This window comes from Mycobacterium persicum (genome assembly GCF_002086675.1).
Classification (GTDB): domain Bacteria; phylum Actinomycetota; class Actinomycetes; order Mycobacteriales; family Mycobacteriaceae; genus Mycobacterium; species Mycobacterium persicum.
In genome coordinates this window covers 1-56,783 of sequence record NZ_MVIF01000027.1, presented here as the reverse complement: position 1 = coordinate 56,783, position 56,783 = coordinate 1, and the positions used below count along the sequence as shown (strand labels likewise).

Here is a 56,783-nt window from a genome sequence, read left to right as displayed (position 1 = left end):
GCGCCGACTACGCCCACTGGCTCCAACCCGAGCATTCACCAAACATCACCATCCACCGTCTTAACTGAACGGTATTGGGGCTAACCCCGCATACCAGCAGCCAACAGTGGGTACTCATGGCCACGAAACGAAGTGGCGGTGGTCATGAGGGATTCCAAGCGCGCTCGCCTCCGCCAACAAGAGTGGGCCACCGGCGCCGGGCAGCGCGCCGCACCCTGAGGGAGGCCACGAAAGTGACAACCGCAAAGTCGTTCTCCAAACGCATCGATCATCAGCGCCGCAAGAACATCGCGAGAGCGCAAGCGGAGGCGCAGGCGGGGCCGGCCCGCGCCCAGCCCGACGCCACCCCGATCGGCGACGCGATTCAGGCGTTCCAGCAGCGCGGCGACATCGCCTTCGGCATCCCGGCCCACCGATCGGGTACCGGCCGGATGCCACCGCTCGCGGCCCGCTGGATGGGTTCCGAGGCATTTCGCGCCGACGTGGCGATGAACAAGGGCGTCGACAACCGGCACCAGTCCTGGCAGGTGGAGCCGACCGCCATGAAACTGTTCGCCGCGGCCGTGGGCGCCGACGAGACCTTGTTCTCCGCCAACGGCAGCACGGAGAACGTCCACGTCGCGATGATGGCGGCGGTGCGCCCGGGCGAGACCCTGGTCATGGCCCGCAACGGCCACAAGTCGGCGTTTTCTGCACTGGTGCTGTCCGGCGCCATGCCGGCCTACGTGGAACCCGAATACGACCAGCGTTGGCAACTCGCCCACGGCGTGGACCCCGCGCGGCTGGAGCAGGTCCTGCGGGAACATCCCGAGGCGGTCGCCGCCATGGTGTTCACCCCGACCTACTACGGCGTCAGCGCCGACATTCGCCGGCTCGCGGAAGTGGCCCACGCCCAAGACATCCCGCTGATCACCGACGACGCCTGGGGACTGGACTACAGCTTCTGCAGCCGGCTTCCGCCCTCGGCGCTGGAGTGCGGCGCCGACTTGTGCATCGGCAGCGTCCACAAGACACTCAACGGGTTGCTGCAGACCTCGGTGCTCAGCAGGCAGGGCGATCGGATCGATCCGACGCGGTTGTCGCTGGTGTTCGAACTCGAGCAATCGACGAGCGCGTCGTCGCTGTTGTTGTCGTCCATCGACGCGGCCCGGCGCGAGTTTCAACAAGATGGCGAGGGGCTGCTGGGCGACGCGATCGATTTGGCGCTGCGGGTCAGATCGGAACTCGCGCGGATGCCGGGGCTGAGCCTCATGGGTGATGAAATCCTTGGCAGCCCAGGTGCTTTCGCGTTCGATCCGACCCATGTCACCGTCGACGTCGTCGGGCTGGGTCTGACCGGGTTCCAGGCCGCTGACTGGTTGCGGGAACGCTGCGGCATCCATATGGAACTGTCCGATCACCGCCGGGTGATGGCCTTGATCAGCTACGCAGACACCGACGCCACCGCGCAACGACTGGTCGACGCCATGGCGGCGTTGGCCGAGGAACACGCCGGCGCCCAGCCGCGCACCGTCGACGATGTGCCGGCGTGGTCGGACCTGCGCACCGAAACCGTCATGTTGCCGCGCGACGCCTTCCTGGGCGCGACCGAGATGGTGCCGTGGCAGCAGGCGGCCGGTCGCGTTTCTGCGGAGATGATCTGCCCTTATCCGCCGGGCATTCCGGTGGTCGCCCCGGGTGAGCTACTCACCGATGCGATCGTCGACTATCTGCAGTGCCAAGCCGCCCAGGGAGCGATGGTCGAAGGCGCCGCCGACGAGTCATTGGCCGAATTACGGGTGGCGGCAGGACGTTCGCTGTGAGCGAAACATGAAATCTCTTGCCGGATAGTCGTTTTCTGCGGCTTTCTTGTCGGTGGGTCTGCATAGTGTTTCGGACATGGGGAGTTCAAGTGGCGACACCCGCTCGGAAAGTCAGCGCAACCATGACGGTGTGCTGGCCGGCCTGCGTGGACTGCTGGCCAGCGGAGATCTGGTCCAGCACAACGGATTACCGGCATCGATCATTGTGACCACCACACTCAAAGACCTCGAAGCCGCGGCCGGCAAGGCAACCACCGGCGGCGGCGCCTCGTTGCCGATGAGCGATGTCATCCGCCTCGCCCGTCATGCGCATCCGAGTGGATCCCACCGGCCCATCTCGACTCATCTGGATCAACGAGCCGACCACGAACCAACAGCTACTTCCACCCCGAGAAACTCCTGCGAGACAGCAACGACGAGGACGAGCCCGGGTAGCGTGCGGCACAACTCTTCTCGGTGACTTGGCGACGTGCTCAGCCCTTGGACAGGGTGAACTGCGCAACGTCGGTATAGCCCTCGCGAAACAGCTCGGCGCAACCGGTCAAGTACTTCATGTAGCGGTCGTAGACCTCTTGGGACTGAATCGCGATGGCCTCGTCCCGGTGCGCCTGCAGCGCGGCGGCCCAGGTGTCGAGGGTACGGGCGTAGTGCAGTCGCAACGGCTGGACCAGTTTGACGGCAAAGCCGGCCTGTCGCGCATGCTCCTCGACGACCTTGGCGCTGGGCAGGTCGCCCCCCGGAAAGATCTCGTCCATGATGAACTTCATGAACCGCAGCTTGGTCATGGTGATGGGCAGTCCACGTTCGGCGAACTCCTCATCGCTGGGCTTGATGATGGTGTGCAGCAGCATCATGCCGTCGTGTGGCAGCGCCTGGTAAGCCATCGCGAAGAAGTCGGAGTAGCGCTTGCGGCCGAAGTGCTCGAAGGCGCCGATCGAGACTATGCGGTCCACCTTTTCGTCGAACTGCTCCCAGCCGCGCAGCAGCACGCGCTTGTTTCGGGCGCTGGGATGCTCGTCGAGCAGTTGCTGCACGTGGGCATGCTGATTGCGGCTCAGCGTCAGACCTACGACGCTGACGTCGTAACACTCGAGGGCTCGGACGATCGTGGCGCCCCAGCCGCATCCGATGTCGAGCAGCGTCATGCCCGGTTGCAGCCCCAGCTTGCCCAGCGCTAGGTCGATCTTGGCCAGCTGCGCCTGCTCGAGGGTCATGTCCTCGCGTTCGAAGTAGGCGCAACTGTAGGTCTGCGTCGCATCCAGGAACAGCCTGAAGAAGTCGTCGGACAGGTCGTAGTGGGCCTGCACATCGTCGAAATGCGGCTCTAGGCCGTCGTTTTCACCACTCTTGTTGGGCAAAGCTCACCTCTGACGTTGATCCTTGTCGAGCTCGGCCACCACGACCGGGCTGCCGGGGGCGAATCGGTCCTTAGCCGACGCGATCCGGGTAGTCGTCTCGTGAGTAAACCACACGATCCCCAGTGGGCTAAGCCTCGATCCGTGGAGGGGCCGGCGCCTTCGCGCGCATCTACATCCATCGCAGGGCCGTCGGTTCGGCTGAATGTTGTTACTCGCCCCAAGATGGGTAACCAACACGGCGATGGCACATTCAGTGGCGGGTCTGGCCGTATTTTACGAGCACGGACCGGGTTGTCAGGGCGGGGCGGCATGACCGCCGTTGATCCCTCGCAGGACCATTCCGAGCCCATCACGCTGAGCCTGCACGACGCCTCGCCGCCGGACCTGATGGAATCGATGGCCAACGATGTAGAGCTCGATTTGGGTTGGGGTCGGCTGATATTCGGCCAAACCTTTGCCGATTCCGCCGCACTGGCCGAGGTGCTGCGGCAGGAGGCCCCCGGACGACGCGACATCTGCATCTATGCACGAGAGCCGCACGTGATCGTCGCCGGAGCACCTAATGAGTTGTTCATCGACCCCAGCCACACCTATCGGCTGCGTTTCACCGACGATTCGGAGAACCAGGATCCGGCGTCCGCTCCGGTGGGCGTGACAGTACGCACCCTGACCGTCCCCGCAGATGCCGATGCCATGAATCGGGTATTTGTCCGGTGTGCAATGGTTCCCGCGCCGGTCGAGACCATCTGGCACAACCATCTGCATGCCGATGCGGTGACCTACCTGATCGCCGTGCGCGACGACGACGGCGCGGTGGTGGGTACCGTGACCGGGGTCGACCACGAGGTGCTCTTCGCAGACCCGGAGCGCGGATCGAGTATGTGGACTCTGGCGGTCGACCCGGCCGCCGGGCTGCCCGGCATCGGGGAGGCTCTGACCAGGGCCATGGTGGACCGCTTTCGCCAGGCGGGGCGCGCCTACCTGGACCTGTCGGTCACGCACGACAACGGTGCCGCCATCGCCCTGTATGAGAAGCTCGGATTTCGCCGCGTCCCGGTGATGGCGATCAAGCGTCGCAACGCCATCAACGAGCCGCTGTTCACGTCACCGCCGGAGACGGTCGATGACCTCAATCCCTACGCGCGGGTCATCGCCGATGAGGCGCTGCGGCGCGGAATCTTCGTTGAGGTATTGGATGCCGAGACTGGCGAGATGCGGCTCACCCACGGCGGGCGCAGCGTGATCACCCGCGAGTCGCTGTCCGAATGCACTTCGGCGATCGCCATGTGCCGGTGCGACGACAAGCGTTTGACTCGACGCCTGGTCAAGGAGGCAGGCATCAACGTTCCTCGGGTGCGCCTGGCCACCTTCGACGGCGACGACTACGCGTTTGTGACCGAGGTCGGCGAGGTCGTCGTCAAACCGACCCGCGGCGAGCAAGGCAACGGCATCACCGTGGGGGTGACTGCCGACAACGGTCCCGACGAGCTGACCGCGGCTTTGGCGCGAGCTCGTGAGGAATACCCCGAGGTGATGCTTGAGCAACGAGCGCCGGGCGACGACCTGCGCTTGGTGGTCATCGACGGCCGGGTGGTTGCCGCCGCACTGCGGATGCCGCCGGAGGTCGTCGGCACGGGCGAGCACACCGTGCGCGACTTGATCGAGGCCGAGAGCCGGCGACGATCAGCCGCTACCGGCGGCGAATCGCACATTCCTTTCGACGACATCACCCGCAACGCCGTCGCCAAAGCCGGCTGGCAGCTCGATGATGTTCTTCCCGAAGGTATTCGGCTTCAGGTTCGGTCCACCGCCAACGTGCATCAGGGCGGCACGATTCGCGACGTCACCGACAAGGTGAACCCGGAACTTTGTCGAATCGCGATCGAAGCCGCCGAGGCGATCGCTATCCCGGTGACCGGAATCGACTTACTCGTGCCCGATGTCACGGGCACCGACTACACCTTTATCGAAGCCAACGAGCGCCCCGGCTTGGCCAACCACGAACCGCAACCCACGGTTGCGGCTTTCGTCGATTTCTTGTTCCCCGGCCAGCCCGGGCAGCCGCCGGCCTGGACTCCGGAAGAGTCGCGGCCACGTTGATGACCGACCCGTCTGGGCGGTGCGGTGCGCAGTGGCAGAACGGGGCCGGCCCGGCACTTCCACCTCGCTGATGCCGGTTGGGCGAGAATGTCTGTGCCGCGGTCGCTTCGGCGCTTGGCCTCCACAACCGCGTCGAGCAGGGTGTGGGCCGGACCGCCCGGCCGAGGCGGATCCCCGGAGCCGGGCTCTTGCTGGGCTGCCCGCATGGATCGCGTTGGATACTCGACTGCTATTCAACGCGCGTCCGACGCCTGCGCATTCAATCATGTTTGGCCGCAAAGGGATTCGGGAACGCTCCCCTTGGCCGGCGCCAGTCAGCTACCACGTCAGTCCATCGGAGGTACGCAACGACCAACCGCCCACGACGTTGTCCGGTCTGCCGGTCACGACCGCGACCCAGGTTGTCTGCCTAGCACCCGCGAGCTGGTGGCATTCGGCACCGCAGGCGGCGCCGACCCGCTAACCTGGAAATGCTAACGGCGCCAACGCAACGGCTGATGAACTGGCATCGATCGACCGGCGGACAACCCTCGGTCGGTGCTCGACTGGGCGTGCCACTGGGAACGACCGACTGACCCGGATCTGGCAAGTGATGTTCGACGCGGCAGTCTCCACCGTCATCCGATGAAGGGCCCAATAGTGTGAATTCTGCAAGAAGTCGAGGTGACGTCATCCCGCGCCGAACCGTGCTCAAAGTGCCGCTGGTATCGCTGGCGGGTCTCGCCCTGGCTCATGTGCCCCGGGCATCCGCGGCGGGCGCCGGGCAGTGGTCACCGGACCGCGCCAACACCTGGCACCAGGCACAAGAGCGGCTCATCGGCGCGAATTACATCACCTCGAACGCAGTCAATCAGCTCGAGATGTTCCAGGCCGAGACTTTTGACCCCCGACAAATCGATACCGAGTTGCGCTGGGCGCGGTTGTGCGGGCTCAACAGTGTGCGCGTGTTTCTCCACGATCAGCTTTGGGCCCAAGACAATCGGGGCTTTCAGCGCCGTCTCGCACAGTTCGTCGCCATCGCCGCCCGCCATCACATCAAGCCGCTTTTCGTCTTCTTCGACTCCTGCTGGGATCCGCTTCCCCATCCGGGTCCGCAACCCGAGCCCAGGCCCGGGGTGCACAACTCGGGTTGGGTGCAAAGCCCGGGCGCTGAGCACCTCGACGACCGCAGCTACCGTCCTGTCCTGCACGACTACGTCACCGGGGTGTTGAGCCAATTCCGCAGCGATGACCGGGTATTGGGTTGGGACCTGTGGAATGAGCCCGACAATCCCGCCCGCCCATATCGTTCCGTAGAACGCGCGGATAAGCAGGAACGAGTGGCAGAACTGCTCCCGGAGGTGTTCCAGTGGGCACGCTCAGTGGACCCAAGTCAACCGCTGACGAGCGGCGTGTGGCACGGCCAGTGGGCAAATCCGCGGCGTCGCAGCCCAATCTGTGCCATTCAATTGAACAACGCCGACGTGGTCACCTTCCATTGTTATGGAGCGCCGGCTGTCTTCGAAGCCCGCATCGCTGAGCTTTTGCCGCTGCGCCGGCCCATCCTGTGCACCGAATATCTGGCTCGTCCGCTGGGCAGCACCATCGCCGGAATCCTGCCAATTGCCAAGCGCTACAACGTCGCAGCTTTCAATTGGGGGTTGGTTGCCGGCAAGACCCAGACCTACCTGCCGTGGGACTCCTGGGAACACCCCTATCCGACGGTCCCCAAACTGTGGTTCCACGACTTGCTGTATCCCGACGGACGTCCATACCAGGACGGCGAAATTCAGATCATGTCCTCAGTCGATCGGATGAACTGACGCGTCACAGCACCTGCAGGCCCAAGACGGCGCCGAGCAGGGTCACGGCGGCGAACATCCAGGCAACGTAGTCGCCAACATGGCCGGAGTGAGCCGCTTGCAGCGCCGCGACAGCCGGTCGGATCACCCTCGACACCCGTCGTGGCAGCGGCGCGCTGTCGTCGGTTCGCCGCAACGCCAGCATCGCCAGGCAACCGGCGGCCAGCACACCGATGAGGGCCAGGCTTACCCCACTCGCCGACCAGCTGTGCGCCGGGCCGGTCGTCGGGCCGGCTACCGTCCGTCCCAGAACTGCGGCGACATACCCGGCCGTGTCCACGAATCGTCGCCCGGCGCCATCGGCGGCCTGGACAAGTCCGGGCAGCACCCCGACCGCCAGGCAGCCCAACAGCAGGGCGGCGACGGGAAGATGCATACTCGGCGGCGTCCGGCGCAGGACCGTGTCCGGTTCCTCCTCGCCTTTGCTGGCCCGCGACGTGTCGGCGGCCGGCTGCGCGCCGCTCCCCCATCTCGTGAAGCAGCGCACCCCGGCGCGCAGCACCGCACCGCCGGTCGCCGCCGAGGTCAGCAGGAACAACGCCGACGCCCATCCGGAGCCGATCGCTTCCTCGCACAACGACTTTCCCAACGCGGTGCCGAACGGCGGCAACCCGGCCAGCGCCAGCGCGGCGAGCAGGTACAGCCCGGCCAGCTGCCACTGGCCGCGGCCACGTCCGGACAACTCGAACTCGTCCACCGTCTGGTGACGGTCCAGCAGAATCCCGACGGTCAAGAACAATGCCGACTTGGCGCCGGCATGAGCCAGCACGTAGACGGCCGTCCCGGTGACCCCCTCGGGGCGCAGCGTCGCCGTGGCCGCCAAGAACAAGCCCATATGGCCGATCGTCGAGTAAGCCAGCAGCCGCTTGAGGTGCCGCTGCAGCAGGCACATCACCGCGCCGACGACCGCGGTCAGCGCGCCGACCGCCAGGAAGGTCCGCGATACCGCGGCGTGCGGCAACGCGTCGGCGAACACCACCCAATACACCCGCCACCCGCCGTACAGGCCGAGTTCAACCATGACCCCGGAGAACAGCACGCAGACCCCCGCGGGGGCGACCGCGTGTGCGTCGGCCAACCAGAAATGCAGCGGCACGATCGCGGCCTTCACCAACAGGGCGGCCATAATCAAGACGAAGGCTGCGACGGTGGTGGCGTCCGGCGAGCGGTGCGCCAGTGCGATACCGAGCTGAGCCATGCCGAGCTGACCCGTCTGCGCGTAGAGCATCGCGATCCCCACCAGGGTGAGGCAGGCGCCGAGCGACTGGATGATGCCGAAGTTGAGCGCACCCTGGATCGCCGACTTGTCTTCGATCTTGATGCCGGTCAGCGCGTAGGCCACCGCACCCATCAACTCGAGGAACACGAACAGGTTGAACACGTCGCTGGCGAACACGAAACCATTCATGGCCGCCAGGAAGACGAGCATCAGTGCGTCGAAGCGGGGACCGGCCTCGTCAAGGCCGCGGCGGCTATACAGCGCGGCACAGGCCATCAAGAAGCCGGCGAGCATGGCCAAACCGGCCGAGATCGGGTCGGCCGCCAGCGCGATACCGACCGTGGTTCGCCCTTGCATGGACCAGCCGCCGATCCAGGTGAACACCGGCTGTTCCCGCGCGGCCACCGCCACCCACCCGCCGGCGGCTGTCGCGCCGACGGACACCGACGCGGTCAGCCAGCTGGCCGCCGCACCTGAAAGCCGGTGGCTCAATGCGAGTAGCAGGCAGCCGGCCAGGATCGGCATCGCGACCAGCAGCGGCAGCAGCTGGGCCGCGATGGCCTGCACTGTCGCTCAGCCCCTCAGCGCGGAGAGCTCATCGGGGTTCAGCGTGCCGTGCCGCTTGTGGATCTGGATGGCAAGCGCCAACAGCAAGGCGGTGACGGTCGCCTGGATGACGATGTCGGTCAGCGTCATCGCCTGCACCACGGGGTCTACCACCTGTGCCGGCGGCGGCACGTTGGACCCGGTGAAGATCGGCGGGGCGGCGCCGCGCTGGAATCCGACCGCCAAGAGCAGCACATAGGTGCCTGACTGGGCCACCGACAGGCACACCACCGCGTGAATCAGGTTGCGACTGCGAACAATACCGAACGCACCGATCAACACCAGCCAGCCGGCGACACAATAGGGGTAGACGCTCACCGGCCAGAATCCTTGGTGACGATGGTGATCTCCTGGGCCAGGAATTGTGCCAGCAGGACCGTCATCCCGCAGGCCACCTCGACACCCACGGCGACGTTGAGCGGCGCCACCGAACCCCCGGAAAACAGGTTGCCCAGCGTGCCGGTCGGCAACAGGTTGCGCAGGAACACCCCACCGACCAGTAAGCCGACCAGCCCGATCACCACAAATCCGGCCGCTCCCAACGCTTCCCCGATGTCGAAGACGTTGACCGGCCGCAGCCGATCCAGCGCCCGGAAACTTCCGGTGACATAGAGCAGGTGCAAACCGGCAGCCAACACCACACCGCCCTGGAACCCGCCGCCCGGGGTGAGGTGACCATGCACAATCAGGTCGAGACCGAGCGCCAGGGTCACCGGCAGCATCAGATAGCCGACCAGCCGCGTCGCGTCCAACACAGTGTCGTGTTGCGGCGGCCGGTATTCGCGTTCTTCGACGGCCGGGCGCAGCAGGGTCATCACGCCGGTGACCGACGCCAGCAGGATGGTTTCCTCTACCAGGGTGTCCAACGCCCGTTGGTCGAAGTTGACCGAGGCGACCGCGTTGCCGGTGGCCCGTGAAAGTGCGGCTGCCACAGCCAAATCCCGGTACGGATGGTGGTTGTGCCCGAAACCCGGTAACTTCGCCAAGCCGATCCACAGCCACGCCGCCAGGCCCATCGCACCGACGACGAAAACCACCGTCCGGATGCCGCGGGTCACTGCCCGGCCTCCTCGCCATCGCGCTTGTCGGCCTGCCGGTGTACCGCCCGGATGGTGAGCATCACCATCAGCGGCACCACGACTCCGCCGATCGCCAGCTGCGACAACGCGACATCGGGGGCCTGCAGCACCACGAACATCAGCGTGAGAGCCAGGCCGAACACCGACAATCCGATGGCCTGGCGGTCGGGTGCCCCGGTCAGCGCGACGACGGTTCCGGTGACGCCGACCAGCGTCACGACCACCACGACAAGCGCGGTCATCGCGGTGAGGTCTCGTCAATCAGGCCGTCATGCTCGGCCGCAAGTCGGGCCGTCGCGGCCGAGACCACCGGCGCGGTCAGCAGGACCACGACGCTGATTGCGACGAGCATCGCCGAGGCCTGAGTCCAGCCCCGCACAATGATCAGTCCCGCGCCGATGAGCGGCACGCCGACCGACGTCGCGGCGGTCAGCAGGTGCAGACGGTCGAGCACCCGAGCCCGCAGCGCTGCGGCAACCGCGCTGAACGCCACCGCCGCAACGCCGGCGAACACCACGGCCCAACCGATCGACTGGGCGTTCATCTCTTGCGGGCAAGAAGCCGGGTGTAGACCAGCGCGCTCGGCAGCGATACCAGAGCCAACGCCAGTGGGACGATAAGAGTCGAATCTCGTTGCCAAGCAACGCAATACACTGTCAGCGCCATCACCGCGGCCAGACTGGCGAACTCGAGTCCCACCAGCCTGTGGTGCGGCAGGCCGCGAGAGGACATCAACACACCCGGCACGAAAGCCCCGACCAGTAACAGCAGCACCGCCAGTTCCCCCGCGTTCACCGCTGCACCGCCATCTCGAGCCGGCCCGGGTGCACCCGTGTGCAATGCACAAGCACCGACTGTTTGCTTGGATCACATTGCAGCACGACGGTTTCCGGTGTCGTCGCAAGTGTCAGAACCGCCGTCGCCCGCCGTGCCGCGGCCACCGGCCGGGTCTCGTCGGGCAAGCGCAATGCCCTGATGGTCGCGGAGCGCTTGGTGAACCGATGTGCCCACACGCCAACAGCCTGTGGCACGACGTCGCGCGCCGCCGTCGCCAACCACCCCAGCCAGCCGATCCGGAACTGCCAGCGGCCGGCGTTGGCGCGTCGAGCCGACCGCGCCAGCACCGCGACCGGCAGCGTGCACCCGGCCATCACCGTCAGTTCCGCTGGCGTGCGCGCGCTCAGCGTGGCCAGCCAAACCCCGGCGCTCAGCACCCACCAGAGACCGGTTTCACCGACAAACTGAGGTAACCGCTTACTTGCCCCGGACACGGCGATTGTGCTTCTTGATCGCGTCGACCAGCTCCGATTTGGTCATCGTCGACCTGCCGTGCACATCAAGGCGCCGCGCGACGTCGAGTAGGTGCTTTTTGCTGGCGTTGGCATCGACGCCCTCCGCTGAGCGGCCGGTGTTGCGCGGACCACCGCCTTTGGCAAGTTCGTCCGACGGGCCCTTCTTTTTCTTGGGCTCCCAATGGTCGCCGACTTTTTCGAAGCTGTGCTTGAGTGCGGCGTAGGCCACCCGGTGCGCACGTTGCTCGCTGCCGTACTCCTCAGCGGCGGCATCATGGGCTTTGGTGAAGGTGCGTTGCGCCTTGGCGTTGGAGCGCTGCAGCGTGCTGGGCAGCTCGCTCTTCTTCGGCTTGCCGCCCTTGGTCGTCTTCGGCATTGGATCTCCTCCTTTTCTCAGCCCTCGGCTGCCTGCTGGGCCGTCGCGTAGGCCAGCTGCAGGAAGTCGGCGCCGGCCAGCGCGGTGAAGGTGCCCGCGACTAAACGGGTGAACCTCGGCGCGAAAATCAGCCCGATCACCAGGGCAGTGGCGACCCACATGTCCAGACAGAAGGGGCAGGTCAGGAGCTCCCCGAGGCTGTGGCGCAGCGCGCTATCTTCCCGGACTTCCTCGTTCACCTCGGCGGGACCACCGGTGCCGGCGTGGTGGGCGAACGGCGCCCGCAACGGGCTGGTGACCGCATCCTTGGTCAGCGAGCGGGACAACTTGTGGGTACCGACGGTGACCGTGAAAAGATCCTGCGCCCGCCAGCGCTCCGGCAGCCTTTTACCGGTGGCCGCGGCGACGACGGCGGTAAGCCCGACCACCGCACCGTAGATGGCGAGGACCATCAGGTAACCGCCCAGTGGACGCGGATTGTCGCCGCGATAGGTGTCGGCTTCCCGCCGGGCCCGCTCGGCCACGCCGCTGCTGACTTCGGTCGCATCGCCCACGATCGCTCCTCAACGGTTCGGATCTGGACGTCGATTACCCCGAGTCAGGCCCTGGCAATCCCACCGATGGGTGCCAAAGCGCGCTTTCGGCCGCGCCGATCATCCGAAGCCGGATCCACACATTCGCCGGACCGATAAGGGCTCGGCTTCGATCTGTCCTGGTTGCTCGGCTAGTTGGGGGCTTGGATCCGCGCCCAGGGACGAGCCTCTTCGAGTTCATAGGCCAGCTCCAACAGCCGGTCCTCTCGCCCCAGGTCGGCCGCCAGCATCATTCCCACCGGCAGCCCGTTCGCGGACTGCGCCACCGGCAGCGAAATCGCCGGCTCCCCGGTGACGTTCTGTAGCGGCGTGAATGCCACCCAATCGGCCATCCGGTCCATGACCTGCTGATAGTCGGTGGGAGCGAGATAGCCGATGCGCGGCGGCGCATCGGCGACGGTAGGCGTGAGCACGGCATCGTAGGTACCGAAGAATTGCGCGGTGTGCCGCCGGACTCCGCGCAGCCGGAGGATCGCGGCCGGGAGCAGATGAAAATTGCGGCGGGCATTACGGGCCAGACCCAGAGTCAGGCTGTCCAGCCGGGTCGGGTCGAACGTCTTGCCGAACGTGAGCCGTCCGGTGCGCACCTGCCCCAGCGCCATCAGACCCCAATACAGCACAAAGTCCTCGGTGAAACTGGACGGCACCGGCGGTTGGTCGACGTGTTCGACATGGTGACCGAGCTCTTCGAGCAACCCGGCCGCCTTCAGCGTCAGGTCGCGGACTTCGGGACTGGCCTCCACATGCACCGAGCGCGTGATCACGGCAATCTTCAGTCGTCGCTTACCCGGGCTGCTCACATCTCCCACCGGAGGCAGCTTGGACCGCCAGAGGCGCTCGGCCTCTCGATAGAAGACGGCCGTGTCGCGCACCGAGCGGGTCAGCACACCGTTGGCAACGATCCGGATGGGCAGCCGCCGCAACTGTGGATCGATGGGTAGCCGGCCGCGCGACGGCTTGAGCCCCACCAGGCCGTTGCAGGAGGCTGGTATGCGGATGGAGCCGCCGCCGTCGTTGGCGTGCGCGATGGGCACCACCCCGGCGGCGACCAATGCTCCCGAGCCCGATGACGAGGCGCCCGCCGTGTGGTCGGTATGCCAAGGGTTGCGGACGGGTCCCAGCCGCGGGTGTTCGGCGGCAGCGCTGAACCCGAACTCCGACATCTGGGTCTTGCCCAGCGAGATGAGACCTGTGGACAGCAGCACTCGGGTGATCTCACTGTCGGCGCCCGCCCGGTGCGGTGTCCACGCATCGGTGCCCCGCATCGTCGGCAGCCCGCTGACGTCGACATTGTCCTTGATATAGCTGGGTACGCCGCCGAAAAAGCCGTTGGTCGTCCCCCGCCGGGCCGCGTCGCGCGCCCTGTCGAAGGCCTCATATGCCACCGCGTTGAGCTTGGGGTTGACGGCTTGGCTTCGCGCGATCGCAGCCTCGGCCAGCTCGGCCCGGTCGACCTGACCGGACCGGATGGCCTCGGCAAGAGCGACGGCGTCGAGATCGCCCAGCGCGTCGTCACCGAAAGCGTGGATGCGGGTCATGGGCTGTTGCTAAGCCTGGCCTACCTCGAACCGGACGAATCGGGTCACCGTGACCCCGGCTTCCTCCAGCAGGGCCTTGATCGACTTCTTGTTGTCGGACACCGATGGCTGCTCGAGCAGGACGGCGTCCTTGAAGAAACCGGTCAGCCGGCCTTCGACGATCTTGGGCAGCGCTTGCTCCGGCTTGCCCTCCGCTTTCGCGGTCTCCTCGGCGATGCGGCGTTCGGTAGCCACGACGTCCTCGGGCACATCGTCGCGCGACAGGTAGCGCGCCTTGAGCGCGGCTATCTGCAGCGCAACGGCGTGAGCGGCATCTTTGTCGCCACCCTGGTACTCGACCAGCACACCCACCGCCGGCGGCAGATCGGCCGAACGCCGGTGCAGGTAGGTCTCGACGGTGCCGTCGAAGTTCGCCACCCGGCGCAATTCGAGCTTCTCGCCGATCTTGGCCGACAGCTCGCCGATTGCCTGCTCGACGTTCTTGTCACCCGCTTGAGCCGCCTTGAGCGCGTCGACGTCGGCGGCTTTCGACGACACGGCCGCCGCCACGATCTGATCGGCCAGCGCCTGGAATTCCGCGTTCTTGGCGACGAAGTCGGTCTCGCAATTCAGTTCGATGAGCACGCCCTCCTTGGCCGCGACCAGGCCCTCGGCGGTGGCGCGCTCGGCTCGCTTGCCGACGTCCTTGGCGCCCTTGATCCGGAGCGCCTCGACGGCCTTGTCGAAGTCGCCGTCGGCTTCGGCCAGCGCGTTCTTGCAGTCCAGCATGCCGGAACCGGTGAGCTCACGAAGCCGCTTGACGTCGGCCGCGGTGAAGTTCGCCAATGATCAGCCTTCCTATGAGGGATCAGTCGTTGATTCGGTGGAGGTTTCGGGCGTCGGGTCGCCAGCCCCGGCGGTCACCGGAGTCGTTGCCGAGGCCAGCAGCTCCTGCTCCCATTCGGCGAGCGGCTCGGCGGCCAGCGAGTCCGAAGCCTCGGGCTTGCCGTCGCCGCGGCCCAGCCCGGCACGGGCTTGCAGGCCCTCGGCAACCGCGGAGGCGATCACCTTGGTCAGCAGCGCGGCCGAACGGATCGCGTCGTCGTTGCCCGGGATCGGGTAGTCGACCTCGTCGGGGTCGCAGTTGGTGTCCAGGATCGCGATCACCGGGATTCCGAGTTTGCGGGCCTCGCCGACGGCGATGTGTTCCTTGTTGGTGTCGACGACCCAGACCGCCGAGGGCACCTTGGCCATGTCCCTGATCCCGCCCAGGGACCGCTCCAGCTTGTTCTTCTCCCGGGTCAGGCCCAGGATTTCCTTTTTGGTTCGGCCCTCGAAGCCGCCGGTCTGCTCCATCGCCTCGAGCTCTTTGAGGCGCTGCAACCGCTTGTGCACGGTGGAGAAGTTGGTGAGCATGCCGCCCAGCCAGCGCTGGTTCACGTACGGCATGCCGACGCGGGTGGCTTCGGCGGCGACGGACTCCTGCGCCTGCTTTTTGGTCCCGACGAACAGCACCGTGCCGCCGTGGGCGACGGTTTCTTTGACGAACTCGTACGCCTTGTCGATGAACGTCAGGGTCTGCTGTAGGTCGATGATGTAGATGCCGTTGCGGTCGGTGAAGATGAACCGCTTCATCTTGGGATTCCAGCGACGGGTCTGGTGCCCGAAGTGGGTGCCGCTGTCAAGCAGCTGCTTCATGGTGACTACGGCCATTGCCGGTATTCCTTTGTTGTCGGTTGCTTGCTCGGCATCGGGTGACGCCGGGCCCTGGCGGCTGCTGCGATGCCGGACCCTGTTACGGGACCGCCCAGCACGCGGGGCGAATTCCTGAACAACGGGAGTCGCCGTGCAGACGCGCGAAGTCAGCCCACTGATGCGAGCTGCGTGCAGCAGTTTACACCGCGCGCGCTGATGGCTTTCCCCAGCCGGGGCGTACTCCCCAGAACCGTCAGCGGTGACTGGTACCCCGGTTGGCGTGGCGCTTCACTGAGCCGGTGCGACGGTTGGTGCTGATCCTGTGCTGGACGCTGGCCAGTGCCTCGCCGGCGGTTGCAGACGATTTTCGGCTGGAGTGGCCGTTGCGGCCGCGTCCCGCCGTGGTGCGCGGCTATGACGCGCCCGCGCCGAACTGGCATCCCGGACACCGCGGTGTGGACCTGGCCGCTGCTCCGGGTCAGCCCGTGTACGCACCCGGCAGCGCGACGGTTGTCTTCGCCGGATTGCTGGCGGGGCGGCCGGTCGTTTCTTTAGCTCATCCGGGCGGCTTGCGTACCAGCTACGAACCGGTGCGCGCGATGGTCCGGGCCGGTCAGCTGGTGACGGCGCAGACGGTGCTGGGGACCGTGCAGGCCGGCCATCCCGGCTGCGCTGCTCTGGCGTGCCTGCATTGGGGTGCCATGTGGGGCCCGGCTTCGCGTGCCGACTATGTCGACCCACTGGGTTTGGTGGCATCAACACCGATAAGGCTCAAGCCGCTGACGGGCTGAGTTCTTGTGTTGGCGGCTAGCGGTCAGCAAGCGCCACACCCGTAGCGGTAGCCACAGGAGTCTCCGGCTTGGGCGGCACTGTTTGTGGCTTTAGCGGATCGAGGTCGACTGCCGTGCCTGGCCAAGAGAGCGGGGTGGTGTCTCTTGTCGCTATTAGCGGTCGGTCGTGGGGCTGTGCCCCGGTGTGGGGGAGATGGAGGTCGCATGCTGGTGCGGTGGGGTCGGTGGCCGACGGCGTCGACTGTGCGCTGGCGGCGCCGACTGTGCACTGATGGCGTCGAGTGTGCCGTCACGGCGGCCGATCGTGGGATGTGCCCGCCCTACATGGACAGTCAAAGCCGTCACTGCTCACTCGATAGGGCGGCATGCCAGCCGATAACGGTGAGCACCTGAGGCCTCTCCCGAACGCCTGCCATCACGAGCGGTTTGAGCCAAGGTGCGGTATCGGCATGCCGAAAACGCCGCCAAGGTGTGCCGAAAACAGAGCCAGGCATCCAAGGCTGCGCAAGAGGACATCGTTGACCAGCCGCATTCGTGGTCACCATGAATTTCCGAGTGAGGTGGGCACCTCGGACACCCCACCGGACCTAGAGGCTGTTGAGGCGGGTGTGATCAGCGTGACCTGGGACCGACATACGGACTGTCGCGCCCGCCGAGGAGCCGGGTTAGGCCCGGGGATGGGCCTGATCGTGCACCGCCCGCAGCCGGTTTACCGCGACATGGGTATACAGCTGCGTGGTGGCCAGACTGGAATGGCCCAGCAACTCCTGGACAACCCGCAGGTCGGCACCGCCTTCGAGGAGGTGTGTGGCTGCACTGTGCCGCAGCCCGTGCGGCCCGATATCAGGCGCGCCGTTCACCGCGGCGACGGTCTGGTGCACCACAGTGCGCGCCTGCCGCACGTCGAGCCGCCGTCCCCGCGCTCCCAGCAGTAGGGCCGGCCCAGACTCGGCCGTGACGAGCGCGGGACGGCCGTTGGCCAGCCAGGCTTGCAACGACTCAGCGGCGGGCCGCCCGTAGGGCACGGTGCGCTGCTTGTTGCCCTTACCGAGCACCCGCACCACCCGATGCCCGGTGTCGACGTCGTCGATGTCCAGGCCGCACAGCTCGCTCACCCGAATTCCGGTGGCATAGAGCAATTCGACGATCAACCGGTCCCGCAGGGCCAGCGGATCACCCTGCTTGGCGCCGGATTTCGCGGCCGTCATCGCCGCCAGCGCCTGATCCTGACGCAGCACGGCGGGCAACGTGCGGTGGGCTTTCGGAACCTGCAACCGGGCGGCCGGGTCGCCGGTCAACAATCCGCGCCGGAGCGCCCATGCCGTGAATGCCTTGACCGCCGAGGTGCGCCGGGCCAGCGTGGTGCGTGCGGCTCCGGCGCCGGATGCGCTGGCCAACCATGCCCGCAACAGCGGCAGGCTCAGTGATTCCAGCGCCGATCCGCGGTCGGCCAGAAAGGCGAACAGCGACCGCAGGTCGCTCAGGTATGCCCGGCGGGTGTGCGCCGACCGTCCGCATTGCAGCGCCAGGTAGTCGTCGAACTCCTCGAGGATTGCGTGGTGCTTATCCGACACGCCCCCACCGTCGCAGACCCGGCGCGGCGTTTCAGTTGACGCGCCGCAGTGTGTCCGGGGTGAGATCTTTGCGCGTCGGGTAACCGTCGACGGCCATGATCAGGTCGGCTTCGGCAAGCATCATGCGCAACACGTGCACAATGCCGTCGGCTCCGCCCAGCGCCAGACCGTAGGCGTAGGGGCGGCCGACGCCGACGGCAGTCGCGCCCATCGCGAGCGCCTTGATGACGTCGGCGCCGCTGCGAATCCCCGAGTCGAACAGCACCGGCAGCCCGTCGGCGGCCTCGACAACGGCCGGCAAACAGTCCAGCGCGGGCAGCCCGCCGTTGGCTTGCCGACCGCCGTGGTTGGAGCAGTAGATGCCGTCGACGCCGCCGTCCCTGGCACGCCGGGCGTCATCGGGGTGGCAGATGCCCTTGACGATCAGCGGAAGTTCGGTCAGCGAACGCAGCCAGCTGAGGTCGTCCCAGCAAAGCGGCTGCCCGAAGACCTGCGCCCAGCGCAGCACCGCACCCTGCCGGTCCTCTTCCGGCGGGCGCGGCAGGCCGGCGCGAAAAACCGGGTCGCTGGTGTAGTTGGCCAGGCAGTAACCACGCAGCTGCGGGAAATTCGCCGTGCTGAGGTCGCGCGGCCGCCAGCCGGTGACCCAGGTGTCGAGGGTGACGACGATGCCTTTGAAGCCGGCCGCTTCGGCGCGGCGTACCAAGCTGGCGGCCAACTCGCGGTCGGTCGGCGTGTACAGCTGAAAGAACCCGGGCGTATCACCGAACGCGGCAGCGACGTCTTCCATGGGGTCGACCGTGAGTGTCGATGCGACCATCGGGACGCCGGTGCGGGCCGCCGCGCGTGCGGCGGCCAAGTCGCCGTGCCCATCCTGGGCGCACAACCCGATGACCCCGATCGGCGCCATGAACAGCGGCGACGGCAAGGTCAGGCCGAACATCTCGACGGACAGGTCGCGCTTGGCGGCGCCGACGAACATCCGCGGCACCAAACCCCAGCGATCGAAGGCCTCGCGGTTAGCCCGCTGGGTACGCTCGTCGCCCGCTCCCCCGGCGACGTAGGACCACACCGACGGCGGTAGTGCCACCCCGGCCTTGGCCTCCAACTCCGCGAACACCATCGGCAGCGGCGGCACCACCCCGGCCAGGCCCTGGAAATAGATCTCGTTCTGGTAGTCACCGAAGTGGGGCCGGTATGCCATGGGATGAGAATGCCAGCCGGCGTTCATCCGCCGGCTTCGGCCTCAGCCAGTTCCTTCTTCCATTGCCGGAAGGTCTCTTCGGTACGTCCGCGCCGCCAGTAACCGGAGATCGATGACGCCCATTTGGCTTCCACGCCGCGCTCTTTGCGAATGTAGGGCCGCAAGTTGTGCATAACGGCTTGCGCCTCACCATGGATGAACACCTGTACCTGACCTGGCAGCCACTGCGCGGTGGTAACCGCCTCGATCAGTGGTGCGTGATCGCCCGCACGGTCCTCGGGAACCAGATCCGCACGACCGCCGCGGTAGACCCAGTGCACGTCGACCGACTGCGGTGAAATCAATTCGATCTCGTCGTCGGGGCCGGCCACTTCGATGAAGGCCTGGCCAATTGCTTTGGCGGGCAACGCTTCCAGCGCGGCGGCGATGGCCGGCAGCGCGGATTCGTCGCCGGCCAGCAGATGCCAGTCGGCGGCCGGATCAGGTGCGTAAGCTCCGCCCGGCCCCATCAGGTACATCGGCTGACCGGGTGCAACCGCAGCCGCCCACGGACCGGCCACCCCGTGTTCGCCGTGCACCACGATGTCGATCGCGATTTCGCGCGCCGCGGTGTCAACTCGGCGGACGGTGATGGTGCGTACCGAGGGCTGCTTGGCGGGCGGAAGACCGGCAAAGCTGTCCAGGGTCAGCGGCCGGGGCAGTTCCGCAACATCGACATCGTCGGCGACGAACACCAGCTTGACGTAGGAGTCGGTGAAATCGTTGGGAACGAATGTGTCGAAGCCGCTGCCGCCCAGCCGCACCCGGACCAGATGCGGCGCGAGTTGCCGGGTGCCAACGACATCGAAGGTGTGCAGTGGTCGACCTGCCACGTATCCTCCTGTCCAAACCCGACCCTTCGTCGACTATACGAGCCGGCCCGAGGAACCCGCCCGGGACCGATCGCCACGGACGATGCGCCACCGGCCCTCGTCGCGCCGAGCCAGCCCAGTCACCTCGAGGATCGCCAGCTGTCCCAGAACCTGCTCGGCCAGCAGCCCCGATGCGGCGGCGATCTCGTCGACAGTCGCGGCGCCGCGGCCGGGCAACGCTTCGTATACCCGCCGTTCGGCCTCGCTCAGGCCGTCGAAGAGAGTGCTGGGCCGCGGCTGTTCGGCGGCCAGCTCACCCATGTGACCGACCAGCTCGACAATGTCGTCGACTCGGGTGATCAACTCCGCGCCGTCGTGCAGCAGCACATGGCAGCCGGCCGAAGCCGACGACGTTACCGGCCCGGGGACCGCCCCCACCGCACGGCCCAACGCCCGGGCCCAGGCCGCGGTGTTGGCCGCACCGCTGCGCAGGCCCGCTTCCACCACCACCGCCGCTCCCGCGACGGCGGCCACCAGCCGGTTGCGGGTCAGAAACCGGTAGCGGGCCGGACGCGCACCGGGCGGGTATTCGGTGATCAGCAGCCCGTGCTCGCCGATGCGGTGCAACAGCGACGAATGCCCAGCCGGATACGGGACGTCGATCCCAGCGGCCAGCACGGCGACGGTGGTGCCGTCGCAATTGAGCGCCGCGCGGTGGGCCGCGCCGTCGATGCCGTACGCGCCGCCGGAGATGACGGCAACGTCACGCTCGGTTAAGCCAGCGGCCAGATCTGCCGCGATGTGCTCGCCGTAGGCAGTCGCGGCCCGGGTTCCGACGATAGCGGCGGCGCGCGACACCACCTCGTCAAGACGCGCGGGGCCCCGTGCCCACAACACCATCGGCGCTCCGCTGTACGGCTTGGCGCGCGCTGCAGAGCCACCGAACGCGGCAAAGGCGAGCACCGGCCACTCGTCGTCGTCGGGCGTGATCAGTCGTCCGCCGCGGCGCATGAGCAGTTCGAGGTCTGCTGCCGCGCGGTCGATTCCGCGCCTGGCCTGGGTGTGGCGCGCCAAGTCGCCGTCGACGTGCCCGCGCCGCACCCGATCTGCCGCCTCCAACGGGCCGACACAGCGCACCAGGGCGGCGAGTTCCGCACAGGGCGGCTCTGCCACTCGGGACAGGTAGGCCCAGGCCCCCAGCACGTCGGCCACTGCAGTCATCGCAAGACTCCCGGTTGCCGAAAGCTCAGCGCGGTGGCGACATCCTCGAGGCTCGGCGAGACTCGCCCGGCCAAGTCGGCCAAACTCCACGCGACCCGCAACGTGCGATCCACGCCGCGAATGCTCAGCAATCCACGGTCCAGGGCCTTGCGCAGCGGCTCCATCGCCGCATTGCCGGGCCGGAATTTGCGCCGCAGCAACGGTCCGCTGACCTCGGCGTTGGTGGCGAAGCCATGCGGTCGCCACCGCTGCGCGGCGGCGTCTCGAGCGGCCGCCACGCGACCGCGAACCTGCGAGGTCGGCTCCCCGTCGACGGCCGACATCGCCCCCGCCCGCACCGGATGCATCTGCACCCTCAGGTCCTCCCGGTCCAGCAATGGTCCGGACAGCTTCCCCAGATAACGCCTCTTGACGGCGGCCGCGCAGATGCAGTCCGCCGGATCCGCCGGCGCACACGGGCACGGGTTGGCGGCCAGCACGAGTTGAAACCGGGCCGGGTAGCACGCCACGCCGTCGCGCCGGGCGAGGCGAATCTCGCCGTCCTCCAAGGGAGTTCGCAGTGCCTCCAGCGCGCTCACGCTGATCTCGGCGCACTCGTCCAAGAACAACACGCCGCGATGGGCCCGGCTGACCGCTCCCGGACGGGCCATCCCCGAACCCCCGCCGACCAGGGCCGCCACGCTGGAACTGTGATGCGGCGCCACGAACGGCGGCCGGGTGATCAACGGCGTGTTCCCCGACAGCAGGCCGGCCACCGAGTGGATCGCGGTGACCTCCAGCGACTCGCTGTCCGACAACGGCGGCAGCAATCCCGGAAGACGTTGCGCCAGCATGGTTTTGCCCACACCAGGCGGGCCGGTCAACATGACGTGGTGGCCGCCGGCCGCGGCCACCTCGACCGCGAACCGCGCTTGCGATTGGCCCACGACATCGGCCAGATCAGCCGACCGCTGCTCGACAATGGCTGCCGGCGCGACCCTTTCGCCCAAACCGCCTGAACCGTTCAGCCAGCTCTTCAATTGGCCCAGGCTATGGACACCCCGCACGTCGATACCATCCACCAGGCAGGCTTCAGCGAGGTTGTCCGCCGGAACAACGACGGCCGGCCAGCCGTCGCGCTTGGCGGCCAGCACGGCAGGCAGCACGCCACGCACCGCCCGGACCCGACCGTCCAACGACAACTCCCCCAACAGCACGGTCTTCTCCAGGCGGTGCCACGGATTCTTGCGCTGCGCCGACAGCACCGCGGCCGCCAGGGCCAGGTCGTAGACCGATCCCATCTTCGGCAGCGTCGCAGGCGACAGCGCGAGCGTCAGCCGCGCCTGGGGCCAGCTTTTTCCGCAATTGGTCACCGCGGCACGGACCCGGTCGCGCGACTCCTGCAGGGCCGCGTCGGGCAAACCCACCAGATGTGTACCCGGCAGTCCTGACGTGATGTCGGCTTCGATCTCCACGATTTGGCCGTCCAGCGCGCACACCGCCACCGAAAACGCACGTCCCAGCGCCATCAGCCGATCCCCTTGAGGTGGGTGAGCTCCGGTACCCGCCGCCGGCCGATCCGCACCCCGATCACATCGATGCGGACCGCGGCCCAGCGTTGGTCCTGCCCGGCCAACCACAGCCCGGCCAGCCGACGGAGTCGGCGAACCTTCGGCTGGGTCACCGCGTGCGCCAACCCGCCATAGCCGTCGCCGGTGCGGGTCTTGACCTCGACAAACACCACCGACCGGGCGCCCGGATCGCAGGCGATCACATCGAGTTCGCCGTACCGGCAGCGCCAGTTGCGATTCAAGATCCGCAACCCCAGACCGGTCAGATGGTCCACGGCCAGTTGCTCACCCAGCGCCCCAAGCTGGGCCCTCGTCAAAGTCCTCTGCGTCGTCATGCCGGTCAATCTGCATGCCACTCCCGACAGCCAAGGCACCACCGGACCCCGCGGCACCCCGGAATGGCGCAGTTATCCACAGTCGCGCGTTCATCCCCAAGAACGCCGATCACATCCAGCTAAGTGATGCGGTCGGGCCGGGTATAGACGTTCATCGAGTCCTCCCGCAGGAAGGCCACCAGCGTGATCCCGGACTCCTCGGCCAGCGAAACCGCCAGCGACGACGGCGCGGAAACCGCGGCCAACACCGGAATCCCGGCCATCAGCGCCTTCTGGGTCAGCTCGAACGATGCCCGGCCGCTGACCAGCAGCGCCGACGCCGCCAGCGGCACCCGGTCCTGTTGCAATGCCCAGCCGATGACCTTGTCGACCGCGTTGTGCCGGCCGATGTCTTCGCGCACGGCAAACATGGTGCCGTCCACGCCGAATAACGCCGCGGCGTGCAGCCCGCCGGTGCGGGCGAACACTTTTTGGGCAGCGCGAAGTCGGCCGGGCATCGCCTTCAGGGTCGCGACGGTGACGGTGGCGGGATCGTCACCCGGCGAGAACTGGCTGATCAGCCGCACCGCTTCCAGAGAAGCCTTGCCGCATACGCCGCACGACGAGGTGGTGTAGAAGTTGCGGGTGACGTCGAGGTCGGGCCGGCGCACCCCGGGTGCCAGCGTCACGTCGAGAACGTTGTAGGTGTTCACCCGATCCGCACCGCGGCCATCGCAGTACCGAACCGTCAGCACATCGGCGCGACCGGCAATCACGCCTTCGGTAAGCAAAAACCCTTGCGCCAGTTCGAAATCCGAGCCAGGCGTGCGCATGGTCACGGTCACCGGCACACCATCGACGCGAATCTCCAGCGGCTCCTCGACCACCAGGGTTTCCGGTCGGGTGCCCACTTGATCGGCGGCGAAGCGCTTAACCCGCCGGCGTGCCGTTACGCGCCTCACCGGGCCATTTCAGGTTCCGCTGACGCCGCGGCCGAGCGCGCAAACACGGCCTCAACGTACCCGATCCACGGCCGTCGCCCCCGCCAACCGGCGTCAGACGGCGGACGCCAGCGCCGCCAAGGTCTCCGCCGAGGAGTGCGTCGGGCGCCAACCGAGGTCGCGTTTGGCCTTGGTGGTGTCCATCACCACCGAGGTTCGTGCGACATGCAGCCATTCGAACAGCGAAGGGACCAACGGCAATCGCGAGATTGCCGCCGAAGCCGCCGAGGCCGCGGCGGCGGGCACCCGTACCGGGCGCCCGCCCAGCGCCTTGGCCACGTCCGTCACCGTCACCGTGCCGTCGGCCGCGATGTTGTATGCCCCCGGCGGTACCGGAGCGGTGGCAGCCAACGCAATAGCGGCCGCGACGTCGTCGTGGTGCACCAGCTGCAGCGGAAAACCGGGATCGGGCACGATCGGCTTCAACATCGGTAGCGCCTTGCTCAACGCCCGCACCGGGGCCGGCAGCTGGTTGCATGGCATCGCCTCGGCCAACGCGTGAGCCTCGGGTCCGGCGACGATGCATGGCCGCAGGACGAACACCTGCAGTGACGAGCCTTTGGTGATTTCGGCCAGTTCAGCCTCGCAGGCCGCCTTCTGCTCGGAGTAGTAGTGCTCGGGCGATCCGCGGGCGGGCGTGTCCTCGGTCAGTGGTACCGGGTTGTCGGAGTGGTAGCCATATGCGGCCACCGAGGACGTATAGACCAGCCGCCGCGGCCGTCGCGCGGCAACCGTGGCCTCGAACACGTTTCGGGTGCCCTCCAGGTTGACCCGGGCACTCTCCGCGCGTGAGCCCATGATGATGAACGCCAGGTGGACTACCACATCGGCCCGTGCGACCAACGCGTCCACCATGTCGCGATCTAGGATGTCGCCCTGCTGATAAACGGTTTTCGTCCATCCGTGCACTGCCGGGTCGAACGGCCGGCGCGCCATCCCGACAATCTTCTCCACCGCGGGTTCTCGCTCGAGCGCCGTCACCGCCGAGATGCCGATCTCTCCGGTCGGCCCGGTAACGGCGACGGTAACTCCCATGACCTCGGATTCCCCCGTGACGCCGGCGCCCAAACGCTCGACCGGTCCGGCTGATGTCCGACTAATGTGTGCCACACGCTGCGGGTGGCTATCCCGCGTGTACAGGCCTACCGCGGGAGACGGATATGAAGCTGATAACACCGACCGATTCGATGTTCCTGCTCGGCGAATCGCGCGAACATCCGATGCACGTCGGGGCCCTGCAACTCTTCCAGCCGCCCGAGCATGCTGACGAAAACTTCGTCACCGAAGCCTACGAAGCCATGCTTCAGTGCACCGATATCCAGCCGATGTTCCGCAAGCATCCGGCGTTCTTCAGCGCTGTCACCAATCTTGCGTGGACTTTCGACAAGAACGTCGAACTCGACTACCACTTTCGCCGGTCCGCGTTGCCTCGGCCGGGCCGGGTACGCGAGCTGCTGGAGCTGGCCTCGCGGCTGCACGGCAGCCTGCTCGACCGGCACCGGCCGCTGTGGGAAGCACATCTGGTGGAAGGCCTCAACGACGGCCGCTACGCGGTCTACGTCAAGTTCCACCATTCCCTGCAAGACGGTGTGTCGGCGCAGAAGTTGATGCAGCGGGCATTGACCACAGACCCCGACGACGACGAGATCCGGGTGCCGTGGACGCTGAAGCCGCGAGAACGCACCAACACCGGCCGGAAATCTTCACCGCTTAAGCTGCTCACCCAGACGGTCGGATCGGCGGCGGCCCTGGCGCCGTCGACGCTGTCATTGGCACGTGCCGGCTTGCTGGAGCAGCAACTCACGCTGCCGTTCCGGGCTCCCAAGACCATGTTCAACGTCCGGATCGGCGGCGCGCGGCGGGTCGCGGCACAGTCATGGTCGCTGGATCGAATCAAGGCGGTCAAGAACGCCGCCGACGTGACCGTCAACGACGTCGTGCTGGCCATGTCGGCCGGCGCCCTGCGCGCCTATCTGATCGACCAGCACGCACTGCCCGACACGCCGCTGATCGCCATGGTCCCGGTGAGCCTGCGAAAGGAAGGCGACGCCGAGCGCGGCGGAAACATGGTGGGCACGGTCTTGTGCAACCTCAGTACCCATGTCGAGGACCCCGCGGTGCGTCTGTACGCCATCAACCAGTCGATGCGCGACAACAAGGAAGTGTTCAGCCAGCTGCCCCGCGTCCAGCAGCTGGCATTGTCGGTTTTCCTCACCGGCGGTCTGGTCTTCGGCCTGATTCCCGGGTTCGTTGCCACCGCTCCGCCACCATTCAACATCGTCATCTCGAATGTGCCGGGTGCCGCCGAACCACTGTATTGGCGGGGCGCACAGCTGGTCGGCAATTATCCGCTGTCCATCGCCCTCGACGGTCAGGCAATGAACATCACGGTCACCAACAACGCCGGTAATCTGGACTTCGGGCTCGTCGGGTGCAGACGCAGCGTGCCACATCTGCAGCGCATGCTGGGCCACCTGGAGACATCGCTGAAAGAGTTGGAACGTGCTGTCGGAGCCTGAGCAGATAACCGCGGCCGGTAGTCTACGGCCAGCACGCCGGGGCGGGGGTCTCGGCGGCTGATGTGAGGGAGGGACGTGGCGGGCGCACCGAAGCGCAGCTCCCAGGGCTCGACATCGGGCGCGACGATGGCCGATCCGGCCACCGTCTTTTCCGCCTTGGCCGAGATCATCTATCAAGGGGCAAATCCGTCCGAAATCTACGCCGCCATCTGTGTCGCGGCGACATTGATCGTTCCCGGCTGCGACCACGCCAGCATGCTGGTCAAGACCAATGACCGCTACGTCACTGTCGGCGCCAGCGACCGGTTGGCACAGCGCATCGACGAAATCGAACGGCGCGCCGGCGACGGCCCGTGCATCGACGCGATCGAGGAAGAAACCCCGCAGATCGAAACGGACCTGACCACGCCCAGCCAGTGGCCCAAGTTCGCGGCCGCCCTGGTCGCCGATACGCCGGTGCGCGGCGCCATGGGCTTCCGGCTGCAAATCGACAAACGCAAGGCCGCCGCACTCAACCTGTTCGCCGATGCCCCCAACCGCTTCGACACCGAATCCGCCGGGCGGGCGGCGGTGCTGGCGTCGTTCGCCAGCGTGGCCGTCAACGCCATCGCCCACGGGGAAGACGCCGCCAGCCTGCGCCGGGGGCTGCTCAGCAACCGCGAAATCGGCAAGGCGGTCGGCATGCTGATGTTGCTGCACGACATGACCGAGGACCACGCGTTCGACGTGCTACGGCGCCATTCCCAGGGCCTGAATATCAAATTGGCGGACGTGGCGCGCAAGGTAATCGAGAACCGGGGCCAGCTGCCGCCCCACGATCAGTAATCCGCGGTCTCTGCCGAAGAGCCGCGCGGCCACACCGCGGTTATTCAGCGGTTATTCAGGCAGCCGCAGCTCAGGCTTCTCGACTTCCTCGATGTTGACGTCCTTGAAGGTGACCACCCGCACCTGCTTGACGAACCGAGCGGGCCGGTACATATCCCATACCCAGGCGTCGGCCAGCCGCAGCTCGAAATACACCTCGCCGTCGGCGTTACGCGGCACCATCTCCACACTGTTCGCCAGGTAAAAGCGTCGCTCCGTTTCCACGACATAGCTGAACTGGCCGACGATGTCCTTGTATTCGCGGTACAGCGAGAGCTCCATCTCGGTTTCGTACTTTTCGAGATCCTCTGCACTCATCTGCCACTCATCTGCTCAGACGTCCTTCTCCCAGCCAATATGCCTGACTTCCCGGCCCAGGGTCCCGCCGAGCCCTGAGCGCTACACGGCGCGAAACGTCGCCGCGTCGAGAACTCGCGCACCATCTTTCCTCACCGGACTTCGCCACGCTCTTCCGGAGGGTCCGGATCGCACTCGGCCACCACCCGGACGTCCGATCCGTCCGCAACCCGGCGGACGTTGATAAAGGAGTAACGATGCTCCGGGCAGGGACCCAGCCGGGCCAGCGCGAGGGTGTGCGCGGGTGTGCTGTAGCCCTTATGCTCGGCGAAACCGTATCCCGGGTACTGCGCGTCCATCGTGACCATCAATCGGTCTCTGCTGACCTTCGCCAGCACGCTGGCCGCGGCAATGCACGCGGCCGCCGCGTCGCCCCCGATCACCGGCAGCGATGGCATGGGCAACCCGGGCACTCGGAAGCCGTCGCTGAGCACGTAGCCGGGTCGCACCGCCAGCCCGGCGACCGCGCGCCGCATGCCTTCGATGTTGGCCACGTGCACACCGCGCCGGTCGACCTCGACCGACGGGATGAACACCACGTGGTAGGCCAGGGCATAGCGGCAGATCAATGGAAACAGCTTCTCCCGCGCCTTCTCGGTAAGCTTCTTCGAATCATCCAGGGCGGCAAGGCTTTCCAAGCGATTCGGGCCCAGCACGCACGCTGCCACCACCAGCGGACCGGCGCAGGCGCCGCGCCCCACCTCGTCCACCCCTGCGACCGGACCCAGCCCGCTGCGGTGCAGTGCGGATTCCAGGGTGCGCAAACCCCCAGCTTTGCGGATCACCGTCCGTGGTGGCCAGGTTCTATTCATAGTCCAGCCATGGCTACTGCCCTTGTTGCGGGTTCACCGACCGCACCACACCCCATCGCGACGGCGGCCACACGATGAAGCGGGCCTTGCCGATCACGTTGGATATCGGCACCGTGCCCGCCATGGGATCCCCGGTGCACATCATCGGACAGTGCGCGCGGGAATCCGCCGAATGGGTCCGGTTGTCGCCCATCACCCACACTCGCCCGGGCGGAACGGTCACCGGGCCGAACTCGCTGCCCAGGCAGGGGTAGACCGACGGGTCGGCCATCATGGTGGAGGGATCGAGGTACGGCTCCTTGAGGGGTTTGCCGTTGACTGTCAGGCCGGTGTCGGAGCGGCACTGGACCGTTTGTCCACCGACCGCGATGACGCGTTTCACCAGGTCGTTTTCGTCAGGAGGCACGAAACCGATGAACGACAGCGCGTTCTGCATCCAGCGCACCAGCGTATTGCTCGAGCGAATCGACTTGTAACCAACGTTCCACGAGGGCGGTCCTCTGAAGACGATGACGTCGCCGGGTTTGGGCGAGCTGAAGCGGTAGGTGAGCTTATCCACCAGAATGCGGTCACCGACGCAGGTCGAACACCCGTGCAGGGTGGGCTCCATCGATTCCGAAGGAATCAGATAAGGACGCGCCACGAACGTCAACATGACGTAGTAGAGCACCACCGCGATCACCGTCAGCGTGGCAAGTTCCCGCAGCGTCGACTTCTTGGCCGGCTTGGCTTGACCGTTGTCGGCTTCTGCGGACTCGGCCGCGCCGGCCGGCGGGGCTGTCGCGCCGGTGGTGTCAGATTCGGGGCCAGACGCCTTCGATTCCGGCTGACCAGCGCCGGGCTCGCGCTCAGACGGGGAGTCCGTGGTTTCGGTCACGGGATCAGCGTAGCCAGCACACGCCGCGTCCTTTGCGACTGGCGTGTCGGGGCCGCCCGGTCACCACGGCAGCGCCGGTCAGCGCTTCTCCTTGATCTTGGCCTTCTTGCCGCGAAGCTCCCGCAGGTAGTACAGCTTGGCGCGGCGAACGTCGCCGCGCGTCACCACCTCGATGTGGTCGATGGTCGGCGAATGCACCGGGAAAGTCCGTTCGACGCCGACACCGTAGCTTTCCTTACGCACCGTGAACGTCTCGCGGATACCTCCGCCCTGCCGGCGGATCACCACGCCCTTGAACACCTGGATACGCTCCTTGGCGCCCTCGATGACCTTGACGTGCACGTTGATGGTGTCACCCGGGCTGAAGGCCGGGATGTCGTCGCGCAGCGACGCCTTGTCGACGAAGTCCAGCCTGTTCATGGAAAGACACTTCCTCCGGTTCGCGGCCTGGTGAACCGCCGACACGCGGGCGTGAGGCGCTTATCAAGCCGATGGATACGGGCTTATGGCTGTATACCGCAGCAAGCGAGGACACTCGGCCTGCGCGGACAACTGGTCAATTGTGCCAGACGCCGTGCGTGCCATGAAAATCACAGGAAATCCGCGCGGTTCACGCCCGCCAGCAAGCACCGGCGAATGGTACATATGAACGGGGTCAAACCGCATGAGTCGGACCCGCACTTTTGCGTGATGCCCGGGCACATGGCAATGCGGCCGCCCACCTGCACGTCTTCGCGATGCCGGAAGATGCAAGAGGAGAAGGATGCGAGCACGGCCGCTTACGATGCTGACCGCCGCGGCGGCGGTGGCATTGGTCGTGGTTGCGGCGTGTGAGGCAAAGGTACAGGCGAAGGCATACAGCACGCCTGATCACAGCGCGTCGCATTACCCCGCCCAGCCGCAACAGCAGCTCGTCGAGCTGTTGTTGCGGGCGATCGCCCCGCCCGGCGCACCGGATGCGCTGCTGCCCGGCGCCGGGTTGAGCGGAGTGCAGGAACGCATCCAGCAGGCGACCGACGAGGCCGCGGCTAAGGGCGCCACGTTGTCGGTCGCCGTTCTCGATCGCGCGACCCGGCAACTGGTCTCCAACGGCAACAACTCGATCATCGCGACCGCCTCGGTGTCCAAGCTGTTCATCGCCGACCAGCTGCTGCTGCAGGAATCACAGGGCAAACTCACCCTCACCGCAGACGATCACCAGGCCCTGGACCTCATGCTGCGGTCATCCGACGACGGCGCCGCCGAGAGGTTCTGGAATCAGCTCGGCGGCGACGCCACCATCACCCAAGTCGCCGCCCGATATGGCCTGACGTCGACCATGCCGCCCAGCGACGGGCGCTGGTGGAACACGATCAGTACCTCACCCGACTTGATCCGTTACTATGAGATGCTGCTCGACGGCACGGGTGGACTGCCGCTGGACCGCGCCGGCTTCATCGTGAACGACCTGGCCCGGTCCACCCCGACCGGAGTCGACGGCTACCCCCAGCGGTTCGGCATTCCCGACGGGTTGTACGCGGAGCCGGTCGCGGTCAAACAAGGCTGGATGTGCTGTATCGGGGCGAGCTGGATGCACCTGTCGACCGGTGTGGTGGGCTCTGACCGCCGCTACATCATGGTGATCGAGTCGCTGCAAGCTTCCGACGAGGCCACCGCGCGCGAAACCATCACCCAAGCCGTCAGGACGATCTTCCCCAACGGCCGTATCTGATCCGCTCCGGCGCTCGGGCATTCGCTGGGGGCGCGAGCAGACACACAATCGCATAGCTGCGGCTTCCCGTGTGCGAGTCTGCGGCTGCTCGGCAGCCTCAGCTCGGTGGGGTCTCAGTCTGGTGGGGCCAGTTCGGGTCGCCGCTCGCGAGTGCGCTGCAGCGCGACCTGCCGTCGCCAGGCGGCAATGCGGGCGTGGTCACCGGAGAGCAGGACCTCAGGCACGTCCAGACCACGCCAACTCGGTGGCCTGGTGTAGCTGGGGCCCTCCAGCAGCCCCTCCAGACCTGGCGAGTGCGAATCAAGCTGGACGGAATCGGGATTGCCCAGGACTCCGGCCAGCAGCCGCAGTACGGTTTCGATCATGACCACGGCCGCCGACTCGCCACCGGGTAGTACGTAGTCGCCGATCGAGACCTCTGCCACGCGCATCCGCCGGGCGGCATCCTCGATGACTCGTTGGTCGATGCCCTCGTAACGGCCGCAGGCGAACACCAGGTGCTGCTCAGCGCTCCAACGCTGCGCGGTAGCCTGGTCGAACAGCGCACCAGCGGGCGTGGGAACTACTAAAAGCGTTCCGGCAGAACATATTTCGTCGAGCGCCGCCCCCCATACCGGCGCCTTCATCACCATTCCCGGGCCGCCGCCGTACGGCGTATCGTCCACCGAGCGGTGCACGTCGTGCGTCCACCGCCGTAGGTCGTGCACCTGCAAGTCGACCAGCCCTGACGCAATTGCCTTGCCCGGCAACGACTGCCGCAGCGGATCCAGGTAGCCGGGGAAGATGGTGACTATGTCGATTTTCATATCGATAGGCCTCTTGCTAGCCCAGATCCAACAAGCCGTCTGGTGGATCGATCTGCAGCACACCGTCCTCCAGCGACACCGAAGTGACGATGGCGCGGACGAACGGCACCAATACCTCGCCCTTCTGGCTGCCTGCCGCACGCCGCACCGCCAATAGCTCGCCGGCAGCGGTGTGTAGCACCTCGGCGACGACGCCGACGTCCTGGCCCGTCGACGTGCGGACTCGCAGACCCTCCAGCTGGTGGTCGTAGTAGGTGTCGGCCTCCCCGATCGGCGGCAGATCGGCGGAGTCGATGACGAACACGCTGCCGCGCAACGCGTCGGCCGCATCACGGTCGGTGACACCGGCCAAACGCACGAGGAGCCGCACGCCATGGTCGCGCACGCTGTCGATCACATAGCTGCGCCCCTGGCCCGGGTCGCGGGAACTCTTGGCGCGCAACAGCGTTCCGGGGGCGAACCGGATGTCCGGATCGTCGGTGCGGACTTCGACGACGAGTTCGCCGCTGATACCGTGCGCCTTCACCACACGCCCGACTACCAGCTCCATGGGCGCTCCATGAGCATGGACTCAGCTACTGGTCGGTGTCCACCACGTCGACGCGGATGCCCCGGCCGCCGATACCGGCAACCAGCGTGCGCAGCGCGGTCGCGGTACGCCCCCCGCGGCCGATCACCTTGCCCAGGTCGTCGGGATGCACGTGAACCTCCACCGTTCGTCCACGACGGCTGGTCACCATATCCACCCGCACATCGTCGGGATTGTCCACGATCCCGCGGACCAGGTGTTCGACAGCGTCGACTACCACGGTGCTCATGGCGCCGGTCAACTTTCGGTCGGCTCGGATTGTTCGGCACCCTCGGCAGGCGCTTCTGTCTTCTCGGCCGCGGAACCGGCCTCAGGGGTGGCGCCGGCTTCTTGGGCACCCTTGACGGCCTTCTTGGCCGGCGACTTCTTCTTCGGTTTGGCGGCCTCGGTGGTGGGACCGCCCTCTGCGGCAGCCAGCGCGGCGTTGAACAACTCGAGCTTGCTGGGCTTGGGCGGGGCAACCTTCAGCCGTCCCTCCGCACCCGGAAGTCCCTTGAACTTCTGCCAGTCGCCGGTGATCTTGAGCAGCTTGAGGACGGGTTCCGTGGGCTGAGCACCCACCGACAGCCAGTATTGGGCGCGCTCGGAGTTGATCTCGATCAGGCTCGGCTCTTCTTTGGGGTGGTAGCGGCCGATGACCTCGATCGAGCGGCCGTCGCGGCGGGTGCGGGCATCGGCGACGGCGATGCGGTACTGCGGATTGCGGATCTTGCCAAGCCGGGTGAGCTTGATCTTCACAGCCATGATTAAGCGACTTCTCCTGTGTGTCACGCTGCAATTCAGCGACCAGGGCGGGATGCCGGGGTCCGGTTTTGCCTCGCGTGTCTAACCGCCGTGCGAGCACTTCCACAGAAGTGGGTCGCGCGCCGGACAGCCGCCTATTGTGCCAGAAGGCGCTGACCCCGGGAAATCCGTGGCGATCGCAAGCGCGGCTCGGTGTGTCCAGCCGGGCGCAGCGGGTCGCCACGCTCACAGCACCCTCTGGAACACCTTCGATTCGACGCGGCGCGTCATCCGCCAGCCCTCGGTGGTGCGCAGGAACTCGTCGTCGTACCACAATCCGCAGAACAGCACCTGCTGCTGGTCGCCCGGCAGCACCATCGGGTTGAAGCAGATCACCCGCGACGACGCGGTATCGCCGTGGATTCGCACCGAGAAGTTGCCGAGCATGTGCGCGTACACGGGAAAGTTCGGCAACACCTCGGCCAACCACTTCTTGACTTCGGGATAGCGGCCGTCGATACCGCCCAGCGCGCGGTAGTCGATGTACGCGTCGGGCGTGAACACCGTGTCGAGATCGTCGAATCGGCGCAGGTCGATCGCTGTGGAGTAGTCCACCAATAGTTGCTGGATCTCCAACCGGTCAGAAATTTCGGCCAGGCTCAACACGGTTTGATTCAACACCGCAGACCCGTGCCTTGGGATGGGAATGTCTGCCACGACTCCTGCTGGGGCTCCTACGCCGTCCATGACGGTGGCACCAGAGCCTTCTACTCCCGGCGTGGCATGCCGTGGCCGTAGGCATTCCCGCTGACGCGCCGGGCGCCCACCGAATTGGGCGTCACGTAACGCTGGACGATAAACTCTGCGCTCATGCGGAAGCTTATGGCTGCGGCCGCAGCGTTGCTCGCGGTCGCCAGCGTCAACGCGGCCGCCACCTCCCCGATCTCGAGAGCAGATACCGACGTCCAGCCTGCCGGCTCGGTACCGATCCCTGACGGTCCGGCCCAGACCTGGATCGTGGCCGATCTCGACAGCGGCCAGGTACTGGCCGAACGCGACCAGAATGTCGCCCATCCGCCCGCGAGCACGATCAAGGTGCTGCTGGCATTGGTTGCACTGGACGAACTCGACCTGAATTCGACGGTCGTCGCCGACGTCGCCGACACTCAGGTCGAATGCAATTGTGTCGGCATCAAGCCGGGCCGCACCTATACCGCGCGGCAGCTGCTCGACGCGCTGCTGCTGGTTTCCGGTAATGACGCCGCCAACACATTGGCGCAAATGCTTGGCGGTCAGGACGTCGCCGTGGCCAAGATGAACGCCAAAGCCGCTGCCCTGGGTGCGGGAAGCACCCATGCGGCTACCCCGTCCGGCCTGGACGGACCCGGCGGTTCCGGCGCCTCGACGGCGCACGACCTCGCGGTCATCTTCCGTGCCGCCATGGCCAACCCGGTGTTTGCTCATATCACGGCCGAACCCACGGCGATGTTCCCCGGCGATAACGGTGACCAACCGATCGTCAACCAGGATGAGCTGCTACAGCGCTATCCGGGCGCGATCGGCGGCAAGACCGGGTTCACCAACGCCGCGCGCAAGACATTTGTCGGCGCCGCCGCACGAAGCGGCCGCCGGCTGGTGATCGCCATGATGTACGGGACGGTCAAAGAGGGCGGCCCCACCTATTGGGATCAGGCCGCCAGCCTGTTCGACTGGGGATTTGCCCTCAGCCCGCAAGCCAGCATCGGCTCCCTCTAATACCTCCGGCACCGCGAGAAGACGAAAAATCGTCGCCATTTCAGCGAAATGGCGCGATTTTGCGTCTTCTCGCGCTCACAAGGCGCCGGTCAGCAGGGCGGTGAGCACCGGGATCCGCCGCTCCTCGATCTCCGGCTGTGGCAGTATCCCCTGTACCACGGCGGCTCCGTCGAACACGTTTGTCAGCAGTGCCACGATGACCGGAAACGTCTCCTCCGGGAAGCTCTCGGCACCCGGCAGCGACCGGGCCGCATCGTAGATCTTCGCTGAATACTGACCGAGTTCCTGCTGCAATGTGTCTCTGAGCTTGTCGTCGGTGCGCGCGGCGATCAGCAGTTCGTACAGCACGGCGTTGGTCGGACCAATGGTGATGTCCCGCAGGATTGCCAGCGCCGATTCCAGCGCCGGCCGGTCGGCCGGTATCTCGGCGACGCGCTTGGTGAATGTCTCGAGCTGACGGCGCAACACCTCCGAAGCCGTGGCCGCCATGAAGTCGCCCATCGTGTCGAAGTGGCGGAACAGTGCGCCTACCGACACCCCGGCGCGCTTGGTGATCATGGCCGCGGACGCCCGGGCATAGCCCACTTCGATGATGGTGGCGATACCGGCGTCGAGAAGCCGTCCGACGGTTTCCTCGCGGCGTTGCTGCTGGGTGCGCGCCATCTCAGGCGCCGACCCTCAGGGCTTGGCGCTCACCGGCTCGTAAGTACCGTCCCGACGGCACGGTCAGCCCGTAACCGTCCCGGAACTGACCCTCGCGGAACACGACGGCGCCATTGACCCCGGTTGCGACGACGGTCGCGTCGTTGCGATTGACCATGCGCCGCAAGCCGCCGTAGAAGGAGGCCTCCGCCTCGTGGTAACCGTCCACCGATTCGTCGAGATGGACCGGGTCTATCACCACGAAGTCGGCGCGGTCGCCTTGGCGCAGCGTGCCGGCGTTGATGCCGAACCACTCGGCCACTTCACCGGTCAGGCGATGCACCGCACGCTGGATGGACAGGAATGGCTTGCCGGCCCGGTCGGCGTCGCGCGTCCGCTTGAGCAACCGAAGCGGGAAGTTGTAGAAGGCCATGTTGCGCAGGTGCGCACCGGCGTCGGAGAAGCCCATGTGGACGCTCGGGTCGGCGGCGAGCTTGTTGAGCTCGTTAGGCCGGTGGTTGGCGACGGTGGTGGTCCAGCGCACGTTGCGTTCACCGTTGTCCACCAGCACGTCGAGAAACGCGTCGAGTGGGTGTAGTCCACGCTGGTCGGCGATTTGCCCAAAGCTCTTGCCGATCAACGATTTATCAGGGCACTCGACGATCACCGCGTCGTGGAAGTCGCGATGCCACAACGTGGGTCCGAGCTTGATGCGGTCGAACTCGCGCCGGAACCGCCGGCGGTAGGACTCGTCGGCCAGCAATTCGTTGCGTTCCAGTTGTTCACGCAGATGCAGCGCCGCCGTGCCGGCGCCGAATTCTTCGAAGACCGGCAGATCGATTCCGTCGGAGTACAGCTCGAACGGGACCGGCAGATGCTGAAAGCGCACACTGGCACGCAGCAGCTTGTTGAGCACGCGGGTGCCGAGGCCGAAGGTGTGCACGGCCAGCGGCATCGATTTGGCGTCGGCCGAAACCAGCATGCTCATCCGAACCCCCTTGCGGCGATTGAGGATTCGGCTGCTGGCCAAGAAAAAGAGCAGTCCGGTCGCCGGCCTGTCGAGGTCGGGCGCGCTCTGCAGGATGCGGCCGCGCTTGCGCAGCACCGAGATGAGCTTGCGCCGTTCACGCCAGGTCGCGAAGGTGGACGGCAGCGCGCGGGACCGGAAACGGTCGCCGTCGAGCTTGTCGATCGCCGCGTCCATCCCGGACATGCCGAGCATTCCGGCGTCGAGCGCCTCGTCGAGCAGTCTCGCCATCGTCTCCAGCTCGGCATCGGTGGGCCGGACGGTGGCATCGGTGGCGCGGTCAAGCCCGAGCACCGCCGCCCGCAAATCCGAATGGCCAAGCAGCGAGCCCACATTCGGGCCCAGCGGCAGGCTGTCGATGGCCTTGATGTATTCGGCCGCCGTGGACCACGTCCGGTTGGTGTCCAGCGCACGGTAGACGAACTCGCGCGGCACCGCTTCGACGCGGCTGAAAAGGTCGGCGGCGTCCTCGGAGTTGGCGTACACCGTCGACAGCGAACAGTTGCCGAGCAGCACCGTGGTGACGCCGTGGCGCACCGATTCGCGCAGTCCCGGATCGAGCAGCACCTCGGCGTCGTAGTGCGTGTGCACGTCGATGAATCCGGGCACCACCCACTTCCCCGCCGCGTCGATCACCTCCGGGCAGCCGGTTTCGTCCAGCGGCCTGTGGGACACCGTGGCCACTACTCCGTCGCGAATGCCCAGGCTTCGGGTCTGCGGCGCGGCGCCGGTGCCGTCGAACCACAGTCCGTTGCGAATGATTACGTCGTAGCTCACAGTTCCTCCGGGTCGTCGAGTTGCCACCAGCCTAACATAGATAGTGATCACTCGCAATCTTTTTTCTAGGCGCGCGATTCTCCCACCGAAGCGGCGGCGGACTCAGCGGCCCGGGCCGGACGGCGACGTGGTTGGCGTTGTGGTTGCCGGCGGGTTCGCGGGAATGGTCACGGGATCCGGCACGCTGACGGCGGGCGGCAGATCACCGCTGCGGCTGGCCACCGCGGGAATGCGGATGACCGCTCCCTGTTGGCCGCATTCGTTGCTGTGCACGGTGACCACCATCTCGCCCACGAGATCCCCGACCGGTTGGGGCCGCAACGACAGCACCTGGGTGGTGGCCTGGGTGCTGGCCGCGCCATTAGGACCTATACACCCGAACTGCACCTCCTCGGGCCGGGACTTCCACTGGCCTTGGCCGAACTCCAACACCAGCGGGCGAACGCTTGACTTTGTCTGGGTGTGGTCGTTGTCGTCGAGCATGGTGGCCGCGGCCAGACAGCCCGTCGGGGTGCACGAAGACCGGATCGCCCACCAGGTGTTGACGTCGGGAGGCTGCGGGCTCGGGGTGTAGTCGTAGGTCTGCTTCGAGCGTTGGACCTCGATTTGATAGGTGCCGTCGAGGGGGGCCGGCGGGGCGGCCGGGTCGCTGGTCGCCGGCACGCTGGACGCAGCGGATGAACTGGTCTGCGGTCCGGCCGCCTGAGGATGGTCGCCGGTCGTCTTGCGGCCGATCGTGATGCCGACGGCGAGCAGGCCAACGAGCACGACCACCAGGGCCGAGCCGAGCAGGATCCGGCGCGATCTGCGCCTGCCCGGTTCTTGCGTTGATTGGGAGAACGCGTCGAGGCGCCGGGCCAGCACCGCGGCGGCCGACTGCAGCGGGGTGCCACGCCGTTGCAATGTCACCGGTTCGGGGGTCGGTGGTGCTGGTGGGCTCTGCGGCCAGTCGTAGACCGGGTAGTCGACGACATAGGCGGGTTCGGCAACGGTGGCGGCCGACCAGGCCGTCGCTGCATCTAAAACTTCGGGGCGCTGGTCGACCGGCCTGACCCCGGCCTGCTCGTGGAGCGCATCGGCGAACTCCCGGCAGCTCCCGAAACGGCCGGCGGGATCGGCGTTGAGCGCCCTGGACAAGGCGGTATCGAGTCGCGCCAAGTCCGGTCGCAGGTCGCTGAGTCTGGCCGGCACGTCGACCGGCGACGTGCCGGTGAACAGCTCAAAAGCCGTAGCCGCCAGGGCGTACTGGTCAGCGCGCCCGTCGGCCTCGGCTCCCAGCTGAGCCGGCGCGCGCCCCGCTATCCCGAAGTCGCTCAACAGAATCCGCGGCTCACCCGGCCCCACGTCGGTCACCAGGATGTTGGCGGGCTTGACGTCGCCATGCAGCACGCCACGCTGATGGGCGTAGTCGAGTGCGGCGGCCACGGCACTGACTATGGCGAGCACCTCGCCGACCGCTAACACCGCCGGAAACCGCTTGCGCATCAGCTGCCCGGCGCTGATGCCGTCGATGTAGTCCATCGCGATCCACAGCCGGTCTTGGAACTCGCCACGGTCGTGGACCTCGACAATGTTCGGGTGATAGAGGTTCGCGGCGGCGACGGTCTCCCGGTGGAATCGCCGATGGAACTCGGGGTCCGAGGACAGTGCCGGCGAGAGAACTTTCAGCGCCGCCCACTGCGCCGAGCGCGGGTCCTCGACGAGATAGACCTCGCCCGTCGGGCCCGACCCAAGAAGTCGCACGATTGTGTAGGCGGCAAAGGTCGTGCCGCCGGCCAACGCCATTCCGCGATGGTAACCGCCGCCGCGACAGCACGCCCGGCAAGCGTCGGGCTAACAGTCGGTTAACACTCGGCCCGAAACATTCTGCCGCGCAGGATTATCACATCGGGCCGGTTCAGCACACCCGGTCCCTGCCGCGGGTCTTCGACGTAGCACAACAAGTCAGCCGATGCGCCGTGGTCCAGGCCAGGCCGGCCCAACCAGCGCCGAGCGTCCCAGCACGCCGCGCCCAATGCATCGGTGGGACTCATCCCGATCTTCGTGAGGGCCTCAACCTCGTCGGCGATACGTCCATGTCGGACCGTGCTACCGGCATCGCTACCGGCATACACCGCAACTCCGGCCTCCCGCGCCGCGGCGACCCGAGGGTAGGTGCGGGCATAGAGGTCACGCATGTGGGCGGCATAGATCGGATAGCGGGTCGCCGAATCCGCGATACCGGGGAAGTTTTCGACGTTGATCAGCGTGGGTACCAACGCGGTGCGGTGTTCGACCATCAGCGCGATGGTGTCGTCGGTCAACCCCGTGCCATGCTCGATGCAGTCGATTCCGGCGTTGATCAGACCCGGCAGCGCATCCTCGCCGAAGACGTGGGCGGTGACCCGGGCCCCGTGGGCGTGTGCGGCAGCGATGGCCGCCTTGAGGACGTCGTCGGACCACAACGGCGCGAGATCGCCGACTTGGCGGTCAATCCAGTCGCCGACCAGCTTGACCCAACCGTCGCCGCGGCGAGCCTGCTCGGCCACCGCGGCCGGCAGCTGCGATTCGTCCTCGAGTTCGACGGCGAAACCGGGGATGTAGCGCTTGGGCCTGGCCAGATGCCTGCCGGCGCGGATGATGCGCGGCAGGTCGTGGCGGTCGTCAAGACTGCGGGTATCGGTTGGTGAGCCGCAATCACGCAGCAGCAGTGCGCCCACGTCACGTTCGGTCTGCGCCTGGGCTGCCGCCTCGTCGAGGGCAATGGCGCCGTGTTGACCCAGCCCGACGTGGCAGTGCGCGTCTACCAGCCCCGGCAAGATCCAGCCGCCCTCCAAGACGGTGTCGGCGCCCCTCACGGGCTCGATGCTGAGGTGGCCGTCGACGACCCACAGGTCGATCGTGGTCTCGTCGGGCAGCGCCAGGCCTCGCACGTGCAGGGGCACGGCGCGGCTACTTCTTGCCGGGGTTGCCCGGGAACTTGAGCTTGGAAAGGTCGAAGTCGGCCAGCCCGGGCGGCAGCTCGTCGAGGCCTTCAGGCATGTGCGACAGGTCCGGGAATCCTGCCGGCATACCCGGCATACCCGGCATACCCGGCATGCCCGGCATGCCGAAGGGGCTCTTGACCTTCGGCGGTGTCGGTCCGCGGGCGCCCTTCTTGCCCTTCTTGCCGGCTTTTCCGCGGGCAGCCTTGGATTTGCGCGTCGCGGATTTGCGTCCCAGACCGGGGATGCCCATGCCGCCGAGCATCGAGGACATCATCTTGCGGGCTTCAAAGAAGCGGTCGACGAGCTGGTTGACCTCGGAGACCGTCACGCCCGAGCCGTTGGCGATGCGCAGCCGCCGCGACGCGTTAATGATCTTGGGGTCGGCCCGCTCTTCGGGGGTCATCCCGCGAATGATGGCCTGCACCCGGTCGAGTTGCTTGTCGTCGATCTCGGCCAGCGCTTCCTTCATCTGACCCGCGCCGGGCAGCATGCCCAGCAGGTTGCCGATGGGGCCCATCTTGCGGACGGCGAGCATTTGCTCGAGGAAGTCTTCCAGGGTCAGCTCGCCGGCCCCGATCTTGACCGCGGCTTCCTCGGCTCGCTGCGCGTCGAAGACCTGCTCGGCCTGTTCGATCAGGCTCAGCACATCGCCCATTCCCAGGATGCGGCTGGCCATCCGGTCCGGGTGGAAGACGTCGAAATCCTCCAGCTTCTCCCCGGTGGAGGCGAAAAGGATTGGCACACCGGTCACTTCGCGGACCGACAGCGCCGCCCCGCCGCGGGCGTCGCCGTCCAGCTTGGTCAACACCACACCGCTGAAGCCGACGCCCTCGCCGAACGCCTGAGCGGTCGCTACCGCATCTTGACCGATCATCGCGTCCAGGACGAACAGCACCTCATCGGGGTCGATGGTGTCCCGGATGGCGGCGGCCTGGGCCATCAGCTCCTCGTCGATGCCCAGCCGACCGGCGGTGTCGACGATCACGACGTCGAAGTGTTTGGCCCGGGCTTCGACCAGCCCCGCAGCGGCGACGGCCACCGGGTCGCCGGGACCGGACTCCGGTGATGCGCCCGGGTGCGGAGCGAACACCGTCACCCCGGCGCGCTGGCCGACGACCTGCAGCTGATTGACCGCGGCCGGGCGCTGCAGGTCGCAGGCCACCAACAGCGGGGTGTGTCCTTGGCTCTTGAGGCGCGCGGCGAGCTTGCCGGCCAGCGTCGTCTTACCGGAGCCCTGCAGGCCGGCGAGCATGATGACGGTTGGCGGCGTCTTGGCGAACACCAGTTCGCGGGTCTGGCCACCGAGGATGCCGATGAGTTCGTCGTTGACGATCTTGACGACCTGTTGGGCCGGATTGAGTGCCCCGGATACTTCGGCGCCGCGGGCGCGTTCTTTGATCCGGTGGACGAACGCCCTGACCACGGGCAGCGAAACGTCGGCTTCCAGCAGCGCCAACCGGATTTCACGCGTCGTGGCATCGATATCGGCGTCGGTCAGGCGACCCTTGCCGCGTAGCCCCTGAAGGGCACTGGTCAACCGGTCGGACAGCGATTCAAACACGCCTGCCAGCCTAGCCGGGCGACGATACGGGCCTCACCATCCAGCCCCGTGGTGAGTGCCAGCCCCGCGAAGCGGGGCGCAGCAGCTCACCACCATCCAGCCCCGTGGTGAGTGCCAGCCCCGCGAAGCGGGGCGCAGCAGCTCACCACCATCCAGCCCCGTGGTGAGTGCCAGCCCCGCGAAGCGGGGCGCAGCAGCTCACCACCATCCAGCCCGTGCCGCGCCACCTACACCACCGCGACGACACGCCGGAGCAGGTCGCGCTGACGTCAATCTCGGTGAGCGCGTCCGGCCCGAGGTGGCCGAGCCGAGCGCGGCGGCTCGCGATGGAAGGGCCTTGGTCGCTGCCCATTACCAACGATTGAAGGCGGAGCGAAAAGGATAATCAGGTCGCATGGTTGAGTTTCGAGTGATCGACCCACACGGCGCGATTGTCGCAACGAAAAATCTTGCCAGTGCCGAAGCCGCGCACGCCTGGTTTGTCGACTCCGTCACGGACAAGTCCGAGCTGGGATGGCGTATGGAGGTCAACGACGCCGGGGCGTGGGCGTTCTTCGACGACACCGGAGGTTTTACCGCGCCGGCGAGCCGCCATCCCACACGACACTGAATTGCCGTCTGCGGGCGACACCCGGATTCTCCCATTTCTCGTCCGGGTTCACAGACGGCGGCTGGCGCCATCATCGTGCCGCCGATACGCCGATTCGTGCGATGGGCGGCTTGATGTTCATTTGTGCGGACCAACTTCAATCTTTGCTCTGCGGTGGCAATCGCCCGAGCTTTGACGGGCCTCATGGGGCGACCAAACGCGCAAGCGTGGTGCCCTCGGAGGCCAGCAGGTAGAGCTGACCTGGTGGGCCGGTCACGCTACGAGTGCGATCCAGGGCGGCCTGCACTCCGAACTCGACCCGCATGACGTCCGGATCGCACATCTTCTTGGTGTATGAGAGCTCCGTAAAGGTGAGGATGGCTCCATCCAATTCGTACCGCCCGACAAAGTGGTTGCACCCCGAGAACCCCACCGCCGCGCCATTTGACAACAGCCCCAAGGTGGCCGCGGTCGTCATCGGCGTGGCCGCACCCATAACTTCGACGAATCGCCACGTTGTCCCCACCACTTCCGGAACGGCGGGCTCGTCCAACGGCACCGTGCCCGGCAGACGCGCCTGTCCACCCGACGCGGTGCGACTGGCCGACGCGGCGATGCAACCGACATCGCAGCCGCGCAGCGGGCCGCTATCGGCGGCCGCGCGGACCGTACACGTCAACGCGGCAAGAAGGGCTGCGGCCGCACATGCGACCAATCTGATCGCGAAACCTGACCGGCCATTGCCAAGCGCGGACACGCGGCGACGTCCGAGATGTTCGGAGCTACCCAGGACGCTGAAAGCGACGTTTTTCACCGCCCCCGCGTGGGCCTCCAGCCCAGCTGCGCCCGGTCGCAACACATCCCCCGAGTGCCACCTGAAATCATCACCGGCAGAAACGATCTGCTTACCGTCGCGACTGAAAACCACACTCTCCGCCGCGTGGCAGCCGGTCATCGGGACGCCGGGCCAACCAATACGTCTGCCGGCCGCAGGTCGCACGCCGATGACGTGGTCCTTGCGGACGGCCCGGACGCCGACCCGTTCTCCCACCGACTCATCTCCTTCTTCCCGCTAAATCATTCCAGATCAAAGCAATTCAGCCGAGGGCTGTCCTTGCCCGGCGTGCCTGCGAGAACTTCGATGCGTCGACTCTGGCCTTTCCAGCGATGTGGCGACAGGGCCTTTCGACTCTCATCCGGGTCTACCGCCCATCATGGGCCGGGAAACGGCAGAGATCGACGACGTCGTCGGCACGGGCACGAGCCTCGGCATCCCGGGGACCTTTGGCCCTACCGCGCCGGTTTGCGGGCGGCTATCGTTAGCAGCAGGGAGACTGTTCCACGCTGGATTTCGCCTGCACACGGTGAGATTCGCATCCTGAACCCCGCGGCTCAAGGAACGGAAAGTTGGAGGGAGTTAACGTGACCGGCAAGCTGATTCTGGAATTGCCGCCTTTCCTGATGGTGGAGAAACTTCAGGAAGATCCTGGCGATGAGGAACGGGCTGACAGCAACTTCCAAAGCTCCATTATCTACAACTGCTGCAGCCAATTTCCCTGTACGTTCTCGAAGTCCCGTTACTAGGCTCGACGGCACCGAGTTCAAACGTTGCCCAGGCGATGCCGTCCAGGCAGCGGGTTGTTGAAGCGGGTTAGCCCAGAAGGCTCGGGGCTGCTGCCGTCGGGGGTGATCAACACGTGCAAGTGATAGGGCCGGCGACGCGGCCCGCGGCGGAATTGAACCATGCGGAGCGCGTCGCATTGGTGTCCCGAGCGAGTTCCCTGCGCGAGCGGATTTCGCACCCAGATGCCTTCGACCCGGAAGGGGTTTCGCGCAAGGCAGCGGCACGGCTGAAGAAGTGGTGCGAGATCGTCGCCGACGGCGACGCGGACCAGTTTCGCCGCCGGTTGTCGCTCGACTCGATCGAACTAGAACGGGTACGGGCATTGCTCGGAGACGTGGCGAGGCCGGAAGTCTTTGGCCTGCCGACATGGACTGAGGTGCTGGACGAGGTGTTGCGGGCGGGCGCTGCCGGTGGGACCGGTAGCGGAGGCGATCGCGAGTTGCCCTTCCTGCACACGGATGCGCCGGTGCCGTTCGAGGAACTGCTGTTGCCGTTCCTCGCCGTTGCCGAAAACCGCTTGGACGAAGCCGCCAGCGACTACCGCGCGCTGCCGGTCCAGGTTCGCGGCAGCATGGAACATTCTCTGCTGCAAGCCCTCTCGCGAATTTCCTCGCGGGTGCTGGAGTTGGAGTTCCGCACTTTTCTGGCGTGCCGTCAACTCGACGGGCTGCCCTGTCCGGACCCGGCACGGGCACACGAGTCACGGACGGCGTATCTGGAGTTTGTCGCGGACATCCGCAGAACCGGCTGGCGGCCCTTGTTCGCAGAGTATTGCGTGATGGCAAGGCTGATGGCGGTCGCGGTGCTGCAGTGGGTGGCCAACAGCGCCGAATTCCTCACCCGGCTGCGAGCCGACCGAGCAGACATCGGCCGGATCTTCGGTGTCTGTGATCCTGGTGATCTCGCGGCCATCAAAATGGATTTGTCAGATCCCCACTTCGGCGGCAAGTCGGTGGTCGCCATTGAGTTCGCCGGTGGGGAAATGCTGATCTACAAGCCGAAGGATCTGGCACTGGAAGCGGCGTACTTCCGCTTCACCACGTGGCTGAACACACTCGGTGCGGATCCCACCTTTCCGGTGCTGAAAATGCTCGAGCGCGACGGATACGGGTGGGTGGAATTCATCGACAACCGGGCTTGCGAGTGCGACGACCAGGTTAGGCGCTTCTACCGCAGGTCAGGCGCACTCCTGTGCTTGCTCTATGCTTTCAACGGCACCGACTTTCACTTCGAGAACCTGATCGCCTGCGGGGAATATCCGGTGCCGGTGGACCTCGAGACCATCTACAGCCATCCGATGGCCACCGACGATTCTGAACTCACGGATGAAGTCGCGCGGCGGCTGGGCCGATCCGTCTTGGCCACCCACTTCCTCCCGAATCCGGTCAAGGGCCAACACCGCCATTACGACATCTCGGCGATCGCGCGATCTGCGGATGAAGAAGGCGAATATGAAGTCTTGACCTGGCAACACATCAACACCGACGGATTGGGATATCGATACGGAAAGGTCAAGGCCAAGCAGGGGGACAACCTGCCGCGTTTCGAAGAGCAATACCTGTCCCCGGACAGCAATGTGGAGGAAATTGTCGACGGTTTCCAGTCGGTCTACGAGCTGTTGACAAACCATCGGGAACAACTTCTGGCGCCGGACAGCCCATTTCACGAGATCTTCACTTACCCGGCACGTTTCATCCTTCGTAACACCATGCATTACATGTCCGTCCTCAACAGCGCCTGCCATCCCGACTGCCTGCGTGAAGGCATCGACTTTGACATCCAGCTGGACGTGCTGTCGCGGCCGTTCCTGCATGACAAACGGCGGCTTGAGCTTTGGCCGCTGGTCCGCGAGGAGGTGGCGGCATGCTGGCGAACCGATGTACCGAAATTCACCGCGCCGGGAGACAGCGATTCGCTGGTACTGCCGTCGGGCGAAACGGCGCATGCGTGTTTCACCGATTCCGCAGTCAACCAGTCGCAGCAGAATTTATCGCACTTCGGCGACGATGACCTCTGCTGGCAGGTCAAGCTGATCAGGGGGTCGATGGATGCCCGCGATGCCAAGAGATTCATCTGGTATGCCCCGCCCGGCGAGTACGACGACGAGCAGATGGAGCCTTTGGACCGAGCGCAACTGGTGGAACAAGCGGTCGCGTTGGGGCGCGGTCTGGAGCGCGCGGCAATTCGCCAAGCCAATGGTGAGCCGGGGTGGCTGGTCCTGAAGAGCCTGCCGCAGGGCGACGAATTCGCCTTGCGGGCAATGGAATTGGAACTCTACAACGGCCGGTGCGGGGTAGCGTTGTTCTTCGCCGCGCTCGAGAAGGTGGCCCCGGATCTCGGATTCGGCGAGTCGGCGCGGGCCGCCCTGGCGATCGTGCGCCGCTGGCTCGCCAAGGCCGACAGCCACGACATCGCATCGCTGGGGATCGGCGGACTGCTGGGATTTCCCTCGGTGACCTACGCCCTGGCGCGCGTCGGGGTCCTGCTCGAGGATGGCGGGCTGGTCGACGAAGCCGTCGGCGCGGCCCGCCGGATCGGCCCGGAGATGGTGAACGGGGACAAGGCATTCGATGTCCTCGGGGGTGGGGCCGGAGCGATCTTGTGCCTGCTCGCGTGCTGGCGTGCCGGCAGCGATCCGCAATTGCTTGCCATCGCCGACGCCTGCGGCCGACATTTGCTCGACGCGCGCAGCCTGACGCCCTCCGGGCACCGGACCTGGGCCACCCTTGCCGGCAAACACCTGACCGGCATGTCGCACGGAGCGGCGGGCATCGCCTACGCCCTGGCTGCACTGTTCAGCGCAACGGACGAACGGGAATTCCTGGAAGCAGCCAGGGAAGCGGTGCGCTTCGAAGCTTCGGAGTTTTCTCCCGAAGTGAACAATTGGCACGACCGCCGGGAGGTCCGCTACTCGGGAATGACGATGGACCAGCCCGGGTTTGGCATGTTCTGGTGCCACGGCGCCCCCGGGATCGGCTTGGCACGACTGGGTGGCCTGCCCGCACTCGACTCCCCTGAGATCCGTCGTGACATCGCGGCCGCGTTGGCAACCACCGGCGCTTGCGGTCTGTTGCCTCGCGATCACATTTGTTGCGGCAACATGGGTTTGGTGGAGACACTGCTGACCGCTGGTCAGGTGCTCGGCGACCCATCGTGGACCCGGGAAGCGCTGCGGATCAGCTCGCGCGTGGTAGCACGGGCCGGGCGCATCGGGGATTTCGCGATCACTTTCCGCCATGGCTTCCGAAGCCCGAACTTGTTCATGGGCGCGGCCGGAGTCGGCTATGAGCTGCTGCGCGTTGCCTATCCCGACGATTTGCCGGCGGTTCTGCTGCTGGCGTGATCACCGGCCGGTCACCACCGGAGCACCCCGAGACCAAGAGCGCCCAGACCGGAGGAGCGAAAATGGACGATCACCCGACCCTGACCGAGGACGAATTGCGGTCCGCGGTTCGCCAGGTGTTCAAGCGCGCCCAGACCGACTGGGAATTCCGGCAACTGTGCCTGTCCGATCCCGCCGCAGCGATTCGTGAGATCAGCGGCAAGTCGCTGCCGTCCGGCTTCGCACTACAGTTCACCGACACGCGAGAATCCGTCGGCTGAACTTTCGCGTGCCCCACATGGAACTCTACGAAGTTGTCAGAGATGCGGTGAACCCGCAGATGCTGCAACTCATCAAAGATTCACTGGTCATCTCCAAAGATGCTGACTACGCCATGAACGGCGTGCCGTTGTCCGACACCCAGCACTTCGGGGACCGTCAATGCCCGGACAGCTGGGCGCGTTATAGCCACCCGGTTTGCGAGGCACTGCTGCTCGCGGTCGCGCCGGTGGTAGCGCGGGTCAGCGACAAGGAACTGGTGCCCACCTATAGCTATTGCCGGATCTATTGGAACGGCGCGGTGCTCGAAAAGCACACCGACGGTGCGAGTTGCCAATACAGCGCATCGCTGTGTGTTGACGTTGACCCCGAGCCGTGGCCTCTTTACCTGGCAGACACCGAACTAGTCTTGAACCCCGGCGATTTGGTCTGTTACCGAGGCATCGACGTGGTGCACTGGCGCAAGGCCTACACCGGCCATCAGCAGATCCAGGTCTTCTTGCATTACGTCGACAAGAACGACCAACACGCGGCGTGGGCCTTGGACAAACGGCCCACGCTGGGCTTCGACACGAAGGCCGCCGAAATCCGCACCCTTGACCTTGTCCGGCGAGCGCTGGCCGCGCACCGGCAGGGCCGTTCGGATGACGCTCGAGCCACGTGCGAAGAAGCCCTGCGCATCGAGCCGCGTCAGTTTGATGCCCTGCACGCCTTAGGTGTGATTGCACGCGAAGCCGGGCAGCCAGAGCGCGCGCTGGAGTTGATTTCACAAGCAATCGAGATTTACCCGGAGGACCCGGCGTTCTATCTGAACTTGGGCAAGACCCACCAAGACCTGGGCAACACAACTGCTGCGATCGCCGCCTTCGAAAGCGCACTGCAGCTCAAACCTGACCTCGAGGCCGCGAAAGCTGCGCTTGGGACTGCTCGAGAACAACCGTTGGGCGGGTGATGCTCGCGATGAAAGCCGCGTCTGTTGAGGCCGTTTTCGGCAAGCTTGGCCAGGGCATCGAAAGACAATGGCGCAGTCTGGACTATGACCAGGACGCCTTCAGCGCGATCGCGGTCGAGATGCTCGCGTCCGCTGAGATCGTCGGCTCGATCGGGTCGCAAGACATCCTCGACTGGGCCATGGCGGCGCGTCAGCTACCCGCGCAACACGACATCGCAGCATCTTTCGGGCAGCCGCCGTTGACCATGTACCGGACCGAGCGCTTTCACGTGTCGGTGCTCTTCTGGCTGTCTGCGACCGTGTCCATTCACGAGCACGGCTTTGAAGGCGCGTTCGGCGTCCTCGACGGCTCCAGCATCCACTCGAGCTGGACTTTCGAACAGACGCTGCCGATCAGCACCAACCTCAAGCTGGGCACGGTGCGCCGTAACTCGACCGAGCTGCTGGAGATTGGTGCGATCCGCCCGATACTGGCGGGACCGTCCGGCGCGCACTCCCTCGTGCATCTGGATACGCCGTCGGCGACGGTGGTGATTCGCACCTGCGCGGACCCCCGTCATCACCTTCAGTACAACTACCTGGCGCCCGGTGTGGCCATCAATCCCGAATATCGGGACCCGACGCTCGTCAAGAAATGCCAGCTGGTCAAGCTGATCGCGTCCTACTACCCGCAGCGCCTCGGTGCGCTCATCGACGCGTCGTTGACCGGTGCCGACCCGCTGTCCGAACTCGAATTGCTCTCGGCGGCAATCACGACCGGCCCGTTTCGCCGCTGGTTCCCGAGTGCCAACGCGGCGACCCCGGCGCCCGCCGCGAGCGCGCCATGGATCCAGTCGGTCGTCGACGAACGGCGCCGGGAAAGCATGTTGATGTCCCTGCGCAGCCGCAGTCAGGATCCGGCCCAGCGGTTGGCGCTTGCCATCATCATGAACCACCTCGATGCCGCTACCGCCATCGGGCTCTTTGCTCGCAAGGGTTTCGCCGACCCGGTCGCGAGGATGGCGTCGGCAATCACCGAGCTACTGGTCAAGGGGCCATTCAAGGAGGTCGAAGACCCTCCGGCGGCAACGCTGCTGCACGACGTGATATCCAGGCTGATCGATGGCTGGAGCCTGGACCAGATCCGATCGTCGTTCGCGGACAAGCCAAGTGGCACCACCACGGACCAGGAACTCCTAGCACTCGCCGAGATTCTTCGGCGCACGACCTTCCTGGCCGACCTGATCCCGACCGATCGGCTCATGTCGCAACAGCGTTGCGCCGGGCCGATCGCGGCGCCATAACCCCCTGCACCCCACTACGGTGTTGTGCGACAGTAACCGGATGCTGGCGGGACTACTACGGCACTATGCCTGGCCGTATCGATGGCTGATCGCGGTCGTTGCCGGCCTCCAGCTGATCAGTACCCTTGCGTCGCTGTACTTGCCGACGGTCAATGCGTCGATCGTCGACGACGGCGTCGCCACGGGTGACACCCACACGATCATTCGGCTCGGTGGGCTGATGCTGGCGGTGACCGGCCTGCAGGTGGTGTGCGCGCTGGGCGCGCTCTACGCCGGGTCACGGGCCAGCATCGGGTTCGGGCGGGATCTACGGTCGGCGATGTTCGATCACGTCACCGAGCTCTCGGAGCCGGACACGGCGCGCATCGGAACACCGTCACTGCTGACCCGCACCACCAACGACGTCCGGCAGATCGAGGTGGTGGTGCAGATGACGAGCACCGTGCTGATCACCGCTCCGATCATGTGTGTCGGCGGCGTGGTTATGTCGATCCACCAGGATGTCGGCTTGTCGCGGCTGTTGATTGTCAGTGTTCCGGTGTTGACGGTGGCGAGCTACCTGATGATCTCCCGAATGCTGCCGCTGTTCCACCGCCTGCAGAGCCTGATCGACAACATCAATCGCGTCATGCGAGAACAGCTTTCGGGTATCAGGGTGATCCGAGCCTTCGCCCGGGAGCGTTTCGAGCAGCGGCGGTTCACCAAGGCCAACCGCGACGTGTTCGTGACCGCGCTGGCGGTCGGTCGGTGGCAGGTGCTGATGGCGCCGGTGACGATGCTGGTGATCAATCTGTCCAGCGTGGCACTGACGTGGTTCGGCGGCCTGCGCATCGAAGCCGGGCAGATGCAAGTCGGGTCGCTGATCGCATTCTTGTCGTACTTCCTGCTGATCCTGATGTCCGTGCTGATATTGATGGAATTTCTCGAGCTGTTGCCACGTGCGTCGGTCTGTGCCGGGCGCCTGGGCGAAGTGCTGTCGACGACTCCGGCTATCACCAGCCCGCCGGACCGAAAGCGGCCGGCATACGGCATCGAAGGGGCGGTGCGGCTCGATCGGGCGACGTTTCGCTATCCGGGCGCTGATCGCCCGGCGCTACAGAATGTTTCGTTGACCGCGTCGCCGGGGACCGTGACGGCGATCATCGGTAAGAGTGGTTCGGGCAAGTCGACGCTGGTATCGCTGATCTGCCGGTTCTACGACGTCGCCGACGGCGCGGTGCTGGTGGACGGCATCGACGTTCGCGACTACGACACCGAAGAGCTTTGGTCGGCGATCGGTCTGGTGCCCCAGCGCGGTTATCTGTTTTCCGGCACCGTCGCAGACAACCTGCGCTTCGGCAGGCCGGGCGCCAGTGAAGCCGAGATGTGGGAGGCGTTGCGGGTGGCCGCCGCCGACGATTTCGTCCGCGAGCATGCCGATGGCTTACACATGCAGCTGGCTCAGGGCGGCATCAATCTGTCCGGCGGGCAGCGGCAGATGCTGGCGATCGCACGCGCGGTGATCAACCGGCCCGCCGTCTATCTGTTCGACGACGCATTCTCCGCCCTTGACGTGCAGACCGACGCCCAGGTGCGCACCGCCTTGCGTGAGGTGGCCCCGGACTCGACGGTGATCATTGTGGCACAGCGTATTTCGACAGTGGCCGCGGTTGACCAGATCGTGGTGCTCGACGCTGGCGAGGTGATCGGCGCCGGCACGCATGATCGGCTGCTGGCGACCTGCCCGGCCTATGCCCAACTCTCCGAACTGCAGTCGCTGCGCGCCGATGCGGTGGGCTGGCAATGACGTCGACATCGGCTCCCGTCCAAGGACAGCTCGAGGATTCCCGCGAGAAGCCGCAAAGCTTCACCGCCTCGGCGATACGGCTCGCGCAGCGCCTCACGCCGCACGCCCGATTGATCGCGGCGGTGCTTGCCGCCGCTGTCGCCGGTATCGCGTTGGCGGTGGTCGGCCCCCGTGTTCTCGGTCACGCCACCGACCTGTTGTTCAACGGTGTGATCGGCAAGCAGCTGCCGCCCGGGCTCACCAAGGAGCAGGCGATCGCGGCCCTGCGGGCCCGCGGTGACAACGGTTTCGCCGACCTGGTATCGGGGATGAATGTCGTGCCGGGCCAGGGCATCGACTTCGGCGCGGTGGCACGCACGCTGATGGTCGCGTCCGGCCTCTATCTGGCGTCGGCGCTGCTGCTGTGGGCCAAGGGACGCCTGCTCAACGTCATCGTGCAGCGCACGATCCTGGTGCTGCGCGCCGACGTCGAGGACAAGCTCTACCGGCTGCGGCTGTCGTATTTCGACTCGCATCAGCGCGGCGAGTTGCTGAGCCGGGTCACCAATGACATCGACAACATCGAGACCTCACTGTGGATGACGATCAGCCCGTTGCTGACCGCGGTGCTGACGGTGGTGGCGGTCTTGTCGATGATGCTGTCGATTTCCTTGTTGCTGACCGCGATTACGGTCCTGACCGTGCCGCTGTCCATCTGGGTCACCCGGGTGGTCGCGCCACGTGCACGGCGGCTGTTCGTGGAGCAGTGGGCCGTTATCGGGCGGCTCAACGCCCACGTCGAGGAGACCTACAGCGGGTTGCCATTGGTCAAGACCTTCGGTCAGCGCACGCGTGCCCAGGAGCGGTTTCGCGACCTCAACGCCGGGGTCTACCGTGCCAGCTTCGGCGCCGAATTCCTGTCCGGGCTGATCTCGCCGGCGGCCGAGTTCATCGCGAACCTCAACTACGTTGCCGTTGCCGTGCTCGGCGGTATGCAGGTGGCGTCGGGACACATCACGCTGGGCAGCGTGCAGGCGTTCATTCAATATGTGCGCCAGTTCAACCAACCAGTCATCCAGATCGCCTCGATGTATTACGTCGCTCAGTCGGGGGTGGCCAGCGCCGAGCGGGTCTTCGAGTTGCTGGACGCCCCCGAGCAGGAGCCCGACCCCGCGGCGACGCTGCCATCGGCCGTCGAGCCGGGACCATCCGGGCGGGTGGAGTTTCGGCAGGTGAATTTCAGCTACCGTCCGGGCATCCCGGTGATCAAGGACGTGTCGCTGGTCGCCGAACCGGGAACCACGGTGGCGATCGTCGGACGTAACGGATCAGGTAAAACCACGCTGATGAACCTGCTGATGCGGTTCTACGAAGTCGATTCGGGTCGAATCCTGATCGACGGCGTGGACATCGCGACCGTGAGCCGGCCGTCGTTGCGTTCCCGGATCGGGATGGTGCTACAGGACACCTGGCTGTTCGAGGGGACGATCGCCGACAACATCGGCTACGGGCGTCCACACGCCGGCCGCGACGAAATCATCGCGGCCGCGAAAGCGGCCTGCGTGGACCGCTTCGTCGAGACGCTGCCCGACGGCTACGACACCCGGATCAGCGACGAGGGTGGTGACGTCAGCGTCGGCGAAAAGCAACTGATCACGATCGCTCGGGCATTCCTGGCCCGCCCTCAGCTGCTGATCTTCGATGAAGCCACCAGTTCGGTGGACACCCACACCGAGGTGCTGATTCGGCGGGCGATGTCTGAGCTGCGCCGTGGACGTACGAATTTTATTATCGCTCATCGCCTTTCAACTATCCGCGCTGCCGATATGATCCTGGTGATGCAGGGCGGGGAGATCATCGAACGCGGCACCCATGCCGAGTTGCTGGCGCGCGGCGGCGCCTATTATGCGATGTCCCGGGCCTGAACCGAAACGTGCGGCCTATCGGGGACCAAAGGCCCTTGTAGGGATTTGCGGCTGCGGCCGACAGTAAACCTCTATGTCAGATCCGCGCGATACCCGAGCAGCAAGGCTGAATCAGAAGGGGTAGAACCATGGACGACGTCAGGACCGACATGCGGCTTGCGGACGATGTTTTCGTGCAAGCTGTTACCGATGACGCGTTGGAAGCCGCGGCGGGCAGTAGGTGGATCGGTTCGAAGAAGACCGATGCGGGTTCGGCGTGGTGTTGCGGGGACGAGACGATTCTGCACACCTGCGGAGGCTAGTTGGCACCTCACGCAGCTGCGGCTATTCCCAGACCAAGACGTTGGGAAGCGAGCCATCGATCCGGCGCAGCAGCGTGTAGCCGACGCCGGCCAGCCCCTGGAACATTCCGGGGTTGAACCGTCTGGTACCGCCGCTCCATCGGTAATCGCCGCGGCTGGCGGCGGTCGAGATGACCTCGGTCAGGTGCCGTGCTGCCAGTTCACGCAAATTGTCTCGTCCCAGGACGGCTCCGGCTTCGCTGAGAAATTCGATGCTGCCGAGGGTGCCGCAGCACAAGGTGTCCCGACGTATACCGGCCCAGCTGTCTTCCACGGCGGTCAGAGCGTGTGTTATGTCGTTGTACAGCAACGCGTTATCGGCGCATTGCAATCCGGTCATGGCGATCCGCGCCACACCGATGCCGGGAGATCCGTGACACCACTTACACGGCCACACCTTTTCTCCGTTGCTGTCCAGATCGGCCCAGGCGTGGCGGTGCGGGTCGAAGTTGGCGTTTTCGAACGCAATGCATTCCGCGGCGGCGCCGGCGAATTCGTCGATTCCGGTTGCCTCGGCCAACGAGGCGAGGGCGTAGGCGTAACCCGCTGCGCCGTGCGAAATGCCGTTGAGGTCCAGTGACCCCGATCCCTGCCCGCTCCAACTGCGGCGCCCCGCCGATCCGATACGCGGTTGACGCAATAGGTGCTCGCCGCAGCGGGTTGCACGGTCGAGCAGATCGCGAGATCCGGTGTCGCGGTGCAGACGAAGCAACCCGAGGATGGCACCGGCGCTGCCGCCGATGACGTCGAGTTGATTGTCCGCCGCGATCAGGTCGTCGGTGAGCAGTGCCGCCGCAACCTGCGCATCGGCGAGCAGGCCATCGTCTCGCAGGCATGCCGACATCACGGCAAACGCGTAGATGACCGACCCCAGGCCGCCACCGGCGCCCACTCCCAGCGAGCGGGCGAAGCGGGCCGCGTTGCCGCTGTTGAGTTCCTTGCGAACGTGGGCCAATCCGGCCAGCGCCAGTTCCGCCGAGCGGGCGCAACCCGTCACCGCCGCGTGCGCAGCCAGGAAGACCCCGATACCCGACACGCCGTTGTAGAGGCCGGGGCCCAGACAGATCAGTTGGAAGAGTTCGGAATCACCCAGCCAGTCGAGCGCGATCCATGCTGCGCTGCGTCCACGGCGAATCGCGTACCGCGACAAGTCCGCGGCGATCCGGTCCGCCTCGCAGCGGAACATCTCTGTCACCGGCACACCGGTTACGTCGGGGCTTGCTGTCGGTTCCAGCCCGACCGCTTCCGCGGATATGCGTCCCCGCGCAAACGATTCCATGTTCTGCCGGATGATGGTGACCTGCCACTCGGTCCCCGCGCCGTCGAGGCCACCGGCCAGGGCCAGCGCGTGGCCCAGGCCGGAAACGCCGGCGGCATGGACCGAAGTGCCGGTGACGTCGCGAATGTCGGTGGTGTCACTGGTCATCACAAAATACGGAATGTTCAACGCCAGCAGCGCTGCCCGTTCCGCCCGCACCAGCGGCGACTGCGGATCGATGTCCTTGTCCCAGTCGGACAGCCGGGCAACAAAGTCGGCCTGCGCAGACCAGATGACGCCGTCGTCCATGCGCCGTGGATCCTTCAGCCGCTGCAGCAGCATGGCATAGAACCTCGTGGGACGCAGTAGTTTTCGTACCGGCAGGCCGGCGAAACCATCGAAGAGCCCGCCTGTCGCGGCGTCGGCGCGCCACTCGGCCAGGAACCCCGCATAGGCTCGGAAGCCCTCGATGAAAGCCTCGACGTGGTCGGCGAACTTGGCGTAGCGGCCGCCCACGTGCGGCAAGTTCGGTGTGCTGCTGTCGGTTTGACGAGGTCTGGCCGGGCGCATCGCGTCGGTGTTGACGTCGGTCCAGCGGATCCCGTCAGCGGGCGCCCAATCCGACAGCAACCCGCCGATGGCCCCGACCTCGTTGTCGGGATAACGCAGGTAGGACGGGATCAGGCGGACCATCATGACGGAGTTGGCGATGGTCTCCACGGCGGCCCGGTGGGCGTCGCTCTCCGGGTCGCCGGCATCGGGCCGATCGATGGTGGCCTGCAGGATGGTTTCGATGTCGATGGGTACCGGGTGGGCGCCGGCTGCGATGATGTTCTCCTGGTGCATGTCGCCGGCGGCAAAGCAGTAGAACAGCGCCAGCCAGGCACCGGCCCGGGTGAAGTAGGCCTCGACGTCGCGATCATCGGCGCAGGGCCCATGCTCGATAAACTCGGTCCACCCGTAACCGTCGCGGGCCAGCGCCCGCACCGCCCGCAACCTGACCGGCGCCACCGCGTTGAGCCGCCCCACCACCGCACACCACGCGACGTCGACCCGTAAATCCTTGGGCTTATACACAATTCGAGAACCATCCGCGAACACCACGACCTGCACCGAACGACCACCATTGTGCAAATCACCAAGCCCACCCTGGACACCGACCACCCGACCGGCCACCGGCGCACCCAACAACTGAGCACCGATCACCGCCACATCCGCACCCAAGCGCACCACCAACTCCGCGCTGGCATCGATCCACTGCCGAACCACAACCGCCATCAGCCGCAACAACACCGGCTTGGCCTCAAACAACCGCCGAAACCCCTGCCCCCGCATCTCCACCACGAACTGGCCATAACTCAACGACCCCGCACGCGCAGTATCGAACAACGCATACAACGCCGGCGCACACAACTGCGACAACTGCGCCACCAACGCCCCACGCAAACTCGCCCGCCCATCCTCACCAAACAACC

General features: G+C 66.1%; 51 protein-coding genes and 4 pseudogenes. 18 read left to right on the top strand and 37 right to left on the bottom strand.

Annotated features, from left to right (window positions below; all coding sequences use genetic code 11):
• Positions 1-233: 233 nt before the first annotated feature.
• Both BST40_RS11445 and BST40_RS33625 read left to right on the top strand, forming a co-directional pair.
• On the top strand, positions 234-1,802 hold the full coding sequence (locus BST40_RS11445; protein ID WP_158084009.1) for an aminotransferase class I/II-fold pyridoxal phosphate-dependent enzyme: 1,569 nt from the start codon (positions 234-236) through the stop codon (positions 1,800-1,802).
• Between the two features lie 94 nt (positions 1,803-1,896).
• Positions 1,897-2,115 (top strand): annotated as a pseudogene (locus BST40_RS33625) (DUF222 domain-containing protein); the annotation flags it as partial.
• A gap of 160 nt (positions 2,116-2,275) precedes the next feature.
• Here BST40_RS33625 and BST40_RS11435 read toward each other — a convergent pair.
• The gene (locus BST40_RS11435) at positions 2,276-3,160 is read right to left on the bottom strand and encodes a cyclopropane mycolic acid synthase family methyltransferase (RefSeq protein ID WP_075548088.1); all 885 of its coding nucleotides are present in this window, start codon (positions 3,158-3,160) and stop codon (positions 2,276-2,278) included.
• Positions 3,161-3,469: 309 nt separating this feature from the next.
• Between BST40_RS11435 and ngg the strand changes: the two genes are divergently transcribed.
• Together ngg and BST40_RS11425 are read left to right on the top strand one after the other, a co-directional pair.
• On the top strand, positions 3,470-5,260 hold the full coding sequence (ngg, locus tag BST40_RS11430; protein ID WP_083154286.1) for an N-acetylglutaminylglutamine synthetase: 1,791 nt from the start codon (positions 3,470-3,472) through the stop codon (positions 5,258-5,260).
• A gap of 671 nt (positions 5,261-5,931) precedes the next feature.
• Entirely contained in the window at positions 5,932-7,062 is a 1,131-nt protein-coding gene (locus BST40_RS11425) for a glycoside hydrolase 5 family protein (RefSeq protein WP_083154292.1), read from the top strand.
• Between the two features lie 4 nt (positions 7,063-7,066).
• Here BST40_RS11425 and BST40_RS11420 read toward each other — a convergent pair whose 3' ends face one another.
• The 12 genes from BST40_RS11420 to rpsB form a co-directional block, all read right to left on the bottom strand.
• Positions 7,067-8,887 (bottom strand): complex I subunit 5 family protein, encoded by a 1,821-nt coding sequence (locus tag BST40_RS11420; RefSeq protein ID WP_198929537.1) that lies wholly within the window; start codon positions 8,885-8,887, stop codon positions 7,067-7,069.
• 6 nt (positions 8,888-8,893) lie between these two features.
• Positions 8,894-9,244, bottom strand: coding sequence for a sodium:proton antiporter (locus BST40_RS11415; RefSeq protein WP_075548086.1), 351 nt, complete (start codon positions 9,242-9,244; stop codon positions 8,894-8,896).
• Complete coding sequence (locus BST40_RS11410; RefSeq protein WP_075548085.1) at positions 9,241-9,984, bottom strand: MnhB domain-containing protein; 744 nt, start codon at positions 9,982-9,984, stop codon at positions 9,241-9,243. The genes BST40_RS11415 and BST40_RS11410 overlap by 4 nt, the downstream gene beginning before the upstream one ends.
• Positions 9,981-10,247, bottom strand: a complete 267-nt coding sequence (locus BST40_RS11405) for a DUF4040 domain-containing protein (protein ID WP_083154284.1) — start codon at positions 10,245-10,247, stop codon at positions 9,981-9,983. Before BST40_RS11405 ends, BST40_RS11410 begins: the two co-directional genes overlap by 4 nt.
• Entirely contained in the window at positions 10,244-10,549 is a 306-nt protein-coding gene (locus BST40_RS11400; RefSeq protein ID WP_083154283.1) for a monovalent cation/H(+) antiporter subunit G, read from the bottom strand. Before BST40_RS11400 ends, BST40_RS11405 begins: the two co-directional genes overlap by 4 nt.
• A complete protein-coding gene (locus tag BST40_RS11395; RefSeq protein ID WP_075548083.1) occupies positions 10,546-10,800 on the bottom strand; it encodes a hypothetical protein in 255 nt (84 codons plus the stop codon). Before BST40_RS11395 ends, BST40_RS11400 begins: the two co-directional genes overlap by 4 nt.
• Positions 10,797-11,276, bottom strand: coding sequence for a hypothetical protein (locus BST40_RS11390; RefSeq protein WP_075548082.1), 480 nt, complete (start codon positions 11,274-11,276; stop codon positions 10,797-10,799). The genes BST40_RS11395 and BST40_RS11390 overlap by 4 nt, the downstream gene beginning before the upstream one ends.
• Positions 11,260-11,673 carry a ChaB family protein gene (locus tag BST40_RS11385; protein WP_083154280.1) on the bottom strand — a complete coding sequence of 138 codons (414 nt, stop codon included), beginning with the start codon at positions 11,671-11,673 and terminating at the stop codon, positions 11,260-11,262. Before BST40_RS11385 ends, BST40_RS11390 begins: the two co-directional genes overlap by 17 nt.
• Positions 11,674-11,690: 17 nt before the next feature.
• Positions 11,691-12,227 (bottom strand): DUF1360 domain-containing protein, encoded by a 537-nt coding sequence (locus tag BST40_RS11380; RefSeq protein ID WP_083154278.1) that lies wholly within the window; start codon positions 12,225-12,227, stop codon positions 11,691-11,693.
• A gap of 170 nt (positions 12,228-12,397) precedes the next feature.
• On the bottom strand, positions 12,398-13,804 hold the full coding sequence (locus tag BST40_RS11375) for an amidase (RefSeq protein ID WP_075548080.1): 1,407 nt from the start codon (positions 13,802-13,804) through the stop codon (positions 12,398-12,400).
• A 9-nt stretch (positions 13,805-13,813) separates the two neighbouring features.
• Positions 13,814-14,629, bottom strand: a complete 816-nt coding sequence (tsf, locus tag BST40_RS11370) for a translation elongation factor Ts (RefSeq protein WP_075548079.1) — start codon at positions 14,627-14,629, stop codon at positions 13,814-13,816.
• Between the two features lie 12 nt (positions 14,630-14,641).
• A complete protein-coding gene (rpsB, locus tag BST40_RS11365; RefSeq protein ID WP_083154277.1) occupies positions 14,642-15,496 on the bottom strand; it encodes a 30S ribosomal protein S2 in 855 nt (284 codons plus the stop codon).
• A 245-nt stretch (positions 15,497-15,741) separates the two neighbouring features.
• Between rpsB and BST40_RS11360 the strand changes: the two are divergent.
• Positions 15,742-16,263: pseudogene (locus BST40_RS11360) on the top strand (M23 family metallopeptidase); the annotation flags it as partial.
• 671 nt (positions 16,264-16,934) lie between these two features.
• Here the strand turns inward: BST40_RS11360 and BST40_RS11355 are convergent.
• From BST40_RS11355 to BST40_RS11320, 8 genes are all read right to left on the bottom strand, one after another.
• Positions 16,935-17,843 (bottom strand): tyrosine recombinase XerC, encoded by a 909-nt coding sequence (locus tag BST40_RS11355; RefSeq protein ID WP_083154275.1) that lies wholly within the window; start codon positions 17,841-17,843, stop codon positions 16,935-16,937.
• A 31-nt stretch (positions 17,844-17,874) separates the two neighbouring features.
• Complete coding sequence (locus tag BST40_RS11350) at positions 17,875-19,047, bottom strand: lactate 2-monooxygenase (RefSeq protein ID WP_075548625.1); 1,173 nt, start codon at positions 19,045-19,047, stop codon at positions 17,875-17,877.
• Between the two features lie 23 nt (positions 19,048-19,070).
• A complete protein-coding gene (locus BST40_RS11345; protein ID WP_083154273.1) occupies positions 19,071-19,919 on the bottom strand; it encodes a siderophore-interacting protein in 849 nt (282 codons plus the stop codon).
• Between the two features lie 33 nt (positions 19,920-19,952).
• A complete protein-coding gene (dprA, locus tag BST40_RS11340) occupies positions 19,953-21,119 on the bottom strand; it encodes a DNA-processing protein DprA (RefSeq protein WP_075548597.1) in 1,167 nt (388 codons plus the stop codon).
• A complete protein-coding gene (locus BST40_RS11335; RefSeq protein ID WP_083154271.1) occupies positions 21,116-22,627 on the bottom strand; it encodes a YifB family Mg chelatase-like AAA ATPase in 1,512 nt (503 codons plus the stop codon). The genes dprA and BST40_RS11335 overlap by 4 nt, the downstream gene beginning before the upstream one ends.
• Positions 22,627-23,004, bottom strand: a complete 378-nt coding sequence (locus tag BST40_RS11330; protein WP_075548599.1) for a YraN family protein — start codon at positions 23,002-23,004, stop codon at positions 22,627-22,629. Before BST40_RS11330 ends, BST40_RS11335 begins: the two co-directional genes overlap by 1 nt.
• A gap of 119 nt (positions 23,005-23,123) precedes the next feature.
• Positions 23,124-23,945: a formate dehydrogenase accessory sulfurtransferase FdhD gene (fdhD, locus tag BST40_RS11325; protein WP_083028232.1), complete on the bottom strand. Its 822-nt coding sequence runs from the start codon at positions 23,943-23,945 to the stop codon at positions 23,124-23,126.
• A gap of 93 nt (positions 23,946-24,038) precedes the next feature.
• On the bottom strand, positions 24,039-25,019 hold the full coding sequence (locus BST40_RS11320; protein ID WP_083154290.1) for an NAD-dependent epimerase/dehydratase family protein: 981 nt from the start codon (positions 25,017-25,019) through the stop codon (positions 24,039-24,041).
• A 125-nt stretch (positions 25,020-25,144) separates the two neighbouring features.
• Here BST40_RS11320 and BST40_RS11315 point away from each other — a divergent pair, with 125 nt between their 5' ends.
• Positions 25,145-26,503: a WS/DGAT/MGAT family O-acyltransferase gene (locus BST40_RS11315; protein WP_075548601.1), complete on the top strand. Its 1,359-nt coding sequence runs from the start codon at positions 25,145-25,147 to the stop codon at positions 26,501-26,503.
• 126 nt (positions 26,504-26,629) lie between these two features.
• The gene (locus tag BST40_RS11310) at positions 26,630-27,328 is read left to right on the top strand and encodes a GAF and ANTAR domain-containing protein (RefSeq protein WP_075548602.1); all 699 of its coding nucleotides are present in this window, start codon (positions 26,630-26,632) and stop codon (positions 27,326-27,328) included.
• Positions 27,329-27,379: 51 nt separating this feature from the next.
• On the opposite strand, the gene BST40_RS11305 is transcribed toward BST40_RS11310, so the two are convergent.
• The 4 genes and pseudogenes from BST40_RS11305 to rplS all read right to left on the bottom strand — a co-directional run bounded on the left by BST40_RS11305 (position 27,380) and on the right by rplS (position 29,833).
• Entirely contained in the window at positions 27,380-27,685 is a 306-nt protein-coding gene (locus tag BST40_RS11305; protein WP_012393608.1) for a DUF2469 domain-containing protein, read from the bottom strand.
• Positions 27,686-27,794: 109 nt separating this feature from the next.
• Positions 27,795-28,536: pseudogene (locus BST40_RS11300) on the bottom strand (ribonuclease HII); the annotation flags it as partial.
• A 13-nt stretch (positions 28,537-28,549) separates the two neighbouring features.
• Positions 28,550-29,413, bottom strand: coding sequence for a signal peptidase I (gene lepB, locus BST40_RS11295; protein ID WP_075548604.1), 864 nt, complete (start codon positions 29,411-29,413; stop codon positions 28,550-28,552).
• Between the two features lie 78 nt (positions 29,414-29,491).
• Positions 29,492-29,833, bottom strand: a complete 342-nt coding sequence (gene rplS / locus BST40_RS11290) for a 50S ribosomal protein L19 (protein ID WP_075548605.1) — start codon at positions 29,831-29,833, stop codon at positions 29,492-29,494.
• 343 nt (positions 29,834-30,176) lie between these two features.
• On the opposite strand from rplS, the gene BST40_RS11285 reads away from it, so the two are divergent.
• A complete protein-coding gene (locus BST40_RS11285; protein WP_075548606.1) occupies positions 30,177-31,124 on the top strand; it encodes a serine hydrolase in 948 nt (315 codons plus the stop codon).
• 113 nt (positions 31,125-31,237) lie between these two features.
• Here the strand turns inward: BST40_RS11285 and trmD are convergent, their stop codons facing one another.
• The 5 genes from trmD to BST40_RS11260 all read right to left on the bottom strand — a co-directional run bounded on the left by trmD (position 31,238) and on the right by BST40_RS11260 (position 33,908).
• Positions 31,238-31,930, bottom strand: coding sequence for a tRNA (guanosine(37)-N1)-methyltransferase TrmD (gene trmD, locus BST40_RS11280; protein WP_075548607.1), 693 nt, complete (start codon positions 31,928-31,930; stop codon positions 31,238-31,240).
• A gap of 16 nt (positions 31,931-31,946) precedes the next feature.
• Positions 31,947-32,480: a ribosome maturation factor RimM gene (gene rimM / locus BST40_RS11275; RefSeq protein ID WP_083154269.1), complete on the bottom strand. Its 534-nt coding sequence runs from the start codon at positions 32,478-32,480 to the stop codon at positions 31,947-31,949.
• A 25-nt stretch (positions 32,481-32,505) separates the two neighbouring features.
• Positions 32,506-32,748 (bottom strand): RNA-binding protein, encoded by a 243-nt coding sequence (locus BST40_RS11270; RefSeq protein WP_003878715.1) that lies wholly within the window; start codon positions 32,746-32,748, stop codon positions 32,506-32,508.
• Positions 32,749-32,756: 8 nt separating this feature from the next.
• A complete protein-coding gene (rpsP, locus tag BST40_RS11265) occupies positions 32,757-33,263 on the bottom strand; it encodes a 30S ribosomal protein S16 (protein ID WP_075548609.1) in 507 nt (168 codons plus the stop codon).
• 225 nt (positions 33,264-33,488) lie between these two features.
• Positions 33,489-33,908, bottom strand: a complete 420-nt coding sequence (locus tag BST40_RS11260) for a nuclear transport factor 2 family protein (RefSeq protein WP_083028508.1) — start codon at positions 33,906-33,908, stop codon at positions 33,489-33,491.
• A gap of 204 nt (positions 33,909-34,112) precedes the next feature.
• Here BST40_RS11260 and BST40_RS11255 point away from each other — a divergent pair, with 204 nt between their 5' ends.
• Entirely contained in the window at positions 34,113-34,997 is an 885-nt protein-coding gene (locus BST40_RS11255) for a D-alanyl-D-alanine carboxypeptidase family protein (protein ID WP_075548610.1), read from the top strand.
• Positions 34,998-35,072: 75 nt separating this feature from the next.
• Here BST40_RS11255 and BST40_RS11250 read toward each other — a convergent pair whose 3' ends face one another.
• The 5 genes and pseudogenes from BST40_RS11250 to ffh all read right to left on the bottom strand — a co-directional run bounded on the left by BST40_RS11250 (position 35,073) and on the right by ffh (position 41,970).
• Entirely contained in the window at positions 35,073-35,660 is a 588-nt protein-coding gene (locus tag BST40_RS11250) for a TetR/AcrR family transcriptional regulator (protein ID WP_075548611.1), read from the bottom strand.
• A gap of 1 nt (position 35,661) precedes the next feature.
• Positions 35,662-37,481 (bottom strand): annotated as a pseudogene (locus BST40_RS11245) (N-acyl-D-amino-acid deacylase family protein).
• Between the two features lie 64 nt (positions 37,482-37,545).
• Entirely contained in the window at positions 37,546-39,228 is a 1,683-nt protein-coding gene (locus BST40_RS11240; RefSeq protein WP_083154268.1) for a serine/threonine-protein kinase, read from the bottom strand.
• 59 nt (positions 39,229-39,287) lie between these two features.
• Positions 39,288-40,367: a metal-dependent hydrolase family protein gene (locus BST40_RS11235; RefSeq protein ID WP_075548614.1), complete on the bottom strand. Its 1,080-nt coding sequence runs from the start codon at positions 40,365-40,367 to the stop codon at positions 39,288-39,290.
• Positions 40,368-40,374: 7 nt separating this feature from the next.
• Complete coding sequence (gene ffh, locus BST40_RS11230; RefSeq protein WP_083028241.1) at positions 40,375-41,970, bottom strand: signal recognition particle protein; 1,596 nt, start codon at positions 41,968-41,970, stop codon at positions 40,375-40,377.
• Positions 41,971-42,364: 394 nt separating this feature from the next.
• On the opposite strand from ffh, the gene BST40_RS11220 reads away from it, so the two are divergent.
• Entirely contained in the window at positions 42,365-42,580 is a 216-nt protein-coding gene (locus BST40_RS11220; protein ID WP_075548616.1) for a hypothetical protein, read from the top strand.
• 181 nt (positions 42,581-42,761) lie between these two features.
• Here BST40_RS11220 and BST40_RS11215 read toward each other — a convergent pair whose 3' ends face one another.
• Positions 42,762-43,610 (bottom strand): META domain-containing protein, encoded by an 849-nt coding sequence (locus tag BST40_RS11215; protein ID WP_131808342.1) that lies wholly within the window; start codon positions 43,608-43,610, stop codon positions 42,762-42,764.
• A 371-nt stretch (positions 43,611-43,981) separates the two neighbouring features.
• Between BST40_RS11215 and BST40_RS30075 the strand changes: the two genes are divergently transcribed.
• From BST40_RS30075 to BST40_RS30070, 8 genes are all read left to right on the top strand, one after another.
• Entirely contained in the window at positions 43,982-44,143 is a 162-nt protein-coding gene (locus tag BST40_RS30075; protein WP_156908224.1) for a hypothetical protein, read from the top strand.
• Positions 44,144-44,322: 179 nt separating this feature from the next.
• Positions 44,323-47,526, top strand: a complete 3,204-nt coding sequence (locus BST40_RS11210) for a type 2 lanthipeptide synthetase LanM family protein (RefSeq protein WP_158006373.1) — start codon at positions 44,323-44,325, stop codon at positions 47,524-47,526.
• Positions 47,527-47,588: 62 nt separating this feature from the next.
• Complete coding sequence (locus BST40_RS11205) at positions 47,589-47,786, top strand: hypothetical protein (RefSeq protein ID WP_131808343.1); 198 nt, start codon at positions 47,589-47,591, stop codon at positions 47,784-47,786.
• A 17-nt stretch (positions 47,787-47,803) separates the two neighbouring features.
• A complete protein-coding gene (locus BST40_RS11200) occupies positions 47,804-48,736 on the top strand; it encodes a tetratricopeptide repeat protein (protein WP_075548620.1) in 933 nt (310 codons plus the stop codon).
• 8 nt (positions 48,737-48,744) lie between these two features.
• Entirely contained in the window at positions 48,745-50,019 is a 1,275-nt protein-coding gene (locus BST40_RS11195; protein ID WP_142276725.1) for a hypothetical protein, read from the top strand.
• A 40-nt stretch (positions 50,020-50,059) separates the two neighbouring features.
• Positions 50,060-51,805 carry an ABC transporter ATP-binding protein gene (locus BST40_RS11190; protein ID WP_083028509.1) on the top strand — a complete coding sequence of 582 codons (1,746 nt, stop codon included), beginning with the start codon at positions 50,060-50,062 and terminating at the stop codon, positions 51,803-51,805.
• Complete coding sequence (locus tag BST40_RS11185; protein ID WP_083028245.1) at positions 51,802-53,709, top strand: ABC transporter ATP-binding protein; 1,908 nt, start codon at positions 51,802-51,804, stop codon at positions 53,707-53,709. Before BST40_RS11190 ends, BST40_RS11185 begins: the two co-directional genes overlap by 4 nt.
• A gap of 128 nt (positions 53,710-53,837) precedes the next feature.
• Positions 53,838-54,011 carry a hypothetical protein gene (locus BST40_RS30070; protein WP_156908225.1) on the top strand — a complete coding sequence of 58 codons (174 nt, stop codon included), beginning with the start codon at positions 53,838-53,840 and terminating at the stop codon, positions 54,009-54,011.
• A 22-nt stretch (positions 54,012-54,033) separates the two neighbouring features.
• Here the strand turns inward: BST40_RS30070 and BST40_RS11180 are convergent.
• Positions 54,034-56,783: type 2 lanthipeptide synthetase LanM family protein (locus BST40_RS11180; protein WP_142276724.1), on the bottom strand; the 2,750-nt coding region annotated here is incomplete at its 5' end.

Coding starts and splice junctions, on each gene's coding strand:
- ngg (WP_083154286.1), top strand. CDS start 3,470: ATGACCGCCGTTGATCCCTCGCAGGACCATTCCGAGCCCATCACGCTG.
- BST40_RS11405 (WP_083154284.1), bottom strand. CDS start 10,247: ATGACCGCGCTTGTCGTGGTGGTCGTGACGCTGGTCGGCGTCACCGGA.
- BST40_RS11400 (WP_083154283.1), bottom strand. CDS start 10,549: ATGAACGCCCAGTCGATCGGTTGGGCCGTGGTGTTCGCCGGCGTTGCG.
- BST40_RS11385 (WP_083154280.1), bottom strand. CDS start 11,673: ATGCCGAAGACGACCAAGGGCGGCAAGCCGAAGAAGAGCGAGCTGCCC.
- BST40_RS11375 (WP_075548080.1), bottom strand. CDS start 13,804: ATGACCCGCATCCACGCTTTCGGTGACGACGCGCTGGGCGATCTCGAC.
- rpsB (WP_083154277.1), bottom strand. CDS start 15,496: ATGGCCGTAGTCACCATGAAGCAGCTGCTTGACAGCGGCACCCACTTC.
- BST40_RS11350 (WP_075548625.1), bottom strand. CDS start 19,047: ATGGCATACCGGCCCCACTTCGGTGACTACCAGAACGAGATCTATTTC.
- dprA (WP_075548597.1), bottom strand. CDS start 21,119: ATGACTGCAGTGGCCGACGTGCTGGGGGCCTGGGCCTACCTGTCCCGA.
- BST40_RS11335 (WP_083154271.1), bottom strand. CDS start 22,627: ATGGCGCTGGGACGTGCGTTTTCGGTGGCGGTGTGCGCGCTGGACGGC.
- BST40_RS11330 (WP_075548599.1), bottom strand. CDS start 23,004: ATGACGACGCAGAGGACTTTGACGAGGGCCCAGCTTGGGGCGCTGGGT.
- BST40_RS11320 (WP_083154290.1), bottom strand. CDS start 25,019: ATGGGAGTTACCGTCGCCGTTACCGGGCCGACCGGAGAGATCGGCATC.
- BST40_RS11315 (WP_075548601.1), top strand. CDS start 25,145: ATGAAGCTGATAACACCGACCGATTCGATGTTCCTGCTCGGCGAATCG.
- BST40_RS11310 (WP_075548602.1), top strand. CDS start 26,630: ATGGCCGATCCGGCCACCGTCTTTTCCGCCTTGGCCGAGATCATCTAT.
- BST40_RS11305 (WP_012393608.1), bottom strand. CDS start 27,685: ATGAGTGCAGAGGATCTCGAAAAGTACGAAACCGAGATGGAGCTCTCG.
- rplS (WP_075548605.1), bottom strand. CDS start 29,833: ATGAACAGGCTGGACTTCGTCGACAAGGCGTCGCTGCGCGACGACATC.
- BST40_RS11285 (WP_075548606.1), top strand. CDS start 30,177: ATGCGAGCACGGCCGCTTACGATGCTGACCGCCGCGGCGGCGGTGGCA.
- trmD (WP_075548607.1), bottom strand. CDS start 31,930: ATGAAAATCGACATAGTCACCATCTTCCCCGGCTACCTGGATCCGCTG.
- rimM (WP_083154269.1), bottom strand. CDS start 32,480: ATGGAGCTGGTAGTCGGGCGTGTGGTGAAGGCGCACGGTATCAGCGGC.
- BST40_RS11270 (WP_003878715.1), bottom strand. CDS start 32,748: ATGAGCACCGTGGTAGTCGACGCTGTCGAACACCTGGTCCGCGGGATC.
- rpsP (WP_075548609.1), bottom strand. CDS start 33,263: ATGGCTGTGAAGATCAAGCTCACCCGGCTTGGCAAGATCCGCAATCCG.
- BST40_RS11255 (WP_075548610.1), top strand. CDS start 34,113: ATGCGGAAGCTTATGGCTGCGGCCGCAGCGTTGCTCGCGGTCGCCAGC.
- BST40_RS11250 (WP_075548611.1), bottom strand. CDS start 35,660: ATGGCGCGCACCCAGCAGCAACGCCGCGAGGAAACCGTCGGACGGCTT.
- BST40_RS11240 (WP_083154268.1), bottom strand. CDS start 39,228: ATGGCGTTGGCCGGCGGCACGACCTTTGCCGCCTACACAATCGTGCGA.
- BST40_RS11220 (WP_075548616.1), top strand. CDS start 42,365: ATGGTTGAGTTTCGAGTGATCGACCCACACGGCGCGATTGTCGCAACG.
- BST40_RS11205 (WP_131808343.1), top strand. CDS start 47,589: ATGGACGATCACCCGACCCTGACCGAGGACGAATTGCGGTCCGCGGTT.
- BST40_RS11200 (WP_075548620.1), top strand. CDS start 47,804: ATGGAACTCTACGAAGTTGTCAGAGATGCGGTGAACCCGCAGATGCTG.
- BST40_RS11195 (WP_142276725.1), top strand. CDS start 48,745: ATGAAAGCCGCGTCTGTTGAGGCCGTTTTCGGCAAGCTTGGCCAGGGC.
- BST40_RS11190 (WP_083028509.1), top strand. CDS start 50,060: ATGCTGGCGGGACTACTACGGCACTATGCCTGGCCGTATCGATGGCTG.
- BST40_RS11185 (WP_083028245.1), top strand. CDS start 51,802: ATGACGTCGACATCGGCTCCCGTCCAAGGACAGCTCGAGGATTCCCGC.
- BST40_RS30070 (WP_156908225.1), top strand. CDS start 53,838: ATGGACGACGTCAGGACCGACATGCGGCTTGCGGACGATGTTTTCGTG.